At 36.0% G+C, this 55,477-nt stretch carries 67 protein-coding genes, 4 tRNA genes and 2 pseudogenes (1 of these 73 cut by a window edge); 58 read left to right on the top strand and 15 right to left on the bottom strand.

Annotated features, from left to right (window positions below):
* Window positions 1-238: 238 nt before the first annotated feature.
* Window positions 239-311 (bottom strand) — tRNA-Gly (locus ABWU40_RS04870).
* A 173-nt stretch (window positions 312-484) separates the two neighbouring features.
* Here ABWU40_RS04870 and ABWU40_RS04865 point away from each other — a divergent pair.
* The 9 genes and pseudogenes from ABWU40_RS04865 to ABWU40_RS04825 all read left to right on the top strand — a co-directional run bounded on the left by ABWU40_RS04865 (window position 485) and on the right by ABWU40_RS04825 (window position 6,414).
* On the top strand, window positions 485-1,105 hold the full coding sequence (locus ABWU40_RS04865; protein WP_015589270.1) for a ribonuclease D: 621 nt from the start codon (window positions 485-487) through the stop codon (window positions 1,103-1,105).
* Window positions 1,106-1,221: 116 nt separating this feature from the next.
* Entirely contained in the window at window positions 1,222-1,545 is a 324-nt protein-coding gene (gene trxA / locus ABWU40_RS04860; RefSeq protein ID WP_006279168.1) for a thioredoxin, read from the top strand.
* Between the two features lie 42 nt (window positions 1,546-1,587).
* Window positions 1,588-1,664: transfer RNA gene (locus ABWU40_RS04855), tRNA-Ile, on the top strand.
* A gap of 70 nt (window positions 1,665-1,734) precedes the next feature.
* A complete protein-coding gene (locus tag ABWU40_RS04850; RefSeq protein WP_141457380.1) occupies window positions 1,735-2,391 on the top strand; it encodes a CADD family putative folate metabolism protein in 657 nt (218 codons plus the stop codon).
* Between the two features lie 39 nt (window positions 2,392-2,430).
* On the top strand, window positions 2,431-2,817 hold the full coding sequence (locus tag ABWU40_RS04845) for a dihydroneopterin aldolase (RefSeq protein ID WP_353279150.1): 387 nt from the start codon (window positions 2,431-2,433) through the stop codon (window positions 2,815-2,817).
* Window positions 2,814-4,094: a dihydropteroate synthase gene (gene folP, locus ABWU40_RS04840; RefSeq protein ID WP_141457249.1), complete on the top strand. Its 1,281-nt coding sequence runs from the start codon at window positions 2,814-2,816 to the stop codon at window positions 4,092-4,094. Before ABWU40_RS04845 ends, folP begins: the two co-directional genes overlap by 4 nt.
* On the top strand, window positions 4,091-4,570 hold the full coding sequence (locus ABWU40_RS04835) for a dihydrofolate reductase (protein WP_015589265.1): 480 nt from the start codon (window positions 4,091-4,093) through the stop codon (window positions 4,568-4,570). The genes folP and ABWU40_RS04835 overlap by 4 nt, the downstream gene beginning before the upstream one ends.
* Before the next feature lies 1 nt (window position 4,571).
* Entirely contained in the window at window positions 4,572-5,309 is a 738-nt protein-coding gene (locus tag ABWU40_RS04830) for a putative folate metabolism gamma-glutamate ligase (protein WP_015589264.1), read from the top strand.
* Window positions 5,310-5,425: 116 nt separating this feature from the next.
* Window positions 5,426-6,414, top strand: a pseudogene (locus tag ABWU40_RS04825) (IS630 family transposase).
* 313 nt (window positions 6,415-6,727) lie between these two features.
* Here the strand turns inward: ABWU40_RS04825 and ABWU40_RS04820 are convergent.
* Window positions 6,728-6,904 carry a hypothetical protein gene (locus ABWU40_RS04820; RefSeq protein WP_182309489.1) on the bottom strand — a complete coding sequence of 59 codons (177 nt, stop codon included), beginning with the start codon at window positions 6,902-6,904 and terminating at the stop codon, window positions 6,728-6,730.
* Between the two features lie 507 nt (window positions 6,905-7,411).
* Here ABWU40_RS04820 and terL point away from each other — a divergent pair.
* Window positions 7,412-8,863 carry a phage terminase large subunit gene (gene terL / locus ABWU40_RS04815; RefSeq protein ID WP_353279149.1) on the top strand — a complete coding sequence of 484 codons (1,452 nt, stop codon included), beginning with the start codon at window positions 7,412-7,414 and terminating at the stop codon, window positions 8,861-8,863.
* 240 nt (window positions 8,864-9,103) lie between these two features.
* Here terL and ABWU40_RS04810 read toward each other — a convergent pair whose 3' ends face one another.
* The gene (locus ABWU40_RS04810) at window positions 9,104-10,153 is read right to left on the bottom strand and encodes a class I SAM-dependent methyltransferase (RefSeq protein WP_015589166.1); all 1,050 of its coding nucleotides are present in this window, start codon (window positions 10,151-10,153) and stop codon (window positions 9,104-9,106) included.
* A gap of 101 nt (window positions 10,154-10,254) precedes the next feature.
* On the opposite strand from ABWU40_RS04810, the gene ABWU40_RS04805 reads away from it, so the two are divergent.
* Window positions 10,255-10,626 carry a hypothetical protein gene (locus tag ABWU40_RS04805; RefSeq protein WP_041573529.1) on the top strand — a complete coding sequence of 124 codons (372 nt, stop codon included), beginning with the start codon at window positions 10,255-10,257 and terminating at the stop codon, window positions 10,624-10,626.
* On the top strand, window positions 10,627-10,911 hold the full coding sequence (locus ABWU40_RS04800) for a DUF2610 domain-containing protein (RefSeq protein ID WP_010962783.1): 285 nt from the start codon (window positions 10,627-10,629) through the stop codon (window positions 10,909-10,911).
* Window positions 10,912-10,917: 6 nt separating this feature from the next.
* Here ABWU40_RS04800 and dapD read toward each other — a convergent pair whose 3' ends face one another.
* Entirely contained in the window at window positions 10,918-11,748 is an 831-nt protein-coding gene (dapD, locus tag ABWU40_RS04795; RefSeq protein WP_015589164.1) for a 2,3,4,5-tetrahydropyridine-2,6-dicarboxylate N-succinyltransferase, read from the bottom strand.
* Between the two features lie 73 nt (window positions 11,749-11,821).
* On the opposite strand from dapD, the gene ABWU40_RS04790 reads away from it, so the two are divergent.
* Together ABWU40_RS04790 and rpe are read left to right on the top strand one after the other, a co-directional pair.
* Complete coding sequence (locus ABWU40_RS04790) at window positions 11,822-12,250, top strand: zinc-ribbon domain-containing protein (protein ID WP_010962781.1); 429 nt, start codon at window positions 11,822-11,824, stop codon at window positions 12,248-12,250.
* Between the two features lie 102 nt (window positions 12,251-12,352).
* Entirely contained in the window at window positions 12,353-13,033 is a 681-nt protein-coding gene (gene rpe, locus ABWU40_RS04785; protein ID WP_015589163.1) for a ribulose-phosphate 3-epimerase, read from the top strand.
* A gap of 143 nt (window positions 13,034-13,176) precedes the next feature.
* On the opposite strand, the pseudogene tnpC reads toward rpe, so the two are convergent.
* From tnpC to ABWU40_RS04770, 3 genes and pseudogenes are all read right to left on the bottom strand, one after another.
* Window positions 13,177-14,515: pseudogene (gene tnpC, locus ABWU40_RS04780) on the bottom strand (IS66 family transposase).
* 112 nt (window positions 14,516-14,627) lie between these two features.
* Entirely contained in the window at window positions 14,628-15,710 is a 1,083-nt protein-coding gene (gene ribD, locus ABWU40_RS04775; protein WP_015589162.1) for a bifunctional diaminohydroxyphosphoribosylaminopyrimidine deaminase/5-amino-6-(5-phosphoribosylamino)uracil reductase RibD, read from the bottom strand.
* Window positions 15,710-16,909 carry a deoxyguanosinetriphosphate triphosphohydrolase gene (locus tag ABWU40_RS04770; RefSeq protein WP_065106726.1) on the bottom strand — a complete coding sequence of 400 codons (1,200 nt, stop codon included), beginning with the start codon at window positions 16,907-16,909 and terminating at the stop codon, window positions 15,710-15,712. Before ABWU40_RS04770 ends, ribD begins: the two co-directional genes overlap by 1 nt.
* Before the next feature lie 47 nt (window positions 16,910-16,956).
* On the opposite strand from ABWU40_RS04770, the gene ABWU40_RS04765 reads away from it, so the two are divergent.
* Together ABWU40_RS04765 and ABWU40_RS04760 are read left to right on the top strand one after the other, a co-directional pair.
* Window positions 16,957-17,418, top strand: coding sequence for a HesB/IscA family protein (locus tag ABWU40_RS04765; protein ID WP_141456915.1), 462 nt, complete (start codon window positions 16,957-16,959; stop codon window positions 17,416-17,418).
* Between the two features lie 39 nt (window positions 17,419-17,457).
* A complete protein-coding gene (locus tag ABWU40_RS04760; RefSeq protein WP_015589159.1) occupies window positions 17,458-18,132 on the top strand; it encodes an ABC transporter ATP-binding protein in 675 nt (224 codons plus the stop codon).
* A 238-nt stretch (window positions 18,133-18,370) separates the two neighbouring features.
* Here the strand turns inward: ABWU40_RS04760 and ABWU40_RS04750 are convergent, their stop codons facing one another.
* Window positions 18,371-19,069 (bottom strand): alpha/beta hydrolase, encoded by a 699-nt coding sequence (locus ABWU40_RS04750; RefSeq protein ID WP_141456918.1) that lies wholly within the window; start codon window positions 19,067-19,069, stop codon window positions 18,371-18,373.
* A 155-nt stretch (window positions 19,070-19,224) separates the two neighbouring features.
* Between ABWU40_RS04750 and ABWU40_RS04745 the strand changes: the two genes are divergently transcribed.
* The 4 genes from ABWU40_RS04745 (at window position 19,225) to tsaD (ending at window position 23,459) form a co-directional block, all read left to right on the top strand.
* On the top strand, window positions 19,225-20,361 hold the full coding sequence (locus tag ABWU40_RS04745; RefSeq protein WP_353279148.1) for a cysteine desulfurase family protein: 1,137 nt from the start codon (window positions 19,225-19,227) through the stop codon (window positions 20,359-20,361).
* Window positions 20,362-21,274: 913 nt separating this feature from the next.
* Entirely contained in the window at window positions 21,275-22,012 is a 738-nt protein-coding gene (locus tag ABWU40_RS04740; protein ID WP_353279147.1) for a hypothetical protein, read from the top strand.
* Window positions 22,013-22,130: 118 nt separating this feature from the next.
* Entirely contained in the window at window positions 22,131-22,295 is a 165-nt protein-coding gene (locus tag ABWU40_RS04735) for a hypothetical protein (RefSeq protein ID WP_022626335.1), read from the top strand.
* Window positions 22,296-22,451: 156 nt separating this feature from the next.
* Window positions 22,452-23,459, top strand: coding sequence for a tRNA (adenosine(37)-N6)-threonylcarbamoyltransferase complex transferase subunit TsaD (gene tsaD, locus ABWU40_RS04730; protein WP_015589155.1), 1,008 nt, complete (start codon window positions 22,452-22,454; stop codon window positions 23,457-23,459).
* Window positions 23,460-23,811: 352 nt separating this feature from the next.
* Here the strand turns inward: tsaD and ABWU40_RS04725 are convergent, their stop codons facing one another.
* The 4 genes from ABWU40_RS04725 to ABWU40_RS04710 all read right to left on the bottom strand — a co-directional run bounded on the left by ABWU40_RS04725 (window position 23,812) and on the right by ABWU40_RS04710 (window position 27,171).
* The gene (locus tag ABWU40_RS04725; protein ID WP_051062213.1) at window positions 23,812-24,327 is read right to left on the bottom strand and encodes an IS110 family transposase; all 516 of its coding nucleotides are present in this window, start codon (window positions 24,325-24,327) and stop codon (window positions 23,812-23,814) included.
* Window positions 24,317-24,580 (bottom strand): IS110 family transposase, encoded by a 264-nt coding sequence (locus ABWU40_RS04720; RefSeq protein ID WP_144054592.1) that lies wholly within the window; start codon window positions 24,578-24,580, stop codon window positions 24,317-24,319. The genes ABWU40_RS04725 and ABWU40_RS04720 overlap by 11 nt, the downstream gene beginning before the upstream one ends.
* A 509-nt stretch (window positions 24,581-25,089) precedes the next feature.
* Entirely contained in the window at window positions 25,090-25,647 is a 558-nt protein-coding gene (locus tag ABWU40_RS04715; protein ID WP_246039478.1) for a hypothetical protein, read from the bottom strand.
* 66 nt (window positions 25,648-25,713) lie between these two features.
* Window positions 25,714-27,171, bottom strand: coding sequence for a hypothetical protein (locus tag ABWU40_RS04710; RefSeq protein ID WP_246039479.1), 1,458 nt, complete (start codon window positions 27,169-27,171; stop codon window positions 25,714-25,716).
* A gap of 127 nt (window positions 27,172-27,298) precedes the next feature.
* On the opposite strand from ABWU40_RS04710, the gene ABWU40_RS04705 reads away from it, so the two are divergent.
* A complete protein-coding gene (locus ABWU40_RS04705) occupies window positions 27,299-28,654 on the top strand; it encodes a phosphomannomutase/phosphoglucomutase (protein ID WP_227738550.1) in 1,356 nt (451 codons plus the stop codon).
* A 106-nt stretch (window positions 28,655-28,760) separates the two neighbouring features.
* Here the strand turns inward: ABWU40_RS04705 and ABWU40_RS04700 are convergent, their stop codons facing one another.
* On the bottom strand, window positions 28,761-29,612 hold the full coding sequence (locus tag ABWU40_RS04700) for an Rpn family recombination-promoting nuclease/putative transposase (protein WP_015589151.1): 852 nt from the start codon (window positions 29,610-29,612) through the stop codon (window positions 28,761-28,763).
* Window positions 29,613-29,822: 210 nt separating this feature from the next.
* Here ABWU40_RS04700 and ppdK point away from each other — a divergent pair, with 210 nt between their 5' ends.
* Entirely contained in the window at window positions 29,823-32,558 is a 2,736-nt protein-coding gene (gene ppdK / locus ABWU40_RS04695; RefSeq protein ID WP_174516890.1) for a pyruvate, phosphate dikinase, read from the top strand.
* A 52-nt stretch (window positions 32,559-32,610) separates the two neighbouring features.
* Here ppdK and ABWU40_RS04690 read toward each other — a convergent pair whose 3' ends face one another.
* Window positions 32,611-33,948, bottom strand: a complete 1,338-nt coding sequence (locus ABWU40_RS04690) for an ankyrin repeat domain-containing protein (protein ID WP_353279146.1) — start codon at window positions 33,946-33,948, stop codon at window positions 32,611-32,613.
* A gap of 126 nt (window positions 33,949-34,074) precedes the next feature.
* On the opposite strand from ABWU40_RS04690, the gene glpX reads away from it, so the two are divergent.
* The 3 genes from glpX to ABWU40_RS04675 all read left to right on the top strand — a co-directional run bounded on the left by glpX (window position 34,075) and on the right by ABWU40_RS04675 (window position 36,439).
* Window positions 34,075-34,992 (top strand): class II fructose-bisphosphatase, encoded by a 918-nt coding sequence (gene glpX / locus ABWU40_RS04685; RefSeq protein WP_353279445.1) that lies wholly within the window; start codon window positions 34,075-34,077, stop codon window positions 34,990-34,992.
* Window positions 34,993-35,068: 76 nt separating this feature from the next.
* Complete coding sequence (locus ABWU40_RS04680) at window positions 35,069-36,037, top strand: hypothetical protein (RefSeq protein WP_246039482.1); 969 nt, start codon at window positions 35,069-35,071, stop codon at window positions 36,035-36,037.
* 198 nt (window positions 36,038-36,235) lie between these two features.
* Window positions 36,236-36,439 (top strand): hypothetical protein, encoded by a 204-nt coding sequence (locus ABWU40_RS04675; protein WP_223823107.1) that lies wholly within the window; start codon window positions 36,236-36,238, stop codon window positions 36,437-36,439.
* A 420-nt stretch (window positions 36,440-36,859) separates the two neighbouring features.
* Here ABWU40_RS04675 and ABWU40_RS04670 read toward each other — a convergent pair whose 3' ends face one another.
* Window positions 36,860-37,354: a hypothetical protein gene (locus ABWU40_RS04670; RefSeq protein ID WP_015589147.1), complete on the bottom strand. Its 495-nt coding sequence runs from the start codon at window positions 37,352-37,354 to the stop codon at window positions 36,860-36,862.
* Between the two features lie 205 nt (window positions 37,355-37,559).
* Between ABWU40_RS04670 and carA the strand changes: the two genes are divergently transcribed.
* The 33 genes from carA to atpA all read left to right on the top strand — a co-directional run.
* Complete coding sequence (carA, locus tag ABWU40_RS04665) at window positions 37,560-38,651, top strand: glutamine-hydrolyzing carbamoyl-phosphate synthase small subunit (protein WP_015589146.1); 1,092 nt, start codon at window positions 37,560-37,562, stop codon at window positions 38,649-38,651.
* A gap of 114 nt (window positions 38,652-38,765) precedes the next feature.
* Window positions 38,766-38,848, top strand: a tRNA-Tyr gene (locus tag ABWU40_RS04660).
* 4 nt (window positions 38,849-38,852) lie between these two features.
* Window positions 38,853-38,923 (top strand) — tRNA-Gly (locus ABWU40_RS04655).
* Between the two features lie 78 nt (window positions 38,924-39,001).
* Window positions 39,002-40,174 (top strand): elongation factor Tu, encoded by a 1,173-nt coding sequence (gene tuf, locus ABWU40_RS04650; protein ID WP_010962759.1) that lies wholly within the window; start codon window positions 39,002-39,004, stop codon window positions 40,172-40,174.
* 14 nt (window positions 40,175-40,188) lie between these two features.
* Window positions 40,189-40,509 (top strand): 30S ribosomal protein S10, encoded by a 321-nt coding sequence (rpsJ, locus tag ABWU40_RS04645; protein ID WP_012673184.1) that lies wholly within the window; start codon window positions 40,189-40,191, stop codon window positions 40,507-40,509.
* A gap of 9 nt (window positions 40,510-40,518) precedes the next feature.
* Window positions 40,519-41,241 (top strand): 50S ribosomal protein L3, encoded by a 723-nt coding sequence (rplC, locus tag ABWU40_RS04640; RefSeq protein ID WP_006279218.1) that lies wholly within the window; start codon window positions 40,519-40,521, stop codon window positions 41,239-41,241.
* A 2-nt stretch (window positions 41,242-41,243) separates the two neighbouring features.
* Complete coding sequence (rplD, locus tag ABWU40_RS04635; RefSeq protein WP_015589145.1) at window positions 41,244-41,858, top strand: 50S ribosomal protein L4; 615 nt, start codon at window positions 41,244-41,246, stop codon at window positions 41,856-41,858.
* Complete coding sequence (locus ABWU40_RS04630; RefSeq protein WP_015589144.1) at window positions 41,855-42,142, top strand: 50S ribosomal protein L23; 288 nt, start codon at window positions 41,855-41,857, stop codon at window positions 42,140-42,142. Before rplD ends, ABWU40_RS04630 begins: the two co-directional genes overlap by 4 nt.
* A 1-nt stretch (window position 42,143) precedes the next feature.
* Window positions 42,144-42,968: a 50S ribosomal protein L2 gene (gene rplB, locus ABWU40_RS04625; protein ID WP_015589143.1), complete on the top strand. Its 825-nt coding sequence runs from the start codon at window positions 42,144-42,146 to the stop codon at window positions 42,966-42,968.
* Window positions 42,969-42,971: 3 nt separating this feature from the next.
* Complete coding sequence (gene rpsS / locus ABWU40_RS04620; RefSeq protein ID WP_006279181.1) at window positions 42,972-43,256, top strand: 30S ribosomal protein S19; 285 nt, start codon at window positions 42,972-42,974, stop codon at window positions 43,254-43,256.
* Between the two features lie 5 nt (window positions 43,257-43,261).
* A complete protein-coding gene (rplV, locus tag ABWU40_RS04615; protein WP_141456926.1) occupies window positions 43,262-43,609 on the top strand; it encodes a 50S ribosomal protein L22 in 348 nt (115 codons plus the stop codon).
* Window positions 43,610-43,648: 39 nt separating this feature from the next.
* On the top strand, window positions 43,649-44,263 hold the full coding sequence (rpsC, locus tag ABWU40_RS04610) for a 30S ribosomal protein S3 (RefSeq protein ID WP_353279145.1): 615 nt from the start codon (window positions 43,649-43,651) through the stop codon (window positions 44,261-44,263).
* A 14-nt stretch (window positions 44,264-44,277) separates the two neighbouring features.
* Complete coding sequence (gene rplP, locus ABWU40_RS04605) at window positions 44,278-44,691, top strand: 50S ribosomal protein L16 (RefSeq protein ID WP_010962752.1); 414 nt, start codon at window positions 44,278-44,280, stop codon at window positions 44,689-44,691.
* Between the two features lie 11 nt (window positions 44,692-44,702).
* The gene (gene rpmC / locus ABWU40_RS04600; protein ID WP_006279350.1) at window positions 44,703-44,906 is read left to right on the top strand and encodes a 50S ribosomal protein L29; all 204 of its coding nucleotides are present in this window, start codon (window positions 44,703-44,705) and stop codon (window positions 44,904-44,906) included.
* Window positions 44,899-45,135, top strand: a complete 237-nt coding sequence (rpsQ, locus tag ABWU40_RS04595) for a 30S ribosomal protein S17 (RefSeq protein ID WP_007549925.1) — start codon at window positions 44,899-44,901, stop codon at window positions 45,133-45,135. The genes rpmC and rpsQ overlap by 8 nt, the downstream gene beginning before the upstream one ends.
* A 13-nt stretch (window positions 45,136-45,148) precedes the next feature.
* The gene (gene rplN, locus ABWU40_RS04590) at window positions 45,149-45,508 is read left to right on the top strand and encodes a 50S ribosomal protein L14 (RefSeq protein WP_006279348.1); all 360 of its coding nucleotides are present in this window, start codon (window positions 45,149-45,151) and stop codon (window positions 45,506-45,508) included.
* Window positions 45,508-45,825 (top strand): 50S ribosomal protein L24, encoded by a 318-nt coding sequence (gene rplX / locus ABWU40_RS04585; RefSeq protein ID WP_141456928.1) that lies wholly within the window; start codon window positions 45,508-45,510, stop codon window positions 45,823-45,825. The genes rplN and rplX overlap by 1 nt, the downstream gene beginning before the upstream one ends.
* A gap of 6 nt (window positions 45,826-45,831) precedes the next feature.
* On the top strand, window positions 45,832-46,365 hold the full coding sequence (rplE, locus tag ABWU40_RS04580; RefSeq protein WP_010962750.1) for a 50S ribosomal protein L5: 534 nt from the start codon (window positions 45,832-45,834) through the stop codon (window positions 46,363-46,365).
* Window positions 46,366-46,381: 16 nt separating this feature from the next.
* Window positions 46,382-46,690, top strand: a complete 309-nt coding sequence (gene rpsN, locus ABWU40_RS04575; RefSeq protein WP_006279345.1) for a 30S ribosomal protein S14 — start codon at window positions 46,382-46,384, stop codon at window positions 46,688-46,690.
* Between the two features lie 21 nt (window positions 46,691-46,711).
* Window positions 46,712-47,107, top strand: coding sequence for a 30S ribosomal protein S8 (gene rpsH / locus ABWU40_RS04570; RefSeq protein WP_007551150.1), 396 nt, complete (start codon window positions 46,712-46,714; stop codon window positions 47,105-47,107).
* A 16-nt stretch (window positions 47,108-47,123) separates the two neighbouring features.
* Window positions 47,124-47,669 (top strand): 50S ribosomal protein L6, encoded by a 546-nt coding sequence (gene rplF, locus ABWU40_RS04565; RefSeq protein ID WP_353279144.1) that lies wholly within the window; start codon window positions 47,124-47,126, stop codon window positions 47,667-47,669.
* A gap of 5 nt (window positions 47,670-47,674) precedes the next feature.
* Window positions 47,675-48,046, top strand: a complete 372-nt coding sequence (gene rplR, locus ABWU40_RS04560) for a 50S ribosomal protein L18 (protein WP_006279867.1) — start codon at window positions 47,675-47,677, stop codon at window positions 48,044-48,046.
* Between the two features lie 12 nt (window positions 48,047-48,058).
* Window positions 48,059-48,571: a 30S ribosomal protein S5 gene (rpsE, locus tag ABWU40_RS04555; protein WP_010962748.1), complete on the top strand. Its 513-nt coding sequence runs from the start codon at window positions 48,059-48,061 to the stop codon at window positions 48,569-48,571.
* 3 nt (window positions 48,572-48,574) lie between these two features.
* Window positions 48,575-49,045, top strand: coding sequence for a 50S ribosomal protein L15 (gene rplO / locus ABWU40_RS04550; protein ID WP_141456930.1), 471 nt, complete (start codon window positions 48,575-48,577; stop codon window positions 49,043-49,045).
* A gap of 3 nt (window positions 49,046-49,048) precedes the next feature.
* The gene (gene secY, locus ABWU40_RS04545) at window positions 49,049-50,377 is read left to right on the top strand and encodes a preprotein translocase subunit SecY (RefSeq protein ID WP_010962747.1); all 1,329 of its coding nucleotides are present in this window, start codon (window positions 49,049-49,051) and stop codon (window positions 50,375-50,377) included.
* Window positions 50,374-51,015, top strand: coding sequence for an adenylate kinase family protein (locus ABWU40_RS04540; RefSeq protein ID WP_007550178.1), 642 nt, complete (start codon window positions 50,374-50,376; stop codon window positions 51,013-51,015). Before secY ends, ABWU40_RS04540 begins: the two co-directional genes overlap by 4 nt.
* 59 nt (window positions 51,016-51,074) lie before the next feature.
* The gene (rpsM, locus tag ABWU40_RS04535; RefSeq protein ID WP_010962745.1) at window positions 51,075-51,443 is read left to right on the top strand and encodes a 30S ribosomal protein S13; all 369 of its coding nucleotides are present in this window, start codon (window positions 51,075-51,077) and stop codon (window positions 51,441-51,443) included.
* Window positions 51,444-51,467: 24 nt separating this feature from the next.
* Window positions 51,468-51,854 (top strand): 30S ribosomal protein S11, encoded by a 387-nt coding sequence (gene rpsK / locus ABWU40_RS04530; RefSeq protein ID WP_015589137.1) that lies wholly within the window; start codon window positions 51,468-51,470, stop codon window positions 51,852-51,854.
* A 21-nt stretch (window positions 51,855-51,875) separates the two neighbouring features.
* Window positions 51,876-52,943: a DNA-directed RNA polymerase subunit alpha gene (locus ABWU40_RS04525; RefSeq protein WP_012673178.1), complete on the top strand. Its 1,068-nt coding sequence runs from the start codon at window positions 51,876-51,878 to the stop codon at window positions 52,941-52,943.
* A 7-nt stretch (window positions 52,944-52,950) separates the two neighbouring features.
* Window positions 52,951-53,379 carry a 50S ribosomal protein L17 gene (gene rplQ, locus ABWU40_RS04520; RefSeq protein ID WP_007550873.1) on the top strand — a complete coding sequence of 143 codons (429 nt, stop codon included), beginning with the start codon at window positions 52,951-52,953 and terminating at the stop codon, window positions 53,377-53,379.
* A 23-nt stretch (window positions 53,380-53,402) separates the two neighbouring features.
* Entirely contained in the window at window positions 53,403-53,753 is a 351-nt protein-coding gene (locus ABWU40_RS04515) for a YraN family protein (RefSeq protein WP_012673177.1), read from the top strand.
* 41 nt (window positions 53,754-53,794) lie between these two features.
* Window positions 53,795-54,355: an ATP synthase F1 subunit delta gene (gene atpH, locus ABWU40_RS04510; protein WP_010962742.1), complete on the top strand. Its 561-nt coding sequence runs from the start codon at window positions 53,795-53,797 to the stop codon at window positions 54,353-54,355.
* Window positions 54,352-55,477, top strand: the 5' portion of a protein-coding gene (gene atpA / locus ABWU40_RS04505; protein WP_012673176.1) for a F0F1 ATP synthase subunit alpha. The gene runs 416 nt beyond the window's last position; 1,126 of the gene's 1,542 nt are visible here — the first part of the coding sequence; the start codon lies at window positions 54,352-54,354; its stop codon lies off the right edge, out of view. The genes atpH and atpA overlap by 4 nt, the downstream gene beginning before the upstream one ends.

Here is a 55,477-nt window from a genome sequence, read left to right as displayed (position 1 = left end):
ACGCTTTATAAGCGCGTTCAGCTTATTTAGATAAAAATCTAGATGTAGATGAAGTTTTGTAAAGACATACAGTATCTATATACTGCAAAAAATTGAACATAAGACGCCGATACATTAAGTAATCCTTACCTTTTAATCTGCAGATTGGCGAAAGCAAATACAATAGCTTCAGTTTCATGATAAGGGGGCTAGCGGAGTTTGTCAAGGGATTTTTGACGAAATGATTTTGAAAGTAAAGAGCGGGAGAAGGGGTTCGAACCCTCGACCTCAACCTTGGCAAGGTTGCGCTCTACCAACTGAGCTACTCCCGCAATTAAATTAACCTAAATTTACTTAATTATAGGCATATACAGCAATTTGTAAACCCCCGTGTACACGAAAAATGTGAGAGCCCATAAACTTGTGTGGTTCCTTCTATGATCTTTTCGTATACTTAAGGCTTATTTTTGATTATCATAAGTTTTTAATTATTCCACAAAGCTTTATGGGAATATTTTTATATAAAGACGACTTGCCAGCTAGTTCAATACCAGATGATGTAAGGTCTATAGCTGTTGATACCGAGGCAATGGGGCTACTTCATAGCAGAGATAGATTATGCCTTGTGCAGCTCTCTTTTAATGATGGCAACGCTCACTTAGTTCAACTCAAGAACGATTATACAGCGCCAAATTTGAGAAAAATATTAGAGGATAAAAATATAACTAAAATATTTCACTTCGCGCGATTTGATGTGAGCATAATACGTTATTACTTGGAAACTTGGGCACTTCCGTGCTATTGCACAAAAATAGCTTCACGTTTAGTTCGCACTTACACAGATAATCATAGCTTAAAAGAGTTGTGCTTAGAGCTGCTTGATACCAAACTAAATAAGCAGCAGCAATCTTCTGATTGGGGAAATGAAAATTTAACAGACAAACAAAAAAGTTATGCTGCATCTGATGTTTTGTATCTCCACAGGATAAAGGAAAAGCTAGACTTAATGCTGGAACGTGAAAATAGAAAAGAATTGGCCCAAAAGTGCTTTGAATTTCTTCCTACTCGTATTGAGTTAGACTTAATGGGTTGGGAAAACGTGGATATCTTTAACCACCAGATGTAATAGAAGTTTTTTGTTTGTGCAAAACACTTTAGGGCAATTTTTCAAGCTCTGCGGTAAGAATTTAGTTGATTAACTGCTAATAGATATGCTATATTTTACAAAAATTTAGGTATTTTATGAGTGATGATATTACATCGGTAAATGATCAAAATTTCAAATCTGAAGTCACTGACTATAAAGGGTTTGTTCTGATAGACTTTTGGGCAGAATGGTGTGGGCCATGTAAAAGTCTAATGCCACGTATCGAACAATTGGCTAAAGACAGAAAAGGCAAGATTAAGATCTGCAAATTCGACATAGATGAAGGGACTGAAGTGCCAAGTAAGTATGGAGTGCAATCTATACCCACTTTAATCATATTTCAAGATGGTAAGGAAATTGCACGCAAAATTGGTGCAACAAATGATTTGTCAAGTTGGGTTGATAGTGAAATAAGCTAATAGACAAATTTGCTTTTGTGTGTATTATAAATATTGATAAAAGGGATTGTAGCTCAGTCGGTTAGAGCAGTTCGCTCATAACGAATTGGCCGTAGGTTCGAGTCCTACCAATCCCACCATTGTTAGCATGATCGTAACAATGAGAAAGCTGTAGTATATGAACTATATGTTGATGTAATGGAGGAAATAATGAAATTTACTAAGTCTCTAAATAACAAGTTAGATGAATTGCACTTACTAAATCATCCATTTTACCAGTCATGGAATACAGGAAGCTTAAGCTTGCAAGCTTTACAAACCTATGCTAAAGAATATTATCACCACGTTGCTGCGTTTCCTCGTTACATCAGTGGTATACATTTTTTGTGCCCAGATCTAAAAATGCGACAGGTTTTACTTGGTAATTTAATAGAAGAGGAACAAGGTGATGAAAATCATCCAGAATTATGGCAACGTTTTGCTGAAGGGCTTGGCGTTGCGCGATCTGATCTTCGTGAAAGTGCACAGATTAAAGAGACACAGGAGTTAGTTGATGGTTACTTTGATATTGTAAGATCAGGTTTTGCGGCAGGTCTTGGAGCCTTATACGCTTACGAACGTCAAACTCCAGAGGTTTCTAAGTCTAAAATTGAAGGTTTAAAAAAACACTATTCAATAAGTGATGAGTGTTCTCTTCAATTTTTTACGGTTCATATGGAAGCTGATGAGTGGCATTCTGAGGAGTGTGCAAATCTTATTGAAGATCTAGATGAAAAAGAGCAAGATAAAGTTATGCAGGGTGCTCAAAAGGGAGCAAAGCTCTTGTGGGGTTTTCTTGATGGGATGATAAATGCCAGTGTGTGTTAGTAGTTGTAAGTAGCTTAAACTCAGTGATGTTGGAATGCAATGTCTACATGTAATCTTCTTATATCTGACTTACGGCTTTGGGTTCATTTAGGCTATAGTGCAGAAGAGAAGTATCATTCTCAATTAGTTAGTGTTAATATTGATTTTACCTTTAAATCCCCCCCTTTAGGACTTACAACTGACCGGCTTGAGGATACTATATGCTACTTGGAGGTAGTTCAGAGTATTCAATCTCTCGTTCAAAGCAAGCAATTCAACTTAATCGAGCATTTAACTCATGATATATACAGGACCATTAATAACCTTGTGATGCAAAAAAAGCTTATTATTTCTTCTATAGGCGTAACTATTCACAAAGTTGCACCACCTGTCCCCAGTGTGCATGGAGGTGTTTTCTTTACTTATCGTAATGCGTTGCAAGAATGATTTACATTTCTATTGGCTCAAATATGGGGAATCGCTTTTCCCATTTACAAAAGGCTGCTCAGTTACTGCAGGAACGCTATTTTAAAAATTTAAAATCTTCAATTATTCTGGAAACTAAGGCTATTTTACCAAATGATGCTCCACCTGGGTGGGACAGGCCATTTCTAAATATGGTTGTGTATGGAAGTTGTTCTTCTTCTCCTGAAGAGCTGTTAAAGGGCCTTAAACAAATTGAGTGTGACATTGGCCGCCCGCAGGTCTATGAAAAATGGGCACCTCGCGTTATTGATTTGGATATTTTGTTATGGGATAACCTGACACTTGATACATCCTACCTTAAGATTCCTCACCCAGAATTGATAAACAGACCATTTTTGCTTCACTTGATGGCAATGCTGAGTCCCATGGCAGTAGTTAACAAAACGTTTGGTACTATTAACCCTAACATTAAGGATTGCTTTTTAAGGAGTTTTACGCTTTCACCAGAGCTTGTAGGTATTGTTAATATTACTCCTGATTCATTTTCAGATGGTGGTCTTTATTATGATGCAGATCAAGCAACCAAGCAAGCACTGCAACTGGTATCAGACGGTGCAAGTATAGTTGATCTTGGTGCTCAATCAACAAGACCTGGCTCCTCAATACAAACTCCAAAAGCAGAATATGCACGCTTAAAACCAGTGCTTGATAATCTCAATCAGTATATGAAAGTTGGTGATATTAAAGTCAGCATTGATAGTTTCTGGCCAGACGTTATTTTAAATGTTTTGGAACACTACAACATTGCCTGGATAAACAATCAGAAGGGAGATCTAGATGATAATACCTTAAAAGCAGTTGCTAGTAATGGTTGCAGCATCGTTATTATGCATTCACTTTCAATACCACCACATAGAGACAACATTATTCCAGACGACACTGACCCAATTGATATCATAAATAATTGGGCAGAGAAGAGCATTAGCAGGTTACTTACCCTAGGTTTTGATCAAAGCTCGATAATTATTGATCCTGGTATTGGTTTTGGAAAATCTCTATATCAGAATATCTGGCTTTTATGCAATATAGAAGCATTGCAAAGTTTTGGCTGCAAAGTTCTGGTTGGCCATTCTAGAAAGTCATTTATTTCTTCTTTTTCTACAGAACCTGTCTTTAACCGAGATTTAGAAACAATTGCTTTATCATCTGCATTGCACAACAAGGTTGATTTCCTTCGAGTGCATAATGTGCGTGATCACATGCGATTCTTTGTAGCTCAAGCTGCTTTACAGGGATGATAGTTATCGGAATTATGGCTGTTGATCCCAAGGGGGTAATTGGAATAAATAATGGATTGCCCTGGCATTATCCAAGTGAGTTAGATCATTTTCGTCAGGTGACTGACAAACAAGTTATTGTTATGGGAAGAAAAACATTTGAAACTATGTCTCAAAACATATTAAAGGATCGTATCCCTGTTGTTTTTTCTCGTGACAAATTAAATTCTTGTTTTAACAGAGGAGTAAAATGCACTATTATTTCTTCTATGCAAGAGTTTTTGTCAATCCAAAGTAATTCTAAAGTCTTCATGATTGGTGGAGCACAAATAGCGCATCTTTTTTTGGAGTATGATCTAATCTCAGAATTTATCATAACAGAAATTCACAAACCCTATAAAGGTGATGTATATTTCAACTTAACACTTCTTGATGGATGGCATAAAACTATTCTCACCAAAACGAAAGATTATACTATATGTAGGCTAATACGTTAATATGCATGTTAAAGCAATTTATACCCACCGCATTGAATGTGGGGAAGTATTAGAGCAGGTTCTTGATCGCTATGTTTCAGAGTTGCTAGGAGAGGAAGTTGTTCTTGCTATCACATCAAAAATCATTTCTATTTGTCAAAAACAAGTGGTTTGCAAAACTGCTTGTTCTAAAGAAGAGCTAATCAAAAGAGAAGCTGATGCAATTGTTGATGTAGACCATAATTCTTACGGCATCTATTTAACAATCAAAGACAATATCTTAATTCCATCTGCTGGTATTGATGAATCAAATGGTAATGAAATGTATATTTTATACCCAAAGGATGTTCAGAAAACAGCTCTATCAATATGGAACTATCTCAAGACAAAACACTGCATAAAACATCTTGGTATTTTGATTACAGATAGTAACATAACACCTATGCGCCTTGGGGTTACGGGCGTTGCTCTTGGTTGGTGTGGATTTGAACCATTTTATTCCTATATAGGCAAGCCAGATCTTTATGATCAACCACTGCAAGTAACACAAGTCAATCTTCTTGATGCGCTGGCAACGTCTGCTGTTTTAGTTATGGGAGAAGGGGCGGAGCAAACACCAATGGCAATAATTAGTGGCGCACCAAAGATTCACTTTCTTACTCGTCTGCCAACTACAGAAGAAGAAAAAAGTGTGAAGATATCTATGGAAGAGGACCTTTACTCTCCTCTCCTCATGCGAGCCCGCTGGTTAAAGAGTTAAAGAGGAACTTAAAAATTTGCTATTAGACTTCTTATACCAATTCCTGCTACACAAGTAACGGATAGACAATAATAGAAAAAAAGCCATACTGAAGTAAGTAAAGTAGCGAGGTTTAAATGGCATTAAGATCAAAATTATTGGATGAAAAAGTGGTGGAATCAGCAAAAGAAATGCTGAAGAAAGTAAGAAATAACGCATATGTTGCAAAAAAACTAAATGCTGTAATTGCAGCAAAAAAGCACAGTATAACAGCCGTAGCAAAGATATGCTGCATTTCAAGAAAGGCACTTACTGCATGACCTAAAATTTGGCAGAGAAGAAAAATTATTTGCTCCGCCTCAACGCCGTAGAAAAACTATATTGAATCAAAGTCAACGTGAACAAGTTGAGGTGTGGATAGAGGAAAACCCCAATATTACTATAAAAGAAATGAAAATAAGAATTCAAGAAAAGTTTGGTTTGAATATCAGCAAATCTACAGTACACCGTAATATGCAAAGAATGAAATTCTCATATATCACACCAAGACCAGTGCATAACGGACAAGATAAAAGTAAACAAGAGGAATTTAAAAAAAAATCTTAATGAAACTATTGTCATGTATCCTGAAAAAGAGCTATTTTTCTTCGATGAATCGCGGTTTGGCACACATTCAAAGATTGGACACGGGTGGTTTAAAAAAGGCATTAGGACACAGGTTAAGGTAAAACTAGGTAGGCAAAATTTTTATCTCTATAGTGCAGTTAATCCCAGAAATGGAGAAAGTTCTAGCTCAAACGTCAATACTGATTGTATGAATATATTCCTTGAGCAGATGTCACAATATTTAGGAACAAGGGAGGCATTTCTTATCATGGATTGTGCTAGTTGGCATAAGTCAAAAAATTTAAAAGTACCTAAAAATATCGACATTATATACCTACCACCATACTCACCTGACCTCAATCCTGTTGAGAGGTTTTGGTTATATATAAAACAGAACATTTTGCGTAACAAAATCTACGACACAATTGCTTTGCTTGAGAGCGCTTTGTGCAAATTTATTACCTCTCTTTCTCACTCCACAATTAAAAAACTCTGCAATGCCGCTTATTTGATTCACTAGTAATGAGAATTGGTATTACATAACCATATAACATTGGGAATAGAAACAAAAAACTTGCTTGACACCCTTCGCCAGCCCCCTTATCATAAAACTGAAGCTATTGTATTTGCTTTCGCCGATCTGCAGATTAAAAGGTAAGGATTACTTAATGTATCGGCGTCTTATGTTCAATTTTTTGCAGTATATAGATACTGTATGTCTTTACAAAACTTCATCTACATCTAGATTTTTATCTAAATAAGCTGAACGCGCTTATAAAGCGTTACAAGACATCAAAAAATGCCAATACTCGACAGAGATAGTAAAAGACTAGCTAACTCGGGGATTCTTTGTCTTTTTTTCTGCTTAGTAAATTTCTTAAACATTTGCAGCGTAAGTTAGTTGCAATTAAAAGCGGCTGAATCTCGCTTGTCAAGCGTTTAAAACATAAAAAACGCCAATATTTTAAAGCGGATAATAACCCCAGGGTTTCTTTTGCCTTTTTTTTCATTTGGTAAATTTCTTAATGTTTATGGCTAAACGACAACCGTCATCCCGCTACGTGTTAGCGGCTAAGAGATACCGCGGCGGTATGACGGTTTGCGGCGGCATGACCTCGTCATTCCCCTACGTGTTAGCGGGATCTAGAGATACCGCGGCGGTATGACGGTTCGCGCGGTGGCATGACCTCGTCATCCCGCTGCTTGTTAGCGGCTAAGAGATACCGCGAATGAATCGCGGTATGACGGTGTAGATGATGGTTAAGTAATTCGTCATCCCGCTGCTTGTTAGCGGGATCTCTTGTTAGCGCCGCGGCGGTATGGCGTAGGATTGTTGTCATTCCGCTACTTGTTAGCGGCTGAGATACCGCGGCGGTATGACGGTTCGCGGCGGCATAGTAATTCATCATCCCGCTGCTTGTTAGCGGGATCTAGAGATACCGCGACGTCTCACCTATAGCCTTCAGTGCTCCTTTTTTTGTCATCCCAGCGTCACGCGTTGGTTTCAACATTATATCATGAACTTTCTAAAATTCATTGAGTTATGCTTTCAAACGGTAGTGCCGGGGTGTGAGTATAACGATTATCAGTATATAAAAGTCATAGCAGACAGGCTGGAAGCAGCGAGCGCTGGTGAAGTGAAACGAATAATATTCAATATGCCTCCGCGCTCGATGAAGTCCATGTGCATAAGCGTTGCGTGGCCCGCATGGATACTGGGAAACCAACCAACTGCGAGAATAATAGTTGCAAGTTATTCTCAGCGGCTCAGCGAAAAGCACTCGCTCGACACCAGGTGCGTGATGCAGTCTAGTTGGTATAGAGCGCTATTTCCAGAGATAGAACTATCCAAAGACCAGAATACAAAATATAAATTTCAAACAGTGCAGAGAGGATACAGAATCGCAACATCAGTTGGTGGAACACTAACTGGTGAAGGTGGTGATTTTATCATTGTGGACGATCCGCTCAGTTCTGCTCAAGCTTTGAGTGAAACGCTTAGAAAGCGTGCCACAAACTGGTTTGATCAGACTTTAGTAACCAGGCTGAACGATAGAAAAAAAGGAGTCATCGTTCTTGTAATGCACAGGCTACACCAGGAGGACTTAACTGGACACCTTCTCTCCAAGCCAAAAAACATATGGCATCATATTTGTTTGCCAATGATTTCTGAAAATAAGCAGGTTATTTATTCAATCAAAAAGCCAATACCTCCCGTTCCTATCATCCGAGTAGCTCAGCACTGTGCGACCAGGCGATTATATAATAAACCAGCGTCACCTGTAAGGATATTATATTCAAGAGAAGAAGGTCAGTTGTTATATCCCCTCGATGGAGGAAAAGAAGAAGTTGAGATAATAAAAGCTGAACTTGGGAGTTACGCTTTTGCTGCTCAATATCAACAAAACCCTCTGCCGCTTTCAAGTGGTATAATTAAACCAGAGTGGTTGAAACGCTATAAAAAATTTCCTGATAATCTCTCGCATATAACACAAAGTTGGGATACTGCGGTTTCAACAAGCGACATGAGCAACTTTAGTGTCTGCACCACCTGGGCAAAAATAGATAATAAATTCTATTTACTTGATGTATATCGCGCAAAGCTTGAGTATCCAAAGCTTAAAGAACAAGTTTTATCACTAGCTGCAAGATGGTCACCACACGCGATTTTGATCGAAGCCAAAACAAGTGGTCAGCAATTAGCACAAGAGCTGAAGGCAAACAGTCATTTGCCCATTATCGAAATAGTGCCACATGATGGTAAGCTCGCTCGATTCCACCGGATTGCTCCGATGATAGAGTCTGGCAGGATTATTTTGCCGCATCAAGCAGTATGGCTAAATGATTTTGAGTATGAAATTTTAATGTTTCCAGAAACGCGCCACGATGATCAAGTAGATAGTACCGTGCAATATCTCCAGTGGGTGAGAAACAGTACCTCCAGGGTTGCAGCTATACGAGCATTGTGATTTGAGTCTACCAGTACTGGGATGACAGCTAGGAGACAACCGTCATCCCGCTGCTTGTTAGCGGGATCTAGAGATACCGCGAATGAATCGCGGTATGACGGTTCGTGGTGGTATGACAGTTCGTGGCGGTATGACGGTTCGCGGCAGCATGACGATAAGCTCGTCATCCCGCTACTCGTTAGCGGAATCTATGCTGAGATATCGCGGCGGTATGACGTAGGGAAACCTTTCTTGGGTTAGCTATATCAATAGCATTGCTTTAAAAAGAGTGCCCATATTTTCAGTCAACCTTAGGAATTCACTAAAGATCCTATTCTTTTGTTCATCACTTGCGCTTTTCATTAAAGCCTGGGTTCTTTCTTTTATGCCAAAAAGATATAAAAATTCCCTTTGAGTTAAAATCTCACAATCTACATGCTTTAATGAATCTCTTAACGCTTGAAAGTTCACAAGTGCGGTAATATCACTATTACCAACATTCTCAAGAAAATTAGCATACTTATGTTGTTTTATCGATTGCAAAGTGCTCTTATATGCGGGGTATACATAACCGTAATCTACAATCAAAGCAGCTCCTTTATTATTATATATCTTCTTCTCAAGTTTTTTTAATATTTCAACCCCAACTGAACATATTTCCACCACTGCACCATTAAAGAATTTTCCATTTGTCATCTGAGTAGCTGACACTGGAATCCATGATTCTTTTTTTCTGGATTCCAGTGTCACGCACTGGCATGACACCAAGAGACTGCCATCATCTTGTTTTGTCACCATATTTTCATACCACTGCCCATCGCGGTAAACAAACTGATCTACCGGAAGAGCGTCAAAGAACTCATTTGCTAAAAAAATGGTTGGTTGTTCTGGTAGGTTGTCAATATTTTTGTGCCAATTAACATCTAAGCTTTTTAATTTTTCCTTTTGTATCTTCCGTAAAGTAGGGCTTATTTCAACTAAGTGGATCAACATTGAATTAAAAAAGCTGCTGTATTTTTTAGTGACTCTTATTATATCGTGAATGAGTGTTCCTTTGCCTGGCCCAAGTTCAACTAGAGAAAATTTTGATGGCTTTCCTAATTTTTCCCATGTATGCATTATCCAAACTGCAATTACTTCACCAAATAATTGGCTGATCTCAGGTGCGGTAGTAAAATCACCATCCTTACCAAGCGGTAATTTACTTGTATAATAGCCGTATTTTTCATGGTACAAAACGGCATTCATGAAATCACTGATGGATATTGATCCTTGACTTTTGTCAATTAATTCGTGTATATAAGTGAGCATGTTATTAATAAATGTTTAACTATAGCGTGCCATAATATAAAATAGTAGAGTATTTATATATATAGTATACACTTAAGTTTGTGAGTAATAGTGCTTCAGTTATGGACGACAAAAACACCGATTATGTTGTCCTTATAGCTCAAGATGATAGTATTGAATACAAATTTGAAGAAGCTGTCAATTTTATAGAAAACAAGGTTATAAATGCTGATGGGCTAACTTTAGCGGAAGTGTTTCAAGTGCTAGTTCAAATGCTAGATGGTGATCTAGCATTGGTAAAAAAAGTACTAGCATATGCTAATATTATGGCAAAGCATGGAATGAAGGTAGCAAAAGAGTCGCAATTAAGCAGAGCTGATGTTCGCCGAGCTTTGGAAGGTAGAGAAAGTGTTGTCAATAGACAAGATTTTATAAAGAAACCACCTCTTCCACCTGCTATAAAATCGACCAAAAAGAAAAGTAGAGGTCTTTAGATGGCTGAATCTATAAAAAAATTTACTGTACAATGTGACTTCAAAGGACAAAGTTCACCTTTTGCAATATACATAGGAAATCCAAAAAGTGATGCTCATCCAATTCATCATCAAGATTCCTGGCTTGTAAAAGAACGTGGAGGGAATATTCCTAATAAAGTAAAAGAAAGTCTACAAAAATTATATAAACTATCTCAAGAAAATGGAGTCTCTTTCTCAGAGTTATGCGCGTATGCCATTACTGTAGTTAGTAATAATGATAAAAAAAGTGACGACAAGGAGTAAGATAGTTTAATCCCTCAATATTTCATTTATAGAGATTTTCGATCTCGTCTTTTCATCCACTTTTTTTACTATGACTGCACAATAGGTTGAAATATTATTTTTAGATGGAATAGACCCTGGTACCACTACAGAATAAGGTGGCACTTCGCCGTAAAATACCTTGCTAGTTTCTCTATCAATAATCTTTGTTGATGCCCCAATAAACACACCTATGCCAAGGACTGATCCTTCTCTCACTACCACACCCTCGGCCACTTCGCTACGTGCTCCAATAAAGCAATTATCTTCTATAATGACAGGTGAAGCTTGAATAGGCTCAAGAACTCCACCTATTCCCACTCCACCGGAAATATGACAGTTTTTTCCTATTTGCGCACAGCTACCAATCGTTGACCAGGTATCTATCATTGTTCCTGAATCAACATATGCACCAACGTTGATAAAACTTGGCATTAGAACAACATTTGTACCTATATAAGCAGATCGGCGAACAAAACACCCAGGAACTGCTCTAATTTTTAACTGGCGAAATTTCTCCTCATTCCATTCACTAAATTTGTTACCGATCTTGTCAAACCAGCAATTAGTATTATCTATTATTTTATTTTCTTCGGTGAGAAAATGTAATAATATTGCCTGCTTTATCCACTTATGTACTACCCATTCTCCACTTGATAGCTTTTCTGCTACTCTAATTTTGCCACTATCAAGGAGCTCAATTACCTCTTTAATTGCTATTCTTGCTGTTTTCTTTAGATTACAGTCATTAAATTTTTCTCTATTTTTCCAAATATCTTCTATCTCACTCTGTGTTTTTTTTAGTTGCAAACCTTCCATTTGTTATATATATATTGATATTAAATTTGTAGCTCGTATCATTTGGGCTTGTTACTACTTATATGTAAGTGCTATGAAAATACAATGTAATAGTTGTACTAAAACTTACTTAGTATCTCCTAAGCAAATAGGTGCATCTGGAAGAAAGGTAAAATGTACGAACTGCAATCACATATGGCATGAATATCTAGAAGAAGTGTCAAACAAATCGCACTCTGCTAATATACAGGAAAAAAAAGTTAGTGGAAGGAATTTTTTACAAAATCTAGCATTTACCACTCTAGCTTTTGCAACAGCTACAGGGTTATGCGTCGTAATTGCTAATGGCATCTTTCCTAGAGAGATGAACAAAGCATACAAAACGATCAGTTTATACAAGGATTCAATAAGCTATAAATTAGGGTACAAAAAAGAACAAACAGAAAGTCCAAATGTAAAAAAACTTGCTGTAAATAAGTTTTATCAAGACTACCTTTTTTTATCTAATTTAAGATCTAGTTAAATAGGCATACCGATATCGGTATCCAGCTTCTCTAGCTACTTAGATGGTGTTTAGGGTGACAGAGTTTAAAAATAAGTTATTTTTTAGTAAAAAAGGCAGCTCATGAGTATTAAAATTGCACCTTCTATACTTTCAGCAGACTTTGCAAAATTAGGAGAAGAAGTAAGAAAAATTAGCGATTTAGGTGTAGATTACATACACATAGACGTTATGGATGGGAATTTCGTTCCAAATATTACAATTGGTCCTAGCGTTGTCTCTGCAATACGTAAATATAGCAATCTTCCTTTTGATGTGCATTTAATGGTCAAATCTCCTGGTAACCACATTGAAAGCTTTATAAATGCTGGTGCTGATATTATCACTGTACATGCAGAAGCAGAGATACACCTTGAGAGGTTGATAAGAAAGATAAAGTCATACAAAAATGTAAACGATGCAAAAAAACCGATTCAAGCTGGAGTCTCAATTGTTCCTTCAACTTCCCCAAGTGTGCTTGAATATATAATACATGAGCTAGATATTGTGCTGATTATGACAGTCAACCCTGGCTTTGGAGGGCAGGAATTTATTCATTCACAGTTGAACAAGATATCTACTATAAAAAAAATGATACAGGAGCGTAATCTTAAAACACAAATTTCAGTAGATGGTGGAATTAACTTTTCTAACGCAGCTGATATAATAAAAGCAGGTGCAGATATTTTAGTTGCGGGATCGGCGATATTCAAGGCTGAAGACATTAAGAAAGCCGTAAACGATCTTAAAAATCCATCGTTGTGACCCTATATAGCTAAAGTGGCTTAGGTTTACCTACAATTTGAAAAACAACAAATTCGTCATTCCGCTACTCGTTAGCGGAATCTATGCTGAGATACCGCGGCGGTATGACGTAGAAAAACCTTTCTTGGGTTGTATCCGTTCAGCTAAGCGGTGTGAGAGATGATAGATAAGAGGTTTTGGAAAGCCCATTTGTTTCCATGTCAAGTATAATGAAATTATCCGTTCAAGTTCCCCACTTCGATTGGGTAAAATATGAATTTTTGCGATAAACGACATAATGCCGTATTTGCCGTTCAGCATGGTTATTTGTCAGCGGAATGTTTTCTGGGTCATCTAAAAAATTCCACATTATTCTTTCAGATTTCAAAATATTTTTTGCAACTCGAGAAGCTCCAATTGCTTCAGGTAAACGGCTTCAAGTAATACCTTGTACGTTTTCGCAATTTTCTGGCACGTCTGGTAAATCTAAAAACATCTATCTCATTTTTTAGCAAGGCCTTTTTTAGTGCAAATAATTCAGTGGCTACGTTTCTTAAGTAACAGCCCAGAACTTTAACTTCAACTATGTGCTAATCTTTCAAAATCTCTTGATAAATGTGCCCAACAGATTTGCCTGTTCTTATCGGCAAAGTAGTTGTATGCTGCGTACCTGTCGTAAGCTATTGCGATTGCAGAACTTACTATTTTGTAAAACCTTCATTCCTCTTGACTCTGTCAATTTTATAAAACTTGCTGTATTACTGGCAAACATCCAGCACCAACCAAGTTTACCTTTGTTATAATGGCTCGTTTCATCGATATGCAGAACTTCACTTTTACTTACTTCTTGCTCGATTTGCTCATATGCTTCTTGGCATTTTTCTGCAACTCTAGCCTCGCTATTTGACACGCTACCAACACTGATGTCCAGGTTGAAAATATTTTTTATAATATTTGCTACTTCTCTTTTCGAGTTCTTGTAAAATCCGCTCAGCGCCGCAATTGTTGACTTAACTTTTGGACCAAATGTATCCGCAGTAACACCTTCTGGTAGCCTGCTACTTTTTCTTTTTCCACACTTGCAACAGCGGCCATTGGTATTCCACAACATAAGCTGGCAAATCAACTTTTTGATGAATGTATGGCTCTTTCGATATCGCAATTTCTCCTCCGCACTCGCAAGAACTCTATTTTCACCACTTCATCTGCTTCCATTTTAGGGCGATACTTTCCTTCATGCCCAATCTGTGCCCCTATTTTCCTGTCACTTTTTTTCTTTTTCTTCTTTAGCTTGTATAACTCTTTTGAGCTCGGTATCGATGAATTTTGTGAATTCAGACCTAGTCTTTCTTTCAATTCAGCATTTTCGATTCTTAGCGCCTTATTCTCAGATCTAAAATTTTCGTTTTCTATCTCTAACCTCTTTATCTCTGCTTTTAGTTGCTCTATCTCTATTTTAAAGCTTTCACAGAGCTTGAGAAGACTAGCTAGTAGATCAGACATATTTACCACACATACTACTTGTGATATTATGTTTTTAGCACTCCTTGTCTACTTTTTATTTTACCGCTCCGCTGAACGGATACCTTTTTTTTACTGTTTGAGTATGTAAGGATTATGACGACCTATCCCAAACCTCAACTATATCCTCACTAAACTCTATTATCTTTGTTTTTTTAAACTGATAACAGTTGTTAATGAATTGAATCCCTAAATCTCCTACAAAAGGAGTGGCATCATTGCCTAAAATTTTACCACTGCGGCATATTATCAACCTGTCGATTAAATTACACTTTAATAGTTCTGTGATTAACACTCCTCCACCTTCAACTAATAATCTTGTTATACCAATTTCTGAAACAAGTTTTAATGCCATGTCCTTTAGGCAAACCTTACCTGCGTTGCTTGAATTAACTACTAAGTAGTTAATGTTTTTTATTTTTTTCTCTACTTCTTTATTTGTGATGACCCAAGTTATTACTTTGTCTGCAGTCTTTGCAATGTTATGCTCTTCCTTTAATCTCCCTTGGCTATCTATAATTAGCCTTATTGGCGATCTACTTCCAAGTCCTGGTAATCTGCAAGTTAAGAGTGGATCATCATTAATAAGAGTATTGCTGCCAATCATAATTGCATCATATTTTGCTCTAAGCTCATGCACCCAATTTCTCGTATTTTCACTTGTTATCCATTTGCTATCGCCTGTAAATGTTGCGATTTTTCCGTCAAGAGTTGTTGCGACTTTGCAAGCTATAAATGGTCTATGTAATTCTTTAGTGGTGAAAAAACCGACATTCAGTTCTTTTGCCTCTTTTTGCATAATACCTTGCTCAACTTCAATTCCTGCTTCTTTCAGAGCTTTCATGCCTCTGCCTGAAACTCTACTATCTGGGTCAATAGTTGCAATTACTACTCTTTTTATGCTAGCTTTTATGATTTTTGCAGTGCAAGGCCCCGTGACTCCGTGATGACAACATGGCTCAAGAGTGATATATATAGTTGCGCCATGAGTTGAATCTTTAGCGTTTTGCAAAGCGACTACCTCCGCATGCGGACGCCCACCAATCCCTGTGTATCCCTCACTAACAATTGTACCATCCTTTACAATAACACACCCGACAGCAGGATTTGGTGCAACATTTCCAAGATTTTTTTCTGCAAGCCTTAATGCAATTGACATGAAATGATCATCAGTCATTAGAAAGAAGTCATTTCGTATGAGGTATCAAAAATTCTTCTGTGCTCGTGTATAGCAAATCTATCTGTCATACCTGAGATATAGTCACATATTATTACTGAACGCTGAGATTCACAAGCGAGTTTGCTCCACTCTGTGGGAAGTAATCCTGGGTTTTCATAAAAACATTGAAAGAGTTCCTGTATTATGCGTTTTGCTTTGTTCATCGTTCTACTCAGTTTATAGCTTCTGTATATTTTCTCCATGTTGAATCTTTTCATTTCTTTTGTAGCATTCGCAACTTCTGGTGAAAATGTGACTAGCATTTTATTTAGACTTCTTACGTCTTCTACGCTTTTTATTTTGTGATCTTCAATATTTCTTTCAGTCTGAGAAACAACATCACTTATCATAGTTCCTATAGTTCCACTCAGTGATTCATGTATGAGTTTGCTCTGAGGCAATTCTGAATATCTGCTCCTTATGTCTTTAAACATTTTTTCAATTAAAGGAACATTCAGCAAATCTTCGATGGTTACTAAATTCGCCCTGAGTGCATCATCAAGATCGTGAACACTGTAAGCAATATCATCGGCAATTGAAGCAACTTGCGCTTCAATGCTTGAAAATTCTTCAAGTTTTAGATCATATTTTTTGTTGTATTCTAATAACAGCTGATTACTTGTAGAAGACTCCGCGTTTTGACCAAGCAAGGGACCGTTATGTTTTGCAACTCCTTCAATCACCTCCCAACTTAGATTCATACCATCAAAATCAGCATGTTTTTGTTCAAGATAAGTTAAAATCCTTATAGCTTGAACATTATGATCAAACTCATACTTCTCATTATCAAGATTCAAATCTTGAACTGATTTCTTTAGAGCATCTTCACCTGCATGACCAAATGGAGGATGACCAAGATCATGTGCGAGCGCTATGCATTCAGTGATATCCTCATTTAAGCCAAGTCTACGCGCAATGGACCTTGCAATTTGTGCAACTTCAAGGCTATGAGTAAGCCGAGTGCGATAGTAGTCGTGCTCATAATTGATAAAAACTTGTGTTTTGTACTCCAACTTTCTAAACGCATTAGAGTGAATGATACGGTCCCTATCACGCTGAAAGCAGCTGCGATTCTCATCTTCTGGCTCTTTGAAGTATCTCCCTTTTGTTTTGCTTGGAAAACATGCATAATTTAATAGAAAATTATTGTTTGACATGTAAAATTTCTACTATAATAAGTTATCAATAATAAACGGTGGTTACTATGTCAACAAATTACAACATCAACTTAACTGATAATGCACTAAAAAAAATCCACTCTCTTGCAGAGCAGGAAGGGGATAAGAGTTCCATTTTACGGGTTGCAGTTTCAGGTGGTGGATGTTCTGGCTTCAAATACAATTTTCTTATGGATCAAATGAATAAAAATCTATCTTTGGATGATGAAGACGATGATTACGATGATGAGTTTGATGACGAAGACGAAGATGATGACTATGAAGAAAGTGAGGACTATAGAAGCCACTCCAGTTTTAGCAAAAAAGGTAAAGATATAGTAATTAATGATGAAAATGGAAACCCTGTATTAATGGTTGATAATTGTTCAGCAAAATTTTTAAATAACTCAGTTATAGATTATACTGAGGATCTCAGTGGTTCTGGTTTTCAAATAAAGAATGCCTTTGCTAAGTCTCAATGTGGTTGTGGTAACAGTTTTTCGGTTTAATTATTACTAAAACTTAGATGCCTTCTGGATCTTTTAAACATGGGTGGTAATGTAGCACTAGAACTAACTTCTGTAGATAAAAGCTTCAAGGACAATTCTGCTGTTGTAAAGGATATCAATTTAAGTGTTACAAGAGGGCAAGTAGTAGCGCTGATTGGCAATTCAGGTGCAGGGAAAACAACTATATTGCAAATCGCAGGCTTGTTGGACAAGCCAACTTCAGGTATAGTTACGATAGATGGAATAAATTGCACACAAGCCAGTAATAAGCATAAAACTCATGTAAGAAGAAATTTTCTTAGTTTTGTTTATCAATTTCACTATTTGTTACAAGAGTTATCGGTGTTGGAAAATATTATGCTTCCTCAACTCATTGCAGGAAAAAGCAAAGCTGAAGCAAAAAAAAATTCGCAAGCAATGTTGGAAAAATTTGGTCTGGAAAACAAAGCAAGTAGCATGGTATCTGAAGTTTCGGGTGGGGAAAGGCAGAGAGTTGCAATTGCAAGAAGCATTGTAAATTCTCCAAAGCTTTTACTTGCAGATGAGCCAACAGGAAATTTAGATCCAACAAATTCTTTTAAGGTGTTTTTACTGCTACATTCATACGTAAAGGAAAATAACAGCTCTATGCTTATAGTAACACACAATCATCTCCTTGCAGAAAAGGCAGACTGCATTTTCCAATTGAGAGATCGATCATTAGTGAAGTTGTGAATAGGAAAAATAGCACAATTTCTATGCCTTATACTTATCTAACCAATGATCATTAACAGAGTACAACTCGCATGAAATGCTTTCATTGCTTTTTATACACGGACTTTTTAACTTGCGCTGTTTACTTAGGGAACACCCCGATAACATAAACACAGCTAAAACAAAAAATAATAGCTTTTTAAACATAACAAAACCTTTTCATTTATATTACTACACTCATTTCTCTTGTTTGTAAAGATTAGGCATATTCTTTTACCCTTACCTCTTTTTTGACCTTTTGAAAAGAAATAGTTGCACTATTCAAGCGCAGTTTTATATAATTGTCCACGATTTGAGTCACTTCCTCTTCTTTATCCTTTAGAAAGTGATTAGTATCATCTATTATATGGTATTTCATGTGATCACTTCTTACTGAATTTATCAACCTTTTTGCTAATTCTGTTACATCGCTTTCTTCTGAGATTGTATCATTACTGCTTTGTATTATAAGCCCAGAAACTGGACAGGGAGAAAGAAAAGAAAAATCGTACTTAGTTACCGGAAGAGAAAGAGCAATAAAACCCACTATCTCAGGGCGGCGCATTGTTAGCTGCATAGCCACCCATGCTCCAAAAGAAAAACCAGCGATCCAAATTGGAACATTGCTAGGATTATGTTCCTGAAGCCAATCAATGGCTGCCGCAGCGTCAGTTAATTCTCCTATACCCTTATCAAAAGTTCCGGTAGATTTTCCCACACCACGAAAGTTAATCTTCAATGCAGAAAAATTGTTATCGATAAAAGACGTATATGTACTATGTACAATTTTACTATCCATATTACCACCATATTGAGGATGATGATGTAAAACCAGCACAACCGGCGCGTTGGCATCTTTGCTTTGGTGGTATTCACCTTCTATCTTTCTTGTTGCATTATTCAAAAAAACTTCAACCATGGTAACCCCTAATAAGAACCCGCTTGACAGGTATTAATGACGTGAGTTATTAATTATGTATTAATTTCGCTGTTTTTGCAATAAATTTTTTATCGTGTTAAAGCTAACGTACATAGTTATGGCTATAGTTGATGGTAAACTTATTTAAGTGACAGATGAGTCCATTCTCTTTAGAAAATAGTGGTTGCGTATATGCTGATTACAATGCAACTGCTCCAATTAGTGAAAATGTAAAAAAAAGTATATTTGAGGTCTTGTTAAAACAAACGCTCAATCCATCATCACTACATAAAAGAGGACAAGAAGCGAGGAAGATTCTTCAGGATGCAAGAGATAACGTACGTGGTGCTATTGGCGTCTCAAGTGATAAAGAAATAGTTTTCACGTCTGGTGCAACCGAAGCGAATAACCTTGTTATGAGAGGAATAGCAGGCTACCTGCATGTAATTTCAGCTATAGAGCATCCTTCAATTCTTAATTCTGCATTTAATCCATACATAATACCCGTTAATCAGGAGGGCATTGTTGACTTTTTAGAGCTAGAAAAAATTCTAAGCGAACTTAAAGGAAACAAAGCAATAGTTTCAGTTATGATGGCAAATAACGAAACCGGAGTTATTCAACCTATTGAGGAAATAGCTGAAATAGCCCACAAATTTGGAGCAATTTGCCACACTGACACTGCTCAAAGTGTTGGGAAAATTAAAGTTAATATGGAAGATTTAGGAGTGGATTTACTCACTTTATCCGCCCATAAATTTGGCGGTGTAGCAGGCAGTGGAGTTTTAATATTCAATAAAGAACTTGCGATAGAACCTATTATAATAGGTGGTGGACAAGAGAAGGGATTTCGTGGTGGTACGGAAAATATTGTTGCGATTGCAGGCCTTTCTGCTGCACTGCAAAATATTCCAGATCTTCTATCAAAAATGGATGAAGTAAAGGAGCTACGCGATCAATTAGAGTGTGAATTATTAAATCTTGTCAGTGACATAAGAATCTTCGGTAAAAACTCTAAGAGGCTGCCAAACACAAGTTTTATTTATATGCCAGGAGTAAAGAGTGATGTGCAGCTCATGCATTTTGACTTGAATTATATTGCAGTTAGTAATGGCTCCGCATGTTCTTCTGGAAAAGTTGAGCCTTCCCATGTTTTGCTTGCAATGGGGGCAACAAAAGAGCAAACAGAGTGTTCAATTAGAATCAGTATAGGTCCAGAAACTAAACCACAAGACATAAAAAAAATAGTGGATTGTTGGTATAATATCTACAAGCAGAACTCCTTGGTATAGATAATACGTGATATCATGCAGGGAGCTATAAATTAGATGTAAAAAATTCCTTTACAAGTTTCGCCAGCCCCCTTATCATAACAGTGAAGCTATTTATTTATCTTCGCAATCTGTGCAGGTTAATGACAAAAAACTTAGGGTATTTGGCGTCTCATGTTTAATTTTTCGCACTACGTGCATCGCATGTCTTTAAAAATTTTTAGGTTTTTACCTATATAAGCCGAAACGCGCTTACAAAGCGTTTAAGACAGCAAAAAACGTCAAATTGACAAGGGAGAATTTGAATGCTAGCTACTACGGGGTTTCTTTGCCTTTTTTCCTGCTTAGTAAATTTCTTAAACACTTGCGGTGTAGGTTAGTTGCAAGTTAAAAGCAGCTAAATCGCTCTTAATCAAGCGTTTTAGAATAAAAAAAACGCCGATATTTTAGTACATAGTAAATAGCCAACCACCACGGGGCTTCTTTTGCCTTTTTTTTATTTAGTAAATTTCTTAAATATTTATGGCTAAAGCAATTTAAGAGACCGAAAATGGTGTCATTTCAGTGCCCCTGTAATGTCATCCCAGTGCCCTGACTACTTGGATCTAGCAAGCTTTGCTTGCAAATAAGTCTAATACGTGTCGCGTTTTATGCCAAAACACAATTGGAGTTACATGCAAAATAGATCCCAGACTGGGATGACAAAAAAAGAGCACTGGAATGACACCATTTGCTGTGCAATTTACCTTCAAAAATGAATGTTCGTACAGCTATGGATTCATTCACGGTATCTCACCATAGATCCCGCTGACAAGCAGCGGTATGACGGTTATCAGTAAACATGAATTACTTTAGCTATGCAATCAGGCTTCCTAAAAACACTTTGTAGCCAATCAATTCTTGAGTATAAAAAGAATTCCTTTAATAATAAGGTATGCTAATCAGGAATTTAATAAAACAAGCAACTCAAGTAGGAAGCAGTGAAAATGCAATACGGTATGTCGAATATCTCTATCAATTTGAGAAGTTTAGAAACACATTAAACCTCACTTTATCACTAATAAAGCAAAACAGGCTCTCATTTGAAATATACCAAGAGGGATTAGTGGATATGGAAGAGGGAGTGTGTAAGACAATCAGGTCTTCCAGTGTAAATAGATATGTTATTGTACTGAGGAAGTCAAACCCATACATTATAGTGCATGAACTTTCACACATGGTTGAAAATGAACTGAACTTAAGTTTGGAACAGGAATTTCTCCATAAAGTTTACCAGGATATTGAGCAGAACCTAAAGCAAGCAAATATTCTTGTGCAGAAAATTATCGGCCAAGTTATATTTAAGGAGATACAGGCTTATCAAACTGCAAAATCACGTGCATCTGAATTATTTGCACGCTATTTTGAGCTATTTGCTTGGGCGCAGGAGGTTTACCCTAAAGATAAAGAATACTTAATCCGCACTCAAGACTTAAACAAAGTGTTCCTTGCTACTGGCCAATGGAAAAAGAGCTACCTTGATTCACAAATGATGGAGAGAATAGATAAGGAAATCAAGGAATACAGCAATAAAACTGCCACTAAAGACGTAACCAAAGTGCAAAGCAGTTGGACTAATAAATTTTCTCCTGGGAGCAAAAAAATTAGCTCTATATTTGGAGATGATGATTAGCTTATAGTGCAGGTTTTCCTACGTCATGCCGCCGCGAACCGTCATACCGCGATTCATTCTTTTGGTGTACGAACATTGCAATTTGCAGGTAATTTGAGTAGTAGATGGTGTCATTCCAGTGCTTGACACTGGAATCCAGGAATTTGGATTGGGCACTAAGTTGGTGAGCATAAAAGTGGCTGATCTTATGTTAAAACACAACGTTCTTGATGAGATTACGGCAAGGCTGGATTCCAGTGTCAAGCACTGGAATGACACCATTTGCTGTGCAGTTTACCTTTAAGAATGAATGTTCGTACAGTTGTGCGCGGTATCTCATCAGCTAACACGTAGCGGAATGACGGTTGTCGGTAAATCTTTTAGCTATAGAAGTTAACTTTGCAGTTAACTTCTACAGCGTTTCAAAGTATAGTTTTGGTAATACAGTAACTAAATATACATGAAAACCATTTTAGCTGTTGAAACAAGCTGCGACGAAACTGCAGTAGCGATTGTAAATAGTGACAAGCAAGTCCTTGCTCACAAGATTCTTTCTCAAGTAGAACACAAAAAACGCGGTGGGGTGATCCCTGAAATAGCTTCACGTGCTCATATGAAGCATTTAAGTGGTCTAATAAAAAGCGCCGTGGAAAAATCTAACCTTAACTTTTGTGACCTCAATGCAATTGCAGCAACATCAGGACCAGGACTCATAGGTGGATTAATAGTTGGTACAATGATGGCTAAAGCAATTGCGCATGTAGCACAAAAACCGTTCATTGCAGTGAATCACTTAGAAGCGCATGCATTGGTTATTAGGTTACTGCATGAGGTAAAATTTCCATTTTTAGTCCTACTAATATCAGGTGGTCACTGTCAATTTTTAATTGCACAGGATGTAGGTAAATACATTAAACTTGGAGAAACGCTCGATGATTCACTAGGAGAAGCATTTGATAAAGTTGCTAAGATGCTGGGTTTAAGCTACCCAGGAGGCCCATTAATTGAAAAGTTGGCTAAAAAAGGCAATGGCACAAGATTCAAACTGCCAAGGGCAATGATAAAACGTTCTGGATGTAACTTTTCGTTTTCTGGGATTAAAACAGCAGTAAAAAACTTAGTACAAGAACTTAAAATGAGCGAGCAAGATGTGTGTGATGTATGTGCTTCGTTTCAAGAGTGTATTAGTGACATACTGCTGGACAGGGTTAGTAATGCGATTATTATGGCCGAATCTTTAAATATCAAAATCAATGACTTTGTGATTACCGGCGGAGTTGCAGCAAATAATTTCTTGAGAGAAAAATTAAAACAACACATAAACTTAAACATATTTTTTCCCCCTAACGACCTATGTACAGACAATGCAATTATGGTTGGATGGACAGGAATTGAAAGGTTACAGAAAAATTATATAGATCCACTTAATTTTGCACCAAGACCAAAGTGGGAATTGGAAAGTTATTAAAAGCTCTCAATTCTGAATTATAGCTAAAGTGACTTAGGTTCTCTAATTGCACATAAGTCAACAATAATTTTCACACAAATCAAAACAGCATATCTTCTCCATAATCCTTGGTAATTTTACATAAGTTAAAAGTAGCATATGGTTCTCTCCGCGGTCTGAGATGACAATAAATTTGTCAAGCCGCATTATACTTGTTAGGCGGAAGTGGACGGCAACATATTTACCACGAAGTCTAACTAAGTTCTTGCTTGTCCCTTCCATCGGCATTGCTATCTTTATTTTCAATAAAATTATTGTCCTATGCTCTTTTGATGTTTATTGATAATAAAATTCTGTTTTATCAACCAACATCCTATGCATAATTACAGCTAATTTTCTTGCTACTGCTACAATTGCTTTTTTCATTCCTTTTTTCTTCGCAACCCCAGTTTTTTAATTTAAATGTCCTCTTGGTAACTGTAAGCATTGTTTGTGCAGCTTCATATAACATACTTCTACATTCCGGTGGTCCCATCTTTGATATGCTGCCATGCCGATCAACTTCTCCAGAAGAATATTGCCTTGGTGTCAACCCTATATATGCTCCAACTGTATCAGATTTCTCAAACCTATGTGGGTTATCAATTGCAGCTTTATACGTCATTGCTACTATAATCCCCACTCCTGGAACAGTAGTTAACAATTTACAATCATCGTCTTTTTCACCTTGTTCTGAAAGCATTTTGTCAAGCTTTCTTAATGACTTTTCTATTGCTTCCAAACTACAAACTAACGCTTCAATTGAACTCCTACTGATTTCATCCAAATTATTTATTGCCTCTTGTATTCTTAAAGCGAAAGTTTCAAATTTTGATCCTTTACCGACCATGTATCTTCAACAACCCTCTTATTGTTCCAATAACCTGCTGTTTGCTACACATTAGCTGTCTTCTGCTTCCAAGCGCTATTTTAATTTGACAACTGATTTTACTAACACTTCTCATCATCTGCGCTATACCCCTCGCATCGTTTTTATCATTCTTATTGATTCTTGCAGACAACGCTGCTGCCATATGCCTTGCATCTACACAAATTGCTGGTAATCCAAAACTCCTTAACTCTTTGCACATTGATATTGACAACTATCCACTTTCTATTCCTATGGGTTCGTATTTTTTGCCTTGGCTAATCTGCTATTGCCTTACTTTCGCTTGCAACAACTTCTTCCTTAACAACTTTTCCTTTCTCATCAACGATACTTATAAAAGTTTCTTTTAATGAGATCGCTATAATATTTCATGACCTACTGTAAAAGTTTAAATTATTTTTGAAGAACCAATTCATTGAATTTGTTACTTCGTGCTAAAATAATGGAGTATGTCTCTCCATCATTCAATAGCAATTACAGTATGTTTAGCTATAATTTGAAAAACAAAAATTCGTCATTCCGCTACTAGTTAGCGGGATCTAGAGGTACCGCGGCGGCATGACGTAGGATTGCTGTCATCCCGCTGCTTGTTAGTGGCTAAGAGATACTGTGAATAAATCACGGTATGACGGTTAAGTATCCCGCTACGTGTTAGCGGCTGAGATAACGCGAATAAATCGCGGGATGACGTGTTGCTTGGGTCAGCTATAGAAGCAAAACTCATCATTTTGAAAGAGGAGGAGATTTTTCCGGACCCTCAGCAGGGATTGATTTTGGATCTGATAATTCTGTATTTACCTTGATTGGCTCTAATGGAGTTTTCTGCTCTTCCGGTTTATCATCTGGAATTGGAACAGGCCAATCCATAATGTTTTGCGGTATAACTTCTGCTTCTTTAGCTTCTTTTTGACCTGTTGAAGATGATGCATCAACTCCTGCATTTTTAGTAACTTCTTGTTTGAGTTGTTTATTTTCTTCTTGCAGTTGCTTTAAATTTTTCTTTAACTCGTCAATCTCTCTTATTTTTTGTTTTAATTGTTCAGATATAGTTAGTTTGTCTCTAGTCAATTTTTTGTTTTCTTGTCTTAACCCACTAGCTGTTCTGCTTGAGTTGTTGTTTACAGCTTGTATACCTTGGTCTTGCTGCTGCATGCTTGTTCCTCTACTTTCATATTCAACTTCAGTTTGAGTTGCCTGACCTTTTTCCTGCTGTAATATGTTCTGCAGTTGCTCTAGACTCTCTTTGACAGATGCCAGCTCTTCCTGTGTACACGTTAACATCCCTTCCTTTTCCTTAAGTTGATATTGAAGCTTTTCTATTTCCCCCTTCGTATTTTCTTCGCTTAGCTAATCTGCAAGTGATCTTCCAGGTTCAAGTTGTCGAATTTCCCTCTCTAAGTCTTCCTTTTCTCTCTGTAATTCATTTAATTCTTCAGACAATTGGCTCGCCGTTTCAGCCAATGTATTGTTTTCCTTTTTTGTTTCCATTAACTGTTCTGCCAACTGCTTTTTATGATCATCCTTTAAACCTTCCACTATTTTCTTCAGGTCATTCTCCAAATTTGCATTCTTTTCCTTTAGTACAGTTAAATTAGCTTCACTTTGCTTCAATTTTCTCTGTAATTCTTTATTTGCCTCATTTGTTTCACCTTCCTTATCTTTCAACTGATTATTTAAGTTCTTTATTACATCATTTTTATCCTGTAGTTCTTCCTCTTGTTCCTTTATTCTTTGACCTCTTTCAAATATCGCTCGCTGTTGTTCATTGACTTTATCTCTCAAGGAGTCACGTTCTAATCTTAGATCCTCAAGCTGCTTTGCCTGCGCTGCAAAATGTTGAGCAAATGTTTCTTTTCCTTCCTTTAATTCCTCAATTTCGTTTATAATTTCATCTACTTTATCTTTTAATCCTTCTTGCTCATACTCTTCTTCATCACCAGACATATCATCCTCAAATATTTCATCTTCATCACTAAATTCACTGCTGGTGGATATAGAACTTCTACGTGAAGAAGGTGTGCTAGGAGAGGAATACCCACTGCTGCTTGGTGTAGGCAATTGCGATGATAGATCTTGTGTGGGCTCGAGACTGTCCATATCTTGACCTATATCAGTAAAAGCTTGATACAGAGTTTTTCTGTTGATAAAAACTTCTTTATTTTGTCCAACTAACTTTAATACTTCTTCTGAACTCGTTATTCCTCCAAATTTTGGCTCACCAATAACACTCTGTATACCACCAGAATCCAATTTTACGGTCATGCTACAGTCTATGCTGTTACCTTCAGAATCCTTAGCCTGCCAATTAATGGTCATTTCACATGAGCTTGAACCAGTAAAATCATAGTGCCTTTCGCTGCCTTTTTTGGTTGCAGTTATTTGACTATCTTTCCCTAAAGATATGTTATAAACCTTACCTTCACTGCTAGCTCTTAAAATATTGCTAATTTCTATTGGTTTTTCTTCATTTTCAAATCTAATTTTGAAGTCATCATCTTTTGTTGAATACGCTAAGAAATTTTGATTTGGTAAAGATGCTTCAAATTCTCTATGTGTTTCATTTATTGATTGCTCAAATTTTTGGAACTCCTTTTCCCACTTTAAATTTATCTGTCCTGTAATGTCCTCATCTTTGCGTAAAGGGCCAATAAAATACCAGATTAAATTTTTTTCCTCCAATTGTTTTATAGTCTCTTGAAAGCTGCTACAAGATTCAATCACATCTAAAATATCCTTTTTCTGCTGTTCATCTACATCTAAACTTTGACTTTCAGCTATAAATACATTTTCGTTTTCCTGTGGCATAATTTTACATTTTAAAAAATATACTATAATATTAACAGATTTCTTTAAAGAGTCAACTAATTGTTGGATAAATAAACTTGAGCATTTGGCCAAAATGTTATATAGTAGTCACTTCAAGAAGTACAGTATGGACAATACCATTATAAGAAAATACGATATTAGAGGTATAGTAGGCAAAGATTTGCAGATTAATGATGGGTACGAGATAGGTAGAAAGTTTGGCCAAACCGTAGCTAGTGTTTGTGTCGGCTACGACAGCAGAATAGATTCACCAGGTATAGAAAGAGAATTAATTAGGGGCTTAACTTTATCCGGTGCAAATGTTATACGCGTTGGACTATGCTCTTCACCTATGCTTTACGCTGCAACACAAATCACACAGGCGGATCTTGGTATCATAATAACTGCCTCTCATAACCCCAGCGAATATAATGGCTTTAAATTTTTTAGTAATAAAAAAGTCTTCTCAGATCAAGAAATGAAGGAAATTATAAGCAGTCCAATTAAAAACAGCACAAGAATTGGAAGCTTAATTAACATAAATATATATAGTGAGTACATTAGCATATTGAAAAGTGCAGTGAAGAATAATACTACACAGAAATTAAAAATAGCCTGGGATTGTGGAAATAGTCCAGCAAGTGGAATTATAAGGTATATTGAAAAGATCTTGCCTGGTCATACGCACATCGTAACCAATAACTCTATAGATGGGGCATTTCCACTGCATGATCCAGATCCCATAGAGGAAAAAAATCTTGCTCAATTAATTGACATTGTGAAGGAATATGGATGTGATCTTGGCATTGCGCTAGATGGCGATAGCGATAGGGTGCGCTTAATTGATAATAAAGGCAACGTTGTTTCCAATGACCATTTATTTATAATTTTTGCACGTGAAGTGTTGGAGGAATATCCAGAAAGCAAAGTTATTGCTAACGTAAAAATGAGTATGAAAGTGCATGATTTTGTTAGCAAGTTAGGAGGGCAAGTTATCACCTGTGCTACTGGACATTCACTAGTTAAGAAGAAGATGGTAGAGGAAGAGGCAAAGTTTGCTGGTGAATTAAGCGGGCACTTCTTCTTTTCTGAGCTAAGTTTTGATGATGGGCTATATTCTGCTGTTAAAGCAGTTGACATTTTGCTTAAGAAAAACCAAAGCCTATCTCAGGTGATTGAGGATTTACCGAAGTTATATATCACTCATGAAGTGAAGATTGTAGTGAAAGATGAGAAAAAGTTTCAAATAATTGAGTCAATAAAGAAAACACTGGAGCAGCAAAATATTGTATTTTCAGATCTTGATGGTGTTAAGGTAACCGATAATAAAGGTTGGTGGCTTCTTAGGGTATCAAATACGCAAAACTGCATTACAGCAAGATGCGAAGGAGAGACTTTAGAGGGTTTTGAACTTACTAAAAAGGTTTTGTTCCATTACATTGATGAAGCAAGGTCTTTAAATTGTAGCTACTCACAGAAATAAATTTGATTTATAAAATTGACATGAAAGTATAAAGATAAATAGGCTAAATGTACTTATCATCTGGTCAGGCTGCAGCATTATTTCGTGTAACCGTTTGCGGGTCCACTTAATTCTGCAATTCTTTGATCTCACTCATGGAGAGGCCAGTAAACTTAACAATAGTGGTGACATCAACATTATTAGCTAGCATTGTTTTTGCAACTTCAATTTTTCCTTCCTTTTTAGCATCATCAAGTTTTTGTTCAAGAACAGCCCGTTCATCACGAATACGTTTTATTTCCTGTTCGTAGGCAATAAATTCTTTCTCTGACCAGTTGAATCTATTTAGTTCTTCATATGCCTTTTTAATTATTACATCACTACCTATTATCTTTTCCAATTCTTCTTCGCTAGTTTCATCTGCATATTTAAAATAATAGATCCATTTTTCAACTATACTCTCCAATTGGTCTTCTTTAGTTTTAGGAAATTTTGGTAACTCAATAAATGTAAAATAAAAATCTTTTAAATCATGTTCATAGCTATCTTTGTCTAACATTACATGATCTGACTTATACTCAGATTTATTAGGAAAGAGAATACAATCAGCAATAGCTATAAAAATGATTTCTTTAAGACCCTGATATTGATCACCTTTATCAGCTTGCCTTGAATAAGCTTTAGCAGCGTAATATTGAGCGCGTTTTTCAAAGCCTTTAGTTTTGGCAACTTGCATTTCGACTATTACTTGCACCCCATTTTCATCCCTGCAAAGAACATCAACGATACTTTGTTTTTTAGAGGCAATTTCAGCATCTTGAATAGTGCTGAGGAATTCTATTTCTTTTATTTCATCTTTGCCAGTGAACCCCAAAATATCATTGAGAAAGTGAATGAGGATGTCTTTATTTTTTTCAGTACCAAAAATACGCCGAAACGCAACATCATTCTTGGGGTCGAGAAACTTAGAAAGAGCCATAAAAAAATTTTTAAATGTATCTTTATATTATATATTCTTATTGATAATAATTCAATAATTTGTCATCTTTTTTGTTAACTTTACTGATGTTGCCAGAGGGAACGTTGTTGCAAAATTTTGTAAAATTTATTATCCTAAGGTTTCAAGTTCTCACAGGTTTATTGGAACTATATGTACAATGTGTTTATCAGTGAAAATCCGGAGAAAATGATGGGGGAAAAGTTAATACATTACTTTAGCCAGGGTAAATGCGAAGGCAATGCAGAAATGAAAAATCTGCTGGGAGGAAAGGGGGCAAATTTAGCAGAAATGTGCAATGTTGGCATTCCTGTTCCACCTGGTTTCACAATTTCCACCTCTGCTTGCAAAGTCTATTATCAAGACAATAGATCTTCTGTCATCCAAGTATCTGATTACTCGGATCCAGAAAAAAATGTGGTCACGCACTGGAATGACATATGTAGTGGAATTAAAAACTACATGACGATGCTCGAAAATGACATCGGTTGTAAATTTGGGGATTTAAATAATCCCTTATTAATTTCCATACGCTCTGGTAGTGTTAGTTCAATGCCGGGCATGCTTGATACTATTTTAAATGTTGGTCTAAATGATGAAACCGTTGTTGGGCTTGCAAAAAAAAGTGGCGAACGTTTTGCTTACGATAGCTACTGCCGTTTCATCATGATGTACTCCAATGTTGTACTACAGCTTGATCATCACCTATTTCAAGATGTTATTGATAATGAGCAGCAAAAGAGTGGAGCAAAAAGCTTAGCTGATCTTGATGTTGATGTTTTAAAGAGAATTGTTAACGATTTTAAAAAGATAGTATATGAAAAAACTGAGAAACATTTCCCGCAGAACGTTGAAGAGCAATTGTTAAACTCAGTTAATGCAGTATTTGCTTCTTGGAAAAATGATAGGGCTGTTTCCTATAGAAAAATACATAATATTCCTGAAAACCTTGGAACAGCGGTCAACGTGCAAGCAATGGTTTTTGGTAATTTAAATGATAATTCTGCAACTGGTGTGATATTTACACGAAATCCTTCAACTGGGGAAAAAAAGCTTTTTGGTGAGTTTTTGGTTAATGCTCAGGGTGAGGATGTGGTTTCTGGTGTTTATACTCCTATGCCAATTGACGGAGAGCAAAAAAACACCATGGAGAAGTTGCTGCCAAGTGTCTACCTGGAATTATGCGCGGTATGTGAAAAACTTGAAAGGCATTATAAAGACATGCAGGATATCGAATTTACTGTACAGGACGGTAAATTATGGATTTTGCAGACTAGGTCTGGCAAGCGCACGGCTGAAGCTGCTATTCGCATAATAGTTGATATGGTAAACGAAGGAACGATTACAAAAGAAGAAGGAATATTGAGAATTGATCCAAAAACTTTTGACAATTTATTGCATCCAGTTCTTGACGTTAAGAGTGACCAAAAAGTAATAGGGAAGGGACTGCCGGCTTCTCCAGGGGTTGCTTCTGGATATGTAGTGTTTAGTGCAAGTGATGCTGAAAAAGCTGCAGAGCAGGGTAAAAAAGTGATTTTAGTAAGGTCAGAAACGAGTCCTGAAGATATTAATGGAATGAATGCTGCAAGTGGCATAGTAACAGCACGGGGAGGGATGACCTCGCACGCTGCTGTTGTAACCCGTGGAATGGGTAAGCCATGCATTTGCAGTGTAAGTGGACTTTATATCGATAAAGATGGAACTTTCTTTTCTGTGGGGGATACAAAAGTAAATAAAGGTGAACCAATTACCATCAACGGAGGAACAGGGGAGGTTATGCTTGGCATTCTTCCTACAATTTCACCTGAATTATCGCAAGAATTCAAAACGATAATCAACTGGATAGATGAAATCAAAACGGTCAAAGTGAGAGCGAACGCTGATACTCCAAAAGACGCAAAAATTGCAAAAGAATTCGGTGCAGAAGGTATAGGCTTATGTCGCACAGAACATATGTTTTTCGCTAGTGATAGAATCGAATTCATTCAAAAGTTGATAATGGCTGACGATGAAAATGAAAGGGCAAATGCGCTCATTAAACTGGAAGAAATGCAAAAGTCTGATTTCAAAGAAATATTTTCTATTATGGAGGGCAGGGAGGTCACTATACGGTTGCTTGATCCACCTTTGCATGAATTTTTACCCAATAATCAGTCTACTATAGAAAAAATCGCCAAATCACTTAGTAAGTCAGTTGAATCAGTAAAAAATAAAATAGCACAGTTATCAGAAAAGAACCCAATGCTTGGCCATCGAGGTTGTAGACTTGCCATTTCTCATCCTGAAATATATAGCATGCAGATTAGGGCAATACTTAGTGCTGCAAGTGAATTAAAGAAAGAAAAGAAGATAGAAGTGGAGCCTGAAATCATGGTCCCCTTTATCATGAATGAGAAAGAGTTTGTTTTGATATGCGAGTTAGTGAAGAAAGAATCCTCTGTCATCTCAGCTAGGATCAAGAAGCAGATTCCAGCGTCACGCGCTGGAATGACATCAGACAAGGCGTACTCAATTGGAACAATGATAGAGCTACCACGAGCAGCACTGATTGCTGATAAGTTAGCAAAACATGCAGAGTTCTTTAGTTTTGGCACTAATGATTTAACGCAAACAACCATGGGACTTTCAAGAGATGATTCAGTTAATTTCCTCGATTCTTATAAGGAAAGCAACATATTCGAAAACGACCCATTTGAAGTGCTGGACATCGAAGGGGTAGGGGAGTTAATCAAGATGGCCATTGAAAGAGGCAAAAAAACCCGAAAAGAAATAAAACTGGGTATATGTGGAGAGCATGGAGCAGATCCAAAATCTATAGAGTTTCTCATCGAATCAGGGGTGGATTATGTTTCATGCTCACCCTATAGAGTACCGGTTGCAAAGTTAGTGGCAGCACAGTTTAGCATAAAATCTAAGTGTGTTGGGTAAATTAGATGCCAGTGTCACGCACTGGCATAACATCCTCCCTAGCGAAATTGAATCACAACGTTTTTGCAGTTTTTTGGACGTGTTCAACTTTATTTTCTTCCATTTCTCTATAGCTTGGTAATGTAGAATTTTTTACATGCAACCCGGTAGCTATTGCAACCAAAGCAGCTATAACACCACAAATCACTGCACCAGTTACAAATGGAACCATCACAGCAGCAGTAATGAATAATCCTGTAATAACAACTCCAACAACATCTTTTGTTAATGAGGTGTAAAAATTTTCCTTGCTTTTTTTATATTTAGCTTCTTTTTCATTTGGCACAGAAAATTGAGCATCTACAAAGCCGTTAGCTTTATTATCATTATTTGGTGTGGCAGTTTGCTTAGCCTCTGGTATTACAGGCGTTTTATTTTTGTTATTATGATTTGATTGGCCATTAACATTATCACTATTTGGCGTGGTAGTTTGGTTAGTCTCTGTTACTACAGGTATTTCATTGTCGTGATTGCGATTATCACCATTAGTACTAACTGGAGGCACTGTTGCTACAGGTCTACTACCAATGTTTCCATTACTGCTGCTGGGTTCTGCTCTATTTTCTTCATTAAGCTTACCTCTATTCAAGAACGCATTAACAATTTCAGTTTTACCTACCTGTATGGCCACTTGTAAAGCCTCTTTCCTGTTTGCAGGACTCACGTAACCTAAAATTAGCTCAGCTTCTTGGGCATTATCCTGAGTAATAGCAAGACACAGAGCGTTAAATTTTTCTTCTTCATAAAATTTGCCACTATCCAAAAGTACCTTAACAACGTCAGCTTGTTTTGTTATTGTAGCTATGCCCAATATAGTTCTGGAAGCAGTATTTGTAAGATGGATTACAGCATCTAAATCTGTAAACAATTTTACAACATCTAGAAATATGCCACGATCGCCGGTAATATTGGACTCTCTTACAGCATTTGCAAACGAGTCAAAAATTGCCAGATTTGTTTCTTTCCCTTGTATTAGTTGCTCGTAAAGTACTTCAGCAGTCATACCAGGGTTTATGAAGTTACTAGAATCTACTTCATTACTGTCTGCTCTATTCTCTTCCACATTAGGTGCCTCTTCTTCCTTGTTTATTGCTGCGGTTATTTGCTCTTGTTGAAGGGGTTCACACCCATTTTGGAGGAGAAAATCCTTAACGCGTGGGTTGTTATTTTCGGTTGCATGTTTTAGAAGTAGGTTCCCTAATGAATTGCCTCCTTCACATTCATCTTGAAAATTAACTTCTTTCCTTAACCTCTTTTTTAGTTCTTCCAAACTAGTAACTGTGTTATCACGTCCTGTAATTCTATCTATATCTAGATAGAAATTTCTAACATCATCATCACTATATGCCATAACTATAATCCCACTACTATAATGCTTATATTATATCAACTCCCTAATAATCAGTCAAGACATATTGCAGTTTCAAGCAGCATGATATATCATGATACATATTGAATATAGTTCTTAAAGCAAATGATGGAAGATTTAGCCTATAAATTAGTTAAAGTGACCGAAGCTGCGGCGCTTGCTGCATATAAACTAGCAGGCTTCGGCGATGAAAAAAAGGCTGATCAGGTTGCAGTTGATGCAATGCGTACAGTATTAAATTCAATGGAAATAAATGGTACTATCGTAATTGGTGAAGGTGAGAGAGATGAAGCACCGATGCTATATATTGGCGAGAAGGTTGGCACTGGAAATGGTCCTGAAATCGACATTGCCGTTGACCCACTTGAGGGCACTACGATTTGTGCTCATTACAAACCAGGGGCAATGTCTGTTCTTGCTGCAACGAAAAAAGGTAATTTTTTACATGCACCTGATGTTTATATGGAAAAAATAGCGGTAGGAAAAAATCTTCCAGAGGGTGTAGTCTCACTAAAAAATAGCATTGAAAAGAATCTAGACAATTTAGCCAAGGCAAAAAAATGCAAAGTAAATGATCTCGTGGTAACTATACTTAATCGTGAAAGGCACAATGAATTAATATTAAAAATCAGGAAGTTAGGAGCAAAAATTAAACTAATAGATGATGGTGATATTGTGGCCGTAGTTTCACTAGTAAATGGCAATCATGATATGTATATCGGAATAGGAGGGGCACCAGAAGGGGTGCTTGCGGCTGCAGCGCTGAGTTCAATCGGTGGGCAGATGGAGGGAAGATTGATATTTGACACAGATCAGTTAAAAGAAAGAGCAAAAAATTTAAATATTGATGACCCAGAAAAAGTCTACGCCGTAAAAGATATGGCAAGAGGTGAATCAGTGTTCATTGCAACTGGAGTAACAAGCGGAGAACTTGTGGATGGAGTTGATAACATATGTTCAACTAGTTCTTTAATAATTCTACCTAACAACCTGATAAAGCTGCAAACAATGCAGAACTTATGTTAGCTTTTTTAGTTTCTAATTTTAGCTTTACAACATTTAGCATTAAGATATAATTAAGTTTACTTATAACAATAGAGGTGTGAAATGTTCTAGTATTGTAAATCTATTGAATGGTTTTTTCAAAAATTCGAGTACCAAGGAAAGTGAAGAAAAGTTGACTCTTCTATCTCCTCAAGCAAATCTTCAATTCGATGAGACTCAGGTACAAAGTGTGCTCTCAGATTTTGAGGAATTGGAGTTTAAGGATAATAAGTGTTTTGACAAAATAGCAGACGATTATGAAAAGAAGGGGGAGAGTGCCCTTTTTAACTATGTAATATTGAATAAGCGGAAAGAAATAATCGATATATTAGATAGGAATCTTCCTCTCCTCGAAGAACAGGAGGAGTTTAGAAAGAAATATGGTCAATATGTTCTTCAAATTGACAAAGGAATGAGTTATGGAAAAGAACTTCAAGATGGACTTCGGTCTTTTGAAGATAGGGCAGAAAAAGTATTATCAGATTTTGAAAGATTGAATTTTGATTTTAAGGATAATAAGTGTGAAGATTCTTCTGATTCTGTAAATTATAATAACGGTTGGCCGGCAGATCCATTTGACAAGATAGCAAATTATTATCGAGAGGATGATATTTTCCTTTTCAATTATGTGGTATTGAGTAAGCGAAAAGAAATAATGGGTATATTGGATAAGAAGCTTACTTCTAAAGATCAGGAGGAGTTAAAAGAAAATTTTAAAAAGAGGTTGGGTAGATATCTTATTCGAATTGGTGAAGGAATGAGCGATGGACAAGAATTTCTAAAAACTGGTAGTGCAATTGCTTTCTTTGATGGGTGTTATGTGCCATGTCCATATGCAAACCGTCTTCTTAATCATTATGACCATCTTAATATCAACATTACTAAACCTGAACAAAGTTTAGAAACCAGTCGTCTTTTCACTGAAAAAACTAAAAGAATGGAAGAAGAGAAAAGCGAGGTAAAAAGAGCAAAAATATACAGCAATGGTGAAAGAATAGTAACAATTGAGAAGAATGAGAAACAATAGAGGAACTACTCCTTTACAAAATTTGCAATATGTGACATCGAAATTAGTTGGGGTGCAAAAGATGAATCTGGAAAAGACCTTAACTGTACTGTTGTTCTAAATATAAATTTAGGTCAAGTTAGTATTAAAAAATCAACTATTGACGGTAAAGATGTTGAACCAAAGAAAATTTTAGAGTTAGCTAAGCAAAACGAGGCTGTGCTTATAAAAGGTAAAGCTTTACATGAAGTTTTAGCAGCACATTTCATTAAGCAAACACCATGTGAGGAAAAGAAGGATATGCAATCGCACGAGAATATCGTTGTACCTGGTTCCGGTGCACCTCGCTCTATTAATGAGGAAATAACTGTAGAGCATCCGTTCGGGAAAGCGGCAAATAAAGATAATCATAGAGAAATGTGAGTTTACAACAAATGGTGCCATGAAAGTAGCTGATACATAACTGTACGAACGTTTGTTTGCGAAGAAATGTTATAGCAGGTTTTGCCTCAAACACAAAGGTGTCATTCCAGTGCTTGACACTGGAATCCAGCCCTTTTACGCAGTCCCATTAAAAACGTTGTATTTTAACGTAGGATTAGCTACTTTTATACTCACCAATTTAATCTCTAATCAAAATTCCTGGATCCCAGTGTCTGGGCACTGGGATGACACCCTCCCTAGTGGATTCAAATCACAATATTCGTATAGTAAGCACTGACCACTTTTGCTTCAATATTTGCGATGCCCCTGAACAGATACAATTATTCTATTATCAGGAGGATGCCATTAATCGCTTTATATAATGCTACTTGTAACACTTATGCCCTGAACGGAGACAGTTTAGGCTGTTATGCCTGGCGGCTTTGTTGGAATAAGTTTTTCAACACTGCTAACAATAAAATTGATTGTATCGTCAGCTACCTTATCGAATTTATCATTTATCTCTTTTCCTATTTCTTGATTTTTAACATATTCGTGTAGAGCTAAAGCAGTTATAGCTGCACATGCTGCAATTAAGCCAGTTTGTGCTATAATGAATAGTAATAATCCTCCTACGAATATAGATGTTAATCCAATAGCCAGGTTTATAATTTTACTTTGTGTTGTTTGTTGCGTCGCTTGGCTTTGATCTGCCTGTTTATCCTCTAAAGCATTCGATATTGTTTTTAAGGCAACTTTTATCGCTATTGCTGCAACTGAAACCATAATTAGCCCTATAGCTATTTTTGCTAAAAGAAGAATCGACGGTAGCATCATTACAAATAATAGCGCGCCAATTCCTCCAGCTAACCACTTCTCATTTATTTTTTTTGATTGATTTGTACCAGTGTTCATTATTACCCTCCACTTTACTTATGATTTACCTATATCTAATACGAAATATGAAGGTAGTCAACTATATATTTTATATGAAAGATTGTATTAAAAGTTTTTCATGTTATTTTTTGCTGCTTCGTGGTTAAATTTGGAATTTTAGAAAGAGTTACGTATTATTTGAAATTCTTGTATACTGTTTTGAATCAGTTAAATAGATAATGAAGTGCAGGACGCAGTTTTAATTTTACAAGATGGCAAGTGCTTTTGGGGAAAATCAGTAGGTAAAAAAGGCAAATGCATAGGTGAGGTCTGTTTTACCACTGGTATGACCGGTTATCAGCATACTATAACTGATCCTTCTTTTGCCGATCAAATTATAACGTTCACTTTTCCTCATATTGGTAACGTTGGAATAAACCATAAGGATAATGAAGGAAAGAAAATTTTTGCAAGTGGTGTGGTTATGCGTGAACTTTCTTCTATGTCCCACCCTTCTTCATATATCAGTTTAAATGATTGGTTAGAGAAAAATAACGTGATTGGGATATCAGGAGTTGATACTAGAGCTTTAACGAGACATTTGAGAGAACATGGATCTCAAAATGGAATGATATGCTCATCGAGTAAGGCGCATGCGTTGGACAAATTGAAGGAATACAAATCTGTAAATGGGATAGAAATAACCAATAAAGTCAGCTTGCATAGTAATTTTAAAAGTGACCTTAATGCAAAATATAGGGTTGTAATCGTTGATTTTGGCGTAAAAATCAGTATAGTTTCACGCTTAATAGAACTTGGTTGTACAGTTGAATTAATCAGACCAAGCACAGGTTTTGCTCAAAAAGTGTTGAGTATGAATCCAGATGGGATAGTGCTTTCAAATGGTCCTGGTGATCCGCAAGAAATAGGAGAAAGTGTAGTTTCAGAAATAGACATTATTATAAAATCTAAAATACCAATTTTTGGCATATGCATGGGCCATCAATTACTTGCGATTACTTTGGGGGCAAAGACCATCAAGATGGATATAGGTCACCGAGGGAGTAACCATCCAGTTTATGATGTAATTAGTGGAAAAGTTGAGATCACTAGCCAAAATCATGGTTTCGTTGTTGATTCAGCTTCTCTTCTAAGTAATGTTGAAATTACTCACATTTCTCTATTTGATAATAGTGTAGAGGGAATAATGATGAAGGATTACCCAGTCTTTTCTGTGCAATACCATCCAGAAGAAGCGCCAGGTACGCATGATTCGCATTATTTGTTTAAACGTTTTATTGACAATATTGTGTTGTATAAAATGAAATCTGCGTGATTTTAATCAGGGTAGGTTTTATTGCTTGATTTTTTAATTTTAGGCGTTTAGTATTAAATACAATAAGAGCTTAAGTTAAGATGCTAAAATAGTATTCTCTTAACAAATTTTTGCGGAGGAGTGACCGAGTGGTTAAAGGTAACAGACTGTAAATCTGTCCGCGTGAGCGTACGTAGGTTCGAATCCTACCTCCTCCATTGTGCGGGTATAGCTCAATGGTAGAGCTCTAGCCTTCCAAGCTAGTGACGTGGGTTCGATTCCCACTATCCGCTCTTTTTTTTGTTGTATTTTTATAAAATCAACATATTATTTATTGATGTATTTGTATTTTAGGTAGAAAAGTTTAAATTATGACAGCAATAGTGGAAGCATTTGGAAAGCCGCATGTAAATGTGGGAACAATAGGACATGTGGATCATGGGAAGACGACATTAACAGCGGCGATAACGAAGCATTATGGAAATTTTGTAGCGTACGATCAGATAGATAAAGCGCCAGAAGAAAGGAAGAGGGGGATAACGATAGCAACAGCGCATGTTGAGTATCAGACGGAAAAAAGGCATTATGCACACGTTGATTGTCCTGGACACGCTGACTATGTAAAGAACATGATAGTAGGTGCAGCACAGATGGATGCGGCGATATTGGTAGTGTCGGGGGTTGATGGGCCAATGCCACAAACGAGAGAGCATATATTGCTGGCGAAGCAGGTAGGTGTTGGATATATCGTGGTGTATATAAATAAAGCTGATGTTGCTGATGCTGATATGATAGATTTAGTAGAAATGGAAGTGAGGGAATTACTGAGTAAATACGGATTTCCAGGGGATGAAGTGCCTGTGGTGGTTGGTTCAGCGCTCAAGGCGCTGGAGGATGACAGCAGCGAATATGGAAAGAAATCAATAGACAAATTGATGGAAAAGTTAGATGAATATGTAGCGGTTCCACCAAGGCCTGTGGATTTACCATTTTTATTGCCAATCGAAGATGTATTTTCGATATCGGGGCGAGGAACAGTGGTAACAGGAAGAATAGAGAAGGGAGAGATAAAGACGGGAGAAGAGATAGAGATAATAGGTCTGAAAGCGACGCAAAAGACGATATGCACAGGTGTTGAGATGTTTAAGAAGTTGCTGGATAAGGGAAGTGCAGGACTCAATGTAGGAATATTGTTAAGAGGAACAAAAAGAGAAGAAGTGGAGAGAGGGCAAGTATTAGCGAAACCGGGGACGATAACACCGCATAGAAAGTTTAAGGCGGAGGTTTATATATTAAAGAAAGAGGAAGGAGGAAGGCATACACCATTTTTTGCGAATTACCAGCCACAGTTTTATTTAAGGACAACGGATGTAACTGGGAGCATAAAATTGCTAGATGGGAAGGAGATGGTAATGCCAGGAGATAATGTGAGTGTAGAAGTAGAATTGCAAGTACCGATAGCAATGGATAAGGGATTGCGTTTTGCGATAAGAGAAGGCGGTAGAACTGTTGGTTCTGGTGTTGTTTCTGAAATTTTGGAGTGAGTGTAGTAACTAAGATGAAGCAAGATATATATATTAACATTAAGGCTTTCGATTGTTCTTTATTGGAGGAGTGTGTTCGAAAATTTGTTGATGAATTAAAGCGGTCCAGTGCAAAATTATCTGGTCCGATTGCGTTGCCAAGGAAAGATTCTAAATTTATTGTTAATAGATCTCCTCACGTTGATAAAAAATCTCGTGAACAGTTTGAAATGAGAACTTCTAGGCGTTTGATTGTTTTACATGATCTTACTCCTACTATGATGCAGATGCTTACAGGTTTATCTTTTTCTGCTGGCGTAGAAGTGGATTTAAAAGTCAAGGAAGTTAAGGTTTAGGAGAAGGAAATGAAGAGAATAAATTCGCTGAGGAGAATTGGTTTACTAATGATGAATATTGGTCATACTGCTATGTATTCTGACAATAGTCGCATGGCTGTAACTTTATTGCATCTCAGCGAAACTTATATTATTGATATAAAAGGACAAGATAAATGTGGCTATAATTCAGTCATTTTAGGCACAGGAGATTTTAAAAATATAGCAAAACCTCAGTTGGAATATTTAAAGAAAAAGGGTATAAATAATAAATGTAAGTTATACGAAAGTAGATTAAATGACCTGTCGGGAATAGAATGTGGTAAAAAAGTGGGAATCAATCATTTTGTGGTTGGTCAATATCTTGATATTACGGGTTATTCTATAGGTAAAGGATTTGCTGGTGTGATGAAGCGGCATAATTTCAGTGGGCTTAGGGCATCTCATGGTGTTTCTATTGCTCACAGATCACAAGGTTCCACTGGCCAATGTCAGGATCCTGGTAGAGTATTCAAAGGAAAGAAAATGGCTGGTCATTTAGGTAACAGCAGGATAACTGCACAAAATATGAAGATATTATCCATTGATCATGAAAATAGTATAATTGCTGTGAAGGGTAATAATGTTCCTGGGTTTAAAAATTCCTATGTTTTTGTAAGAGATGCAGTTAAAAAATCTTTACATAAAGATGTTCCTTTTCCGGTAGGTTTACTGTTAGATGTAAATGATGATGCTAGTAATTTGGTAAGTTAGTTATGGAATGTAATTTAGTTAATCTATCTAATGATAATGTAGGTACTGCTCAGCTCAATCCTTTGATATTTTCTGCTAAGCAAAAATTGAGTATTTTGCATGATATAGTGAGATGGCAATTAGCGAAGAGAAGAGCTGGTACTCATAAAACAAAAGGTATTAGTGATGTCTCTGGTACAACAGCTAAACCTTATGATCAAAAACGTACCGGTAGGGCAAGACAAGGGAGCTTGCGATCTCCTCAATTTAGAGGTGGTGGGATTATTTTCGGCCCTGTTGTGAGGAGTCATACTTATTCTCTTAATAAGAAGGTACGCAAATTTGGTTTAAAAATTGCTTTATCTCTAAAGTATTTAAATAATCAAGTAATTATTCTGGATAATTTAAATATTGATGTGAAGAAAACGTCTGAAATGTGTAAATGTATTAAAAATTTTAAATTTTCTTCCTTTTTGATAGTTGGTGATTATGGAGATGATTTGTTGCGTGCGGCTAAAAACTTGCACTATGTAGACTTAATCAAACCTATTGGGTTAAATGTTTTTGATATATTGAATCACGAATGCGTGATGTTGACAAAGGATACTTTAAAGCATCTTGAAGGTAGATTGTTATGATCAAATATAATAATATAATAAAATCTCCTATAATTACAGAAAAGGCCTCTTTTTTGAGGGAGAAGTTTAATAAATATTCTTTGTATGTTTTTGTAAATGTAAATAAGCGTCAAATAAAGTTGGCAATAGAGTCTCTATTTGATGTTAAAATTTCTTCTATAAATGTTGTTAGAATTAAGCCTAAATATAGGCGTTTTAGGGGTGTGATTGGTTGTGAAAAACAGAAAAAGAAAGTTTATTTTTCTTTGATGGATGGTCAAAAATTAGATATAATGAGCGTTTAGTATGGGTATGAAATTTTTTAATCCTGTTACTCCGTCTTCTCGTGGGACTGTGTTAGTAAGTAAAGTTGGTTTATCAAAAGATGAGCCAGAAAAGTCTCTTACATCCGGTAAAAAGTCCAGTGGTGGAAGAAATAATCATGGTAGAATTACAACTCGTCATAGGGGTGGTGGTCACAAAAAGAAGTATAGAGTGATAGATTTTAAGCGTAATAGAAGTGGTCAAGGTATAGTTGAAAAAATAGAGTATGACCCAAATAGAAGTGGGTTTTTGGCGTTAATATCATATAAGGAAGATGATATTAAGTCTTATATATTAGCTCCTCAAGGTATGAAGCCAGGTGATGTTGTTACAGCTGGGAATGATGCTGATATTTTGCCAGGGAATTGTTTACTACTCAAGCATATACCTGTTGGTTCTTTCGTTCATAATGTTGAGCTGAAGCCAGGTAATGGTGCTGCGATTGCTAGAGCTGCTGGTTGTTATGCACAAATCGTTGGTCGTGATGGCCAATATGTTTTATTACGACTCAGGTCTGGTCAAATTAGGTTGATTTTATCTTCTTGCAAGGCTACTATTGGTGTAGTATCTAACCCTGACCATAAGAATAGAAAGTTGGGTAAAGCTGGGAGAAGTAGGTGGCTTGGGATTAGACCTACTGTACGTGGAGTTGCAATGAATCCGGTTGACCATCCTCATGGAGGCGGGGAAGGAAAAACCTCTGGTGGTCGTCATCCTGTTACTCCTTGGGGTGTTGCAACAAAAGGAAAGAAAACTCGAAGGAGAAATAAATCTAGTGATAAGTATATAAAACAATTGAAAGGTTAGTTTATGAGTAGATCTGCATGGAAGCCTCCTTTTTGTCATCCTTCTATATTAAAGTCGGTGAATAATGCTTTAAACAAGGGGTTTGTTAACATGGCTATAAAAGTTCATTCCAGGGCTTCTGTAATTCTTCCTAATTGTTTAGGTTTAAAGTTTGCTGTTTATAATGGTAAGGATTACATTCCTGTGAATGTTAATGATCAGAATATGATAGGTCATAAGTTTGGTGAGTTTTCACCCACTCGTAAATTTACTGGGCATAGTGGTGATAAAAAGGCGACAAGAAGGTAATTGATATGAAAAACAGAGATGTAATAGTTAAAGCTGGTTCTAGGGTTTTAAAATCAACTCCTCGTAAATTGAATTTGGTTGCTGGTTTAGTACGTAATAAAAAAGTTTCTTTTGCCACTGTGCAATTAAGATTTTGTGAAAAGAAAGCTGCAGGTCTTATAAGGAAGGTATTAAATTCTGCGATTGCTAATGCTCAAAATTATGGATTGGATATCGATAATTTATATATAAAAGAAATTTTAATAGGTAAGTCTCTTACTTTGCGTAGGGTATTTCCAAAAGCTATGGGTAGAGCTAATAGAGTTAGTAAACGTTATAGTAATATAACTGTAAAATTGGGGGAAATTATATGATTCATAAAAATAGAAAATTAATAAGGAAAGTGCAAAAATATGGGAAACGTTAATCCTAAAGGATTTAGGTTAAAAATAATTAATACTTGGTCATCTATTTGGTATGCTGAGAAGGGTTATAAACAAGGGTTGCATCAAGATTTATCTATTCGCAGTTATATAAATGAATCTTTTAAGCATGCTGGTGTTTCTAAAGTAATTATAGAGCGTACGATCGATTTGGTATCTGTAATAATACATTCTTCTAGACCTGGAGTGATAATAGGTAAGAAAGGCTCGGATATTGAGAAGATAAAGCAAAAGATAGCTGAAAAAGTAGAAAATAATGTGGAAGTGAATGTAGTAGGGGTTAAAAGGTCTGAAATAGATGCAGTTTTAATATCAAACAGCATTGCACAGCAGTTAGAAAAAAGGGTTTCATTTAGAAGAGCGATGAAAAAAGCTATTCAAAGTTGTTTGAGGATGGGTGCTAGAGGTATTAAAGTAAGTTGTTCTGGGCGCCTTGGCGGAGCTGAGATAGCTCGTACTGAGTGGTATAAAGAAGGCCGTTTGCCTTTGCATACTTTACGTGCTAATATAGATTATGCTTTTGCTGAAGCAAAAACTATATATGGCATCATAGGAGTTAAGGTCTGGGTTTATATTGGTAACTAATTAGGTATATTGAAATGTTTATTCCTAAAAAAAGTAAATATAAAAAAGTATTTAAAGGACGAATTAAGGGTAACACGAAAGGTGGTAGCACATTATCTTTTGGAGATTATGGTCTAAAGGCTATGGAAGCAGGTAGGATTCAATCTAAGCATATTGAAACTGCAAGGCGTGTAATATCTAGAACATTAAAACGCTCTGGTAAAGTGTGGATAAGAATTTTTCCTGATACCCCTGTTAGTAAAAAGCCGGCGGATGTGCGTATGGGTAAAGGGAAAGGTAGTGTTGAGTTTTGGGTATTTAAAGCTAAGCCCGGTAGAATGTTGTTTGAAATTAGCAGTGATGTTCCCATGCATTTAGCAAGATTGGCGCTTGAAAAGGCAACTGCTAAGCTTCCTATGAAGTGTAAATTTGTATCTAATCATAATTAAATGGAGTTGCAATGGATATAGCTGACATTGAATCGAGGTCCTCGCAAGAATTGCATGAAATTCTTGTGAATTTGAGAAAAGAGTTTGTTAATTTGGTTTTTCAAAAGAAGCTGGGCCAGTGCAACAATATTTCGCGTTTTAGCTTAATAAGAAAGAGCATAGCTCGTATTTTAACTACATTAAATAAAAGAAGAAGAGAGGAAAAGAATGCCTAAAAAGGTTTTTTGTGGTACTGTAACTAAGGCTAAGTGTGATAAGACTGTAAAGGTTTCGGTATTACAAGTGTATAAGGATGAGCTGTATAAAAAGGTTATAAAAAAATACAAGAAGTATACAGCACATGATGAGAATAATAGTTGTAAAGAAGGGGACAAGGTTTTAATACAAGAACACAAGCCTATTTCTACTACTAAAAAATGGGTTATTGTTAATAGCTCACATTGAATAGGATATTTATATGATTCAAAAAAATACATTGTTGGAAGTAGCTGATAATTCTGGTGCGCGTGCAGTGCTTTGTATTGGTTTATTGGGTGGTAGAAAATCTGCATCTATAGGTGACACAGTTATTGTATCTACTAAATCTATTACTCCAAGAGGGAAAGTTGAGAAGGGAAAAGTATATAGAGCAGTTGTGGTGAGGGTGAAAAGCCCTATTAGAAAATCTGATGGTTCTGTAATTCGTTTTTCTAGCAATGCTGTAGTTTTGATTAATGATCAAGGTGAACCACTTGGCACTCGGGTGTTTGGTCCGGTAAAAAAGTTATCATCTGGTTCTTTTATGAAGATAATGTCATTAGCTGTTGAGGTTTTATAATGAGTGCTAAAATAAAAAGTGGTGACAACGTTATAGTTTTAACTGGTAAAGATAAGGGAAAAATTGGTAAGGTAATCAAAGTTATAGCACGTGATGCTAAAAAGAAAGTAATTGTTTCTGGAGTGAATGTGCATAAGAGACATACTAAACCAAAAGCTGGTAGTAGTGGTGGTATATTAAATAAAGAGTTAGCTATTGATATATCCAACGTTGCAACATTGGACCCTAAATATAAAACTCCAACTAGAGTGGGGTTTAAGGTTATAGACGGTAGAAAAGTGCGTTTTGCAAAAGTTTCTGGAGAAGTGATAGATTAGGTTGATATGTTTAAAGAATTGTATAAAGATAGCATAGTAAAGTCCTTGAAGGATAAGTTTAATTACGGCAATATAATGCAAGTGCCTAAACTTGTCAAGGTGTGTATCAATATGGGCGTTGGAGATGCTGCTACAGATAGTAAAGCAATAAATGAACCACTTGATAGCCTATATTTGATTGCTGGGCAGAAGCCTTTATCAACTTTTGCAAAAAAATCTATTTCTGGCTTCAAGATCAGAAAAGGTGCTACAGTAGGTTGCAAAGTAACTTTGCGTAGAGATAAAATGTATGAGTTTTTAGAAAGATTGATATATATTGCTTTGCCAAGGGAAAAAGATTTTAGAGGATTTAGTGTGAAGCAATTTGACGGTAATGGTAATTTTTCCTTTGGTATAAAGGAACATATCTCGTTTTTAGAAATAGACTATGATAAAATAAGTAAAATTAGAGGTATGGATATTAATATTATAACAAGTGCAGTTAGTGATAAGGAAGCAAAGGAATTATTACTGGCTCTTAAATTTCCTTTTTTTGATTAATTGAGAGGAGAAATATATGGCAAAAAAATCTATGATAGAAAGAAATCTTCGCAGAATAAAGTTGTGCGATCAATATAAAGAAAAAAGAGAAAAATTGAAATCTATAATAAATAATAAGAATTTGTCTATTGTAGAAAGGTTTACAGCTCAAAATAAATTAATTAAAAAATTGCCTAGAAATTCTTCTAAAACCAAAATTAGAAATAGGTGTGCTTTAACTGGGAGACCAAGAGGAGTATATAGAAAATTTGGTTTATGTAGAATTGTTTTGCGTGATTTATGTTCTTTTGGGCAAATTCCAGGAGTTACAAAGTCTAGTTGGTAAATATAATATAAGGAGTATATTGTGGCGTTATCTGATAGTATTGGTGATTTTTTAACAAGGATACGTAATGCTCAATTGGCAATGCATAGGGCAACAAGGGTACTATTTTCTAAGATGAATTCTTCTATATTGGAGATTTTAAAAGAGGAAGGGTATATCCTTGATTATGAAAAGCAAGTTGTAGATAATTTACCTTCTTTCATTGTAAAATTGAAGTATTATGAGAAGTCACCTGTAATTAGTGACATAGTTAGGGTGTCAAAGCCTGGTTGTCGTCGTTATTCTAAGTATAAGGACATTTCTAAAGCATATAATGGTCTTGGTATTTTTATTATATCGACACCCAAAGGAGTGATGACTGATTATAATGCACATAAGTTAAAGGTTGGTGGAGAAGTTTTGTGTCGTGTGTTTTAAATAATAGGAGAAATTCATGTCTCGTATAGGTGCTGCTCCTATCAATATTCCTGCTGGTGTTTCAGTTGAATATAATAATGGTAGTATGTTAATAAAGAGCGCTAAGGCTGAAAAGGAAGTTAGCTTGATCAGGGATGTTGTGTGTCAGATTATTGATAATCAGCTATTGCTTTCTGTTGATCAAGATAAAGATAATTATGATAAAATAAAGCCTATGTGGGGCACTTATAGGAGTAATATTAATAATATCATTAACGGCATGGTTGATGGTTTTTCTGTTAATCTTGAGATTAACGGTGTGGGATATAAGGCAGAGTGTGATGGTAAGTATTTGACTTTATATCTTGGTTATAGCCATAATGTTAAATATAAAGTGCCTAAAGATGTTGAGATTAAGTGCATAAAGCCAACTCACTTAGTAGTTAGTGGTATGGATAAGCAGAAGGTCTATACGGTGGCGTCTGATATATGCAAAATTAGAAAATATGATCCTTATAAAGGTAAGGGTGTTGTAATAAAAGGCAAATTTATGCTGCGTAAGGTTGTAAGTAAAAAGAAGTAATAAAAATGAAAAGATCGTATAATTTTTTAAGTAATTCTGAAAAAAGGAAGTTACGTAATAGAGCGAAGCTTGACAAGAGCGCTGAACGTTTACGTATATCCATATTTAAATCTAATAGGCATTTTTATGTCCAGTTAATTAATGATGTAAAAGGAATAACTCTCACTTCAGCTTCTACTTTGGATGCTAAAATTAAGGATGTATGTAAAGGGAAAGTCAACGCTGAAACTATAAAACAGGTTTCTTCTTTAATGGTTGAGCGTCTGTCTGGCATGAAATTAGAGCAGCAGCTTACGTTTGATCGTGGAGCGTATAAATACACAGGATTAGTTTCTCAATTTGCTGAGGCTTTAAGAAGTTCTGGATTTGAATTTTAGAAGGTTTTGAATATGGCTATAAAGAATTTACAAAATAATAATGATTTATCAGAGCTTTTAGTTTCGGTACGAAGAGTGACAACGGTTACCAAAGGTGGTAGAAGATTTTCATTTTCAATTTTGGTTGTTGTTGGCGATGAGAAGGGTAGGGTAGGGTGTGGAATAGGTAAGCACGCAGAAGTTGCTGAAGCAAGAGTCAAAGCTGTAAATGCTGCAAAGAAATCAATGATTAGAGTGTACTTGCGTGAAGGTAGAACTTTGCATCATGATATTAAAGCTAAATTTTGTTCTGGTGAGATAGTTTTAAGAACCGCAAGAGCCGGAACAGGTATTATTGCTGGTGGAGCGATTAGATCAGTTTTTGAGGTGTTAGGTATAAAGGATGTGGTAGCTAAATCCACTAGATCAAATAATCCTCATAACGTTATATGTGCGGTGTTTAAGGCTTTTGATAGTATGTTATCTCCTCGTCAGGTAGCAAGCAAAAGAGGCAAAAAGATTAGCGAGATAGTTGGAAACAGGTAAAGTATGAATAATGCTGTAAAATTAAACTCTATATTTACTAAATTATCTAAGAAAAAGAAGCCTAAGTTGCTGGGTAGAGGTATCGGTTGTGGTAAAGGTAAAACATCCGGTAGAGGGCATAAAGGGCAGAAGGCTAGAAGTGGAGTTTCTATAAATGGTTTTGAGGGTGGACAACAGTCTATATATACTCGTTTGCCTAAAAGAGGTTTTAAGCCTATACGTAGGAGCATATACTCTATAATTAATGTTGGCGATATACAGCGCTTAATGGAAGCTAAAAAAATAGTGAAAGACTCTGTTATAGATAAGGAGAGGCTGTATAAATTAGGTTTTATAAAGTCTATTAAGGATAAAATTAAACTTCTTAATAAAGGTAAGTTGAGCGAAAAATTTGTGTTTCATGTTGATTTTGCGTCAGAAGCTGCAAAAAAATCTGTAGCTTCAGTTTGTGGTAGTGTGGAAATACTATCGTAAGTCATGGGCAATAAATCAGCATTTAATAGCTTGGATCCTACGTTGTTATATAAAGGCGATTTATTAAAGCGTATATTTTTTACGCTAATAGCTTTAATTTGCTATCGCTTGGGTACTTATGTGCCTATTCCTGGAATTAATCTTGATGTAATTAATGATATATTTCCCAAAGATGGCTCAGGCGTTTTTGGAGTATTTAATTTATTTTCTGGTGGTGCATTGGCTAGAATGACAATTCTAGCATTGAACGTTATGCCATATATAATGGCTTCTATCATTATTCAGTTACTTTCTTCTGCGATTAAAGGAATGAAGGAAGTTAAGAATGATGGAGAGTCAGGCCGTAGAAAGATGAATTCTTATATACGCTATCTGACCATAGTAATTTGTGTATTTCAATCAATTCCAATTTTGGTTGGATTGGAAGGGATGAATAGGGAAGGGGTATTGGTTGTAATCGAACCTGGTGTTATGTTTCGTACAATAGGTGTTTTCAGCCTTTTAGGTGGAACTATGCTTTTAATATGGCTTGGTGAACGAATCAGCGCTAGCGGTATAGGCAATGGTATCTCATTAATCATTTTCACGGGTATAATATCAGAGTTACACAGCGCTTTGTCATCTTTGTTAACGTTAAATAAAAACGGTAGCGTATCGTTATTTATTATCCTTTTTGTTTTGGTATTGTTTTTTTTGCTGCTACTCTTAGTCATTTTTGTAGAGTCTTCCTATAGAAAGGTTATTGTTCAACATCCTAAAAAGCAATTTAAAAGATTACATAATGACGATTTTACTTATATTCCATTGAAGATTAATTTATCTGGTGTAGTACCAACCATTTTTGCTAATGCAATTTTATTGACACCTATTTCAATTGCAAATTTCTATAAGGGGCACGCTTTTTCTGATTTTATTTTGAATTACTTTATGGCAAATAAAGTAGTATATATTGTAGCCTATTTGGTGCTGATAGTATTTTTTAATTTTTTCTATACCAATTTTATATTTAATCCAGAGGAAAACGCAGATTTTCTTAAAAAAAATGGTGGTTTTATACCTGGTAGAAGGCCTGGGAAACATACTTCTGATTACCTTCAAGATATAGTTTTTAAGTTGACATTCATTGGCTCTGCGTATTTGGTAGTCATATGTACTGTACCTGAAGTTATGAGATATTATTATGATATACCATTTATTTTTGGTGGGACGAGCTTACTGATTATAGTGAACGTTATTACTGATACTATTATGCAAATACAATCTTATATTTTTTCAAATAGGTACGACAACTGGATAAAGAAATATGAGTCTAAAACGAGGAAAGTAAGATGATCATTACGATTTTTGGTCCTCCAGGTTCTGGTAAAGGTACTCAGTCAAGCTTGTTAATAGCAAAATATAATTTAAAATTAATTTCAGTAGGGGATTTATTAAGGAATATTATATCTAGCAGTAGTGAGTTAGGTAAAAAAATAAAGGGTACCGTGGAATCTGGTAATTTAATTCAAGATGAAATTATATGTGGATTATTACGTGACCAGCTTGCATTAGTGGATGATAATTGCTTATTAGATGGTTTTCCGAGAAATTTAAACCAGGCTCATTTTTTGACTCAAGTTTTGCAAGAAAAATATAATAGGGATGTTGACATTGTAGTTGAGCTGCAGCTTGACGATAATATTGCAATCGATAGGTTAAAAAATCGTCTCGCGTGTTTGGACTGTAAAAGCATATATAGTGTATCTTCTTTTAAGAGTACTACTTGTGCTAAATGTAAAAGTACGAGGTTAGAGAAAAGAATTGATGATGCTGATATGTCTGCAATTAATAAGAGAATAAGTGAATATCACCTTCAAATGAAAGGTTTACGCGAGTATTATAAAGGCAAATTATTAACAATTGACGCTAATTTGAGTGTTGATGAGGTAACGCAAGAGATTGAAAGTAAAATTTCTTGTAATTTGGTTTGACTCTGAGTTGTTTTATGGTATAAATTAAGAGTTGTTATTAATAAAGTATCGAGGTACCAGTGGCACGTATTGCAGGCATAAATATTCCAGTGAGGAAATGTGTTCCTTTTGCATTAACTTATATATATGGTATAGGTATTGCTACTGCGAATGTAATTTGTCACGCTTGCGAAGTTGATAAGCGCAAACGTGTTTCAGAATTACGAGATGAAGATATAGAAAAGATCAGCGGTTTCATTAGACAAAATTATGTTATAGAAGGTGAGCTCAGAAAAGAAGTGGCTATGAACATAAAATCTTTAGTGGAAATGGGATGCTATAGAGGGGTGAGACATAGAAAAGGTTTACCTGTGAGAGGGCAAAGGACTCATACTAATGCTAAGACTCGTAAAGGTAGATCTCGGTTGCCTATTGCTGGGAAAAAATAAAATTTATTATTATTGTGAGTTTTAATGAAAAAAGTCAAAACGGTTAGTAAGAGTAAGAAGGAGTTTATTACTGGTGTTGTCCATATTCGTGCAACTTTTAATAATACTTTTGTAAATGTAACTGATGTTCATGGTAATACGCTATGTCAAACTTCTGTGGGTGCATGTGGTTTTTCAGGTTCGAGAAAATCCACACCTTATGCTGCAGGTAAGGCTGCGGAGTCTGCTGCGAAGAACGCAATGGAGAGATTTGGTATGAAGGTTGTCTCTGTAATAATTCGCGGTCCTGGCTTTGGTACCGAAGCTGCGGTTAAAGCACTTCAGAGCTGTGGGTTGACTGTGACTTCAATTGCAGATAAAACCGCAATTCCTCATAATGGGTGCAGGTTAAGAAAAAAAAGAAGAGTATAGGATATTTGAAAAGGTTGTTTTATGTATTATAATAATGATGTTTCTCTCTGTAGCAATTTAGATAAATTGATTAAACCTAGTTCAGTTAAGGTAATATCAGATGATTCAAGTGAAAAAAGTGATATAGTGCTAGAACCGTTGGAAAGTGGTTTTGCTTTAACATTAGGTAATGCATTAAGACGTGTAATGTTATCTTCTCTTAAAGGTAGTGCTGTTTATGGAATAAAAATTGAAGGTGTAACTCATGAGTTCACTTCAATTCAAGGGGTGAGAGAAGACGTAACTGATATAGTATTAAATATGGGTATGTTGAGGTGTAAATTAAATGGTGCTTCTAATAAATGCTTAAATTTAAACGCTAAAGGGCCTTGCCAGGTATTAGCTGGGATGATAGAAACTGATGATCAATGCTCTATTGTTAATAAAGATTTGTTAATATGTACGCTGGGGCAAAATGTGGAGCTTAACATGACCATATATGTGGCTAGCGGAAAAGGTTATCTTCCTGTAACTAAATATAAAGAAAATGAACTTTTGAAGCTTATGAGTGAACAGGATTTAATTGGTTTTATTCCAGTTAATGCTTTGTATAGCCCTGTCAACAGGGTTTCGTACAGGGTAGAGAACAGTCGTGTTGGCCAAGTGACTGATAAGGATAAGCTGATATTGTCAATTGAAACTGATGGTACAATTTCTCCGAGTCAAGCTGTTGACTCTGCTGCAAGAATATTACAGGAGCAACTTCAGCCCTTTATTAGTTCTGATGTAAGTTATAAAAAATCGCAGGTTTCTTCGTCTAGTGGTGCTAAAGATTTGGGTTATGACCCTGTCTTATTGCGTAAGGTAGATGAAATGGAATTATCTGTCAGGTCTCATAACTGTCTGAAAAACGAAAACATCACTTATATAGGTGATCTTGTGCAAAAGACAGAAGGTGAAATGTTAAGAACTGCTAATTTTGGCAGAAAGTCTTTGAATGAGATTAAGGCAGTTTTGACTAATTTTGGCTTGTCTTTGGGTATGAATGTGCTAAACTGGCCACCTAAGGATATAGATGAGTTGGCTAAACAACATACTGATGAAGATTAGGTGATATATGAAACATGGAATAAAAAAACGTAAACTATCTCGTTGTACTGAACATAGATTATCGACGTTAAAGAATCTATCTATCTCATTAATTAACCATGAGCAGATTGTAACTACTTTACCAAAAGCTAAGGAACTTCGTCCATATGTCGAAAAGTTTATTACAATTGCTAAGAATAAGAATACTTTACATGGTAGAAGACTTTTGCTTTCACGCCTTCATAATAGTAAGTTAGCAGTTGATAAGTTATTAAACGTCTTAGCCAGCCGTTATCAAGATCGTAAAGGTGGGTATTCTAGAATAATAAAATTTAGCACTCGAAAGGGTGATTGCGCTTCAATGGCAGTGATAGAACTGGTTGATAGGGATATTGCAGCAAGAGGTAAGGTTTATAGTAAAAATAAAGAAGGAGGCAAAGTAGTTACACAAAGTTAATTGTTATCATAATTGTTCTTCTTGTGGTAAGTAGGTTACGCTACTTTGTAGGTTACTTTGGCGAGTTATTAGTTTTAGTATATTTAAAACTGAAATGGTATAATGTTATAAAACGCCGTTACCGTTGTAAGTTCGGTGAAATTGACTTAATTGTATCTAAAAAAAAGGAGCTGATTTTTATAGAAGTTAAAACAAGTTTACTTGGAAAAGAAATACCGATATCTCATCTTCAATGTCAGTCTATTATAAATTCTTCTAAGTATTTCTTAAGTAAAAACCTTAGTTTTTTAGATTATTCAGTCAGATATGATTTATATTTTCTTTCCTTAAAGAGAAGACCTGTTTATATAAAAAATGCTTGGATTGAAGAATGAAAGATTTGTAGCTGAATTAATTTAGATTTACTGGATTTAATATGAAAAAGACCCAATACAATAATTTAGTTTCATCTTACGCTAGAGTGCTATTTCATGTCTCAGGAAGCAGGTTAGGTATTATAAGGAAAGAAGTAGAATTTTTGTTGGCTTTTTTTAAGGATCAACGTGATGTTTTTGTGTACCTATCTCATCCTATGATTTCTTTTGCACACAAAAAAGAAGTGATGCTTTCTATAAATGAGCACTTGAGTGAGAATTTAGTAAAATTTATTATGGTTATATTTGCAAATAAACGCTCTAGTTTATTGATCCTTATATTAGAAAAATTCTTAAGTCTTGCAAGAGAAAATGAGAATGAATTCGAAATTACTATAAAGTCAGCAGAAACTTTAAAGGAATCTGATATAAAAATAATTACTGAATCTTTGAGCTTTCTTGGTAAAATAATAAAAGTAAGCAATGTGGTTGACCCTTCTATACTAGGTGGCTTCGTAGTTAGGTATGGTTTTAATTTGATCGATGCTTCGCTAAAAAGTTACTTGGATAGGTTAGTTGACTTAAGTAAAATGGAAATATTAAAAGTAAGGAATTTTGTATGAAGAACAGTATGAATGTTTCTGAGATAGCAAGTATAATAAGAGAAAAGGTTGAGACGTTTGATAATCCTATAAAGCGGGAAAATATAGGTGAAGTAATTTCAGTAACAGATGGTATCGCATTGGTTTATGGGCTGGAAAAAGCAAAATTCGGTGAAAAGGTATTTTTTGCAAGTGGTGTAGAAGGAATAGTTCTCGATTTAGATCATGATACGGCTGGAATAGTTGTGCTTGGTAATGACCGTGATGTGAAAGAAGGGGACGTTGTAAAATGTAGTGGTGATGTTGTGCAGGTGCCTGTAGGGCATGAATTGTTAGGGAGAGTTGTAAATGCGTTGGGCCATCCTATGGACGACGGTGGGGAAATTAGAGCCAAAAACAGAATGGATATAGAATCTAAAGCGCCAGGCATTATTGATCGTAAGTCTGTGCATGAGCCACTGCAAACAGGAATTAAAATTATAGATTTGCTAATTCCAATAGGTAGAGGGCAGCGTGAATTAATTATTGGTGATAGACAAATTGGTAAAACTACTATTGCGCTTGATACTATTATCAATCAGAAGAAGATTAACGATGAGGTAAACGAAAATCAAAAAGTTTACTGTGTTTATGTTGCTATTGGGCAAAAAATTTCAACAGTAGCAAAAGTGGTAAATAAGCTGAAAGAAAGCGGAGCATTAGAGTATACAACTGTAGTTGTGGCTAGTGCATCTGACTGCGCGCCTATGCAATTTTTAGCACCTTATGCTGGTTGCACTATTGGGGAATTTTTCCGTGACAATGGAATGCATTGTTTGATTATATATGATGATTTATCTAAGCATGCTGTGGCATATAGGCAGATGTCTTTATTGCTCAGACGTCCTCCTGGTCGTGAAGCTTACCCTGGAGATATATTCTATGTACATTCTCGCTTGCTTGAAAGAGCTGCTAAAATGTCTGATAAAAAAGGGCAGGGTTCTTTAACTGCTTTGCCAATTGTCGAAACTCAAGCTGGTGATGTATCTGCATATGTGCCAACAAATGTTATTTCAATTACCGATGGGCAGATCTTTCTTGAGTCTGAATTATTTTATAAAGGATTTCGACCTGCAGTAAATATAGGTTTGTCAGTTTCACGGG

The organism is Wolbachia endosymbiont (group A) of Cydia amplana, assembly GCF_964028495.1.
In the GTDB taxonomy this organism is placed as follows: domain Bacteria; phylum Pseudomonadota; class Alphaproteobacteria; order Rickettsiales; family Anaplasmataceae; genus Wolbachia; species Wolbachia pipientis.
Note: the sequence above shows the minus strand (reverse complement) of the source record. Positions and strands in the feature narration are given on the sequence as shown.

Bases quoted from the DNA above. Each gene is read 5' to 3' on its own strand.
- rpsK (WP_015589137.1), top strand. From the start codon at position 51,468: ATGAAAAAAGTCAAAACGGTTAGTAAGAGTAAGAAGGAGTTTATTACT.
- ABWU40_RS04525 (WP_012673178.1), top strand. From the start codon at position 51,876: ATGTATTATAATAATGATGTTTCTCTCTGTAGCAATTTAGATAAATTG.
- ABWU40_RS04805 (WP_041573529.1), top strand. From the start codon at position 10,255: ATGGACGACAAAAACACCGATTATGTTGTCCTTATAGCTCAAGATGAT.
- ABWU40_RS04740 (WP_353279147.1), top strand. From the start codon at position 21,275: ATGCTAATCAGGAATTTAATAAAACAAGCAACTCAAGTAGGAAGCAGT.
- rpe (WP_015589163.1), top strand. From the start codon at position 12,353: ATGAGTATTAAAATTGCACCTTCTATACTTTCAGCAGACTTTGCAAAA.
- ppdK (WP_174516890.1), top strand. From the start codon at position 29,823: ATGGGGGAAAAGTTAATACATTACTTTAGCCAGGGTAAATGCGAAGGC.
- ABWU40_RS04705 (WP_227738550.1), top strand. From the start codon at position 27,299: ATGGACAATACCATTATAAGAAAATACGATATTAGAGGTATAGTAGGC.
- ABWU40_RS04830 (WP_015589264.1), top strand. From the start codon at position 4,572: ATGCATGTTAAAGCAATTTATACCCACCGCATTGAATGTGGGGAAGTA.
- terL (WP_353279149.1), top strand. From the start codon at position 7,412: ATGAACTTTCTAAAATTCATTGAGTTATGCTTTCAAACGGTAGTGCCG.
- ABWU40_RS04540 (WP_007550178.1), top strand. From the start codon at position 50,374: ATGATCATTACGATTTTTGGTCCTCCAGGTTCTGGTAAAGGTACTCAG.
- rplB (WP_015589143.1), top strand. From the start codon at position 42,144: ATGGGTATGAAATTTTTTAATCCTGTTACTCCGTCTTCTCGTGGGACT.
- ABWU40_RS04760 (WP_015589159.1), top strand. From the start codon at position 17,458: ATGGGTGGTAATGTAGCACTAGAACTAACTTCTGTAGATAAAAGCTTC.
- rpsC (WP_353279145.1), top strand. From the start codon at position 43,649: ATGGGAAACGTTAATCCTAAAGGATTTAGGTTAAAAATAATTAATACT.
- ABWU40_RS04850 (WP_141457380.1), top strand. From the start codon at position 1,735: ATGAAATTTACTAAGTCTCTAAATAACAAGTTAGATGAATTGCACTTA.
- ABWU40_RS04770 (WP_065106726.1), bottom strand. From the start codon at position 16,909: ATGTCAAACAATAATTTTCTATTAAATTATGCATGTTTTCCAAGCAAA.
- trxA (WP_006279168.1), top strand. From the start codon at position 1,222: ATGAGTGATGATATTACATCGGTAAATGATCAAAATTTCAAATCTGAA.
- ABWU40_RS04845 (WP_353279150.1), top strand. From the start codon at position 2,431: ATGTCTACATGTAATCTTCTTATATCTGACTTACGGCTTTGGGTTCAT.
- secY (WP_010962747.1), top strand. From the start codon at position 49,049: ATGGGCAATAAATCAGCATTTAATAGCTTGGATCCTACGTTGTTATAT.
- ABWU40_RS04700 (WP_015589151.1), bottom strand. From the start codon at position 29,612: ATGGCTCTTTCTAAGTTTCTCGACCCCAAGAATGATGTTGCGTTTCGG.
- ABWU40_RS04670 (WP_015589147.1), bottom strand. From the start codon at position 37,354: ATGAACACTGGTACAAATCAATCAAAAAAAATAAATGAGAAGTGGTTA.
- ABWU40_RS04745 (WP_353279148.1), top strand. From the start codon at position 19,225: ATGAGTCCATTCTCTTTAGAAAATAGTGGTTGCGTATATGCTGATTAC.
- rpmC (WP_006279350.1), top strand. From the start codon at position 44,703: ATGGATATAGCTGACATTGAATCGAGGTCCTCGCAAGAATTGCATGAA.
- rplV (WP_141456926.1), top strand. From the start codon at position 43,262: ATGAAAAACAGAGATGTAATAGTTAAAGCTGGTTCTAGGGTTTTAAAA.
- folP (WP_141457249.1), top strand. From the start codon at position 2,814: ATGATTTACATTTCTATTGGCTCAAATATGGGGAATCGCTTTTCCCAT.
- ABWU40_RS04810 (WP_015589166.1), bottom strand. From the start codon at position 10,153: ATGCTCACTTATATACACGAATTAATTGACAAAAGTCAAGGATCAATA.
- rpsS (WP_006279181.1), top strand. From the start codon at position 42,972: ATGAGTAGATCTGCATGGAAGCCTCCTTTTTGTCATCCTTCTATATTA.
- ABWU40_RS04630 (WP_015589144.1), top strand. From the start codon at position 41,855: ATGATCAAATATAATAATATAATAAAATCTCCTATAATTACAGAAAAG.
- tsaD (WP_015589155.1), top strand. From the start codon at position 22,452: ATGAAAACCATTTTAGCTGTTGAAACAAGCTGCGACGAAACTGCAGTA.
- rpsJ (WP_012673184.1), top strand. From the start codon at position 40,189: ATGAAGCAAGATATATATATTAACATTAAGGCTTTCGATTGTTCTTTA.
- ABWU40_RS04750 (WP_141456918.1), bottom strand. From the start codon at position 19,069: ATGGTTGAAGTTTTTTTGAATAATGCAACAAGAAAGATAGAAGGTGAA.
- dapD (WP_015589164.1), bottom strand. From the start codon at position 11,748: ATGGAAGGTTTGCAACTAAAAAAAACACAGAGTGAGATAGAAGATATT.
- rplC (WP_006279218.1), top strand. From the start codon at position 40,519: ATGAAGAGAATAAATTCGCTGAGGAGAATTGGTTTACTAATGATGAAT.
- ABWU40_RS04820 (WP_182309489.1), bottom strand. From the start codon at position 6,904: ATGAAAAAAAAGGCAAAAGAAACCCTGGGGTTATTATCCGCTTTAAAA.
- rpsN (WP_006279345.1), top strand. From the start codon at position 46,382: ATGGCAAAAAAATCTATGATAGAAAGAAATCTTCGCAGAATAAAGTTG.
- ribD (WP_015589162.1), bottom strand. From the start codon at position 15,710: ATGACTGATGATCATTTCATGTCAATTGCATTAAGGCTTGCAGAAAAA.
- ABWU40_RS04725 (WP_051062213.1), bottom strand. From the start codon at position 24,327: ATGGTCGGTAAAGGATCAAAATTTGAAACTTTCGCTTTAAGAATACAA.
- ABWU40_RS04800 (WP_010962783.1), top strand. From the start codon at position 10,627: ATGGCTGAATCTATAAAAAAATTTACTGTACAATGTGACTTCAAAGGA.
- ABWU40_RS04690 (WP_353279146.1), bottom strand. From the start codon at position 33,948: ATGGCATATAGTGATGATGATGTTAGAAATTTCTATCTAGATATAGAT.
- rpsQ (WP_007549925.1), top strand. From the start codon at position 44,899: ATGCCTAAAAAGGTTTTTTGTGGTACTGTAACTAAGGCTAAGTGTGAT.
- ABWU40_RS04790 (WP_010962781.1), top strand. From the start codon at position 11,822: ATGAAAATACAATGTAATAGTTGTACTAAAACTTACTTAGTATCTCCT.
- atpH (WP_010962742.1), top strand. From the start codon at position 53,795: ATGAAAAAGACCCAATACAATAATTTAGTTTCATCTTACGCTAGAGTG.
- rplP (WP_010962752.1), top strand. From the start codon at position 44,278: ATGTTTATTCCTAAAAAAAGTAAATATAAAAAAGTATTTAAAGGACGA.
- rplN (WP_006279348.1), top strand. From the start codon at position 45,149: ATGATTCAAAAAAATACATTGTTGGAAGTAGCTGATAATTCTGGTGCG.
- rplR (WP_006279867.1), top strand. From the start codon at position 47,675: ATGAAAAGATCGTATAATTTTTTAAGTAATTCTGAAAAAAGGAAGTTA.
- ABWU40_RS04710 (WP_246039479.1), bottom strand. From the start codon at position 27,171: ATGCCACAGGAAAACGAAAATGTATTTATAGCTGAAAGTCAAAGTTTA.
- ABWU40_RS04835 (WP_015589265.1), top strand. From the start codon at position 4,091: ATGATAGTTATCGGAATTATGGCTGTTGATCCCAAGGGGGTAATTGGA.
- ABWU40_RS04715 (WP_246039478.1), bottom strand. From the start codon at position 25,647: ATGTTAACGTGTACACAGGAAGAGCTGGCATCTGTCAAAGAGAGTCTA.
- rplQ (WP_007550873.1), top strand. From the start codon at position 52,951: ATGAAACATGGAATAAAAAAACGTAAACTATCTCGTTGTACTGAACAT.
- ABWU40_RS04765 (WP_141456915.1), top strand. From the start codon at position 16,957: ATGTCAACAAATTACAACATCAACTTAACTGATAATGCACTAAAAAAA.
- rplO (WP_141456930.1), top strand. From the start codon at position 48,575: ATGAATAATGCTGTAAAATTAAACTCTATATTTACTAAATTATCTAAG.
- rplD (WP_015589145.1), top strand. From the start codon at position 41,244: ATGGAATGTAATTTAGTTAATCTATCTAATGATAATGTAGGTACTGCT.
- ABWU40_RS04865 (WP_015589270.1), top strand. From the start codon at position 485: ATGGGAATATTTTTATATAAAGACGACTTGCCAGCTAGTTCAATACCA.
- rplF (WP_353279144.1), top strand. From the start codon at position 47,124: ATGTCTCGTATAGGTGCTGCTCCTATCAATATTCCTGCTGGTGTTTCA.
- tuf (WP_010962759.1), top strand. From the start codon at position 39,002: ATGACAGCAATAGTGGAAGCATTTGGAAAGCCGCATGTAAATGTGGGA.
- rplE (WP_010962750.1), top strand. From the start codon at position 45,832: ATGTTTAAAGAATTGTATAAAGATAGCATAGTAAAGTCCTTGAAGGAT.
- rplX (WP_141456928.1), top strand. From the start codon at position 45,508: ATGAGTGCTAAAATAAAAAGTGGTGACAACGTTATAGTTTTAACTGGT.
- rpsE (WP_010962748.1), top strand. From the start codon at position 48,059: ATGGCTATAAAGAATTTACAAAATAATAATGATTTATCAGAGCTTTTA.
- glpX (WP_353279445.1), top strand. From the start codon at position 34,075: ATGGAAGATTTAGCCTATAAATTAGTTAAAGTGACCGAAGCTGCGGCG.